General features: G+C 66.4%; 52 protein-coding genes and 1 tRNA gene. 32 read left to right on the forward strand and 21 right to left on the reverse strand.

Annotation, left to right across the window (positions count from 1 at the left end):
- The 6 genes from hemA to BLW48_RS29725 form a co-directional block, all read left to right on the forward strand.
- Window positions 1–987, forward strand: a 987-nt coding sequence (gene hemA / locus BLW48_RS29700) for a glutamyl-tRNA reductase (protein WP_093179175.1), incomplete at its 5' end; no start/stop codon positions are given.
- A 99-nt stretch (window positions 988–1086) separates the two neighbouring features.
- Complete coding sequence (prfA, locus tag BLW48_RS29705) at window positions 1087–2175, forward strand: peptide chain release factor 1 (RefSeq protein ID WP_093179176.1); 1089 nt, start codon at window positions 1087–1089, stop codon at window positions 2173–2175.
- Window positions 2175–3029, forward strand: coding sequence for a peptide chain release factor N(5)-glutamine methyltransferase (gene prmC / locus BLW48_RS29710; protein WP_093179178.1), 855 nt, complete (start codon window positions 2175–2177; stop codon window positions 3027–3029). Before prfA ends, prmC begins: the two co-directional genes overlap by 1 nt.
- Window positions 3030–3059: 30 nt before the next feature.
- Complete coding sequence (gene grxD / locus BLW48_RS29715; RefSeq protein WP_093057456.1) at window positions 3060–3386, forward strand: Grx4 family monothiol glutaredoxin; 327 nt, start codon at window positions 3060–3062, stop codon at window positions 3384–3386.
- A 16-nt stretch (window positions 3387–3402) separates the two neighbouring features.
- Entirely contained in the window at window positions 3403–3924 is a 522-nt protein-coding gene (locus BLW48_RS29720; protein WP_093179179.1) for a cupin domain-containing protein, read from the forward strand.
- Between the two features lie 55 nt (window positions 3925–3979).
- Window positions 3980–5290 (forward strand): polyamine export protein PaeA, encoded by a 1311-nt coding sequence (locus tag BLW48_RS29725; RefSeq protein ID WP_093057454.1) that lies wholly within the window; start codon window positions 3980–3982, stop codon window positions 5288–5290.
- A gap of 22 nt (window positions 5291–5312) precedes the next feature.
- Here the strand turns inward: BLW48_RS29725 and BLW48_RS29730 are convergent, their stop codons facing one another.
- Entirely contained in the window at window positions 5313–5993 is a 681-nt protein-coding gene (locus BLW48_RS29730; protein ID WP_093057453.1) for a lytic transglycosylase domain-containing protein, read from the reverse strand.
- Window positions 5990–7735 carry a proline--tRNA ligase gene (locus BLW48_RS29735; protein ID WP_093179181.1) on the reverse strand — a complete coding sequence of 582 codons (1746 nt, stop codon included), beginning with the start codon at window positions 7733–7735 and terminating at the stop codon, window positions 5990–5992. Before BLW48_RS29735 ends, BLW48_RS29730 begins: the two co-directional genes overlap by 4 nt.
- A gap of 147 nt (window positions 7736–7882) precedes the next feature.
- Between BLW48_RS29735 and BLW48_RS29740 the strand changes: the two genes are divergently transcribed.
- A complete protein-coding gene (locus tag BLW48_RS29740) occupies window positions 7883–8551 on the forward strand; it encodes an RNA pyrophosphohydrolase (protein ID WP_093057451.1) in 669 nt (222 codons plus the stop codon).
- Window positions 8499–9092, forward strand: coding sequence for a CNP1-like family protein (locus tag BLW48_RS29745; protein WP_177142457.1), 594 nt, complete (start codon window positions 8499–8501; stop codon window positions 9090–9092). Before BLW48_RS29740 ends, BLW48_RS29745 begins: the two co-directional genes overlap by 53 nt.
- A gap of 44 nt (window positions 9093–9136) precedes the next feature.
- On the opposite strand, the gene proB is transcribed toward BLW48_RS29745, so the two are convergent.
- The 4 genes from proB to rplU form a co-directional block, all read right to left on the reverse strand.
- A complete protein-coding gene (gene proB, locus BLW48_RS29750; protein ID WP_093057450.1) occupies window positions 9137–10276 on the reverse strand; it encodes a glutamate 5-kinase in 1140 nt (379 codons plus the stop codon).
- Between the two features lie 89 nt (window positions 10277–10365).
- On the reverse strand, window positions 10366–11442 hold the full coding sequence (gene cgtA / locus BLW48_RS29755) for an Obg family GTPase CgtA (RefSeq protein WP_093057449.1): 1077 nt from the start codon (window positions 11440–11442) through the stop codon (window positions 10366–10368).
- 71 nt (window positions 11443–11513) lie between these two features.
- The gene (gene rpmA, locus BLW48_RS29760; RefSeq protein ID WP_093057448.1) at window positions 11514–11774 is read right to left on the reverse strand and encodes a 50S ribosomal protein L27; all 261 of its coding nucleotides are present in this window, start codon (window positions 11772–11774) and stop codon (window positions 11514–11516) included.
- A 12-nt stretch (window positions 11775–11786) separates the two neighbouring features.
- Window positions 11787–12098 carry a 50S ribosomal protein L21 gene (rplU, locus tag BLW48_RS29765; RefSeq protein WP_007833243.1) on the reverse strand — a complete coding sequence of 104 codons (312 nt, stop codon included), beginning with the start codon at window positions 12096–12098 and terminating at the stop codon, window positions 11787–11789.
- A gap of 191 nt (window positions 12099–12289) precedes the next feature.
- Between rplU and BLW48_RS29770 the strand changes: the two genes are divergently transcribed.
- The 10 genes from BLW48_RS29770 (at window position 12290) to BLW48_RS29815 (ending at window position 21689) form a co-directional block, all read left to right on the forward strand.
- Window positions 12290–13282, forward strand: coding sequence for a polyprenyl synthetase family protein (locus BLW48_RS29770; RefSeq protein WP_093057447.1), 993 nt, complete (start codon window positions 12290–12292; stop codon window positions 13280–13282).
- A gap of 51 nt (window positions 13283–13333) precedes the next feature.
- Window positions 13334–13410 (forward strand) — tRNA-Pro (locus tag BLW48_RS29775).
- Window positions 13411–13523: 113 nt separating this feature from the next.
- Window positions 13524–15257 (forward strand): type IV-A pilus assembly ATPase PilB, encoded by a 1734-nt coding sequence (gene pilB, locus BLW48_RS29780; RefSeq protein WP_093179183.1) that lies wholly within the window; start codon window positions 13524–13526, stop codon window positions 15255–15257.
- A gap of 26 nt (window positions 15258–15283) precedes the next feature.
- Window positions 15284–16513, forward strand: a complete 1230-nt coding sequence (locus tag BLW48_RS29785) for a type II secretion system F family protein (RefSeq protein WP_093179184.1) — start codon at window positions 15284–15286, stop codon at window positions 16511–16513.
- Window positions 16513–17478: a prepilin peptidase gene (locus BLW48_RS29790; RefSeq protein ID WP_093179186.1), complete on the forward strand. Its 966-nt coding sequence runs from the start codon at window positions 16513–16515 to the stop codon at window positions 17476–17478. Before BLW48_RS29785 ends, BLW48_RS29790 begins: the two co-directional genes overlap by 1 nt.
- A gap of 8 nt (window positions 17479–17486) precedes the next feature.
- Window positions 17487–18095, forward strand: coding sequence for a dephospho-CoA kinase (gene coaE, locus BLW48_RS29795; protein WP_177142458.1), 609 nt, complete (start codon window positions 17487–17489; stop codon window positions 18093–18095).
- 69 nt (window positions 18096–18164) lie between these two features.
- Window positions 18165–19658: an MBOAT family O-acyltransferase gene (locus tag BLW48_RS29800; RefSeq protein WP_093179187.1), complete on the forward strand. Its 1494-nt coding sequence runs from the start codon at window positions 18165–18167 to the stop codon at window positions 19656–19658.
- A gap of 1 nt (window position 19659) precedes the next feature.
- Window positions 19660–20694: an alginate O-acetyltransferase AlgX-related protein gene (locus tag BLW48_RS29805; RefSeq protein ID WP_093179189.1), complete on the forward strand. Its 1035-nt coding sequence runs from the start codon at window positions 19660–19662 to the stop codon at window positions 20692–20694.
- Between the two features lie 30 nt (window positions 20695–20724).
- The gene (gene zapD / locus BLW48_RS29810) at window positions 20725–21480 is read left to right on the forward strand and encodes a cell division protein ZapD (RefSeq protein ID WP_093057441.1); all 756 of its coding nucleotides are present in this window, start codon (window positions 20725–20727) and stop codon (window positions 21478–21480) included.
- Window positions 21477–21689: a DNA gyrase inhibitor YacG gene (locus BLW48_RS29815; protein ID WP_007833230.1), complete on the forward strand. Its 213-nt coding sequence runs from the start codon at window positions 21477–21479 to the stop codon at window positions 21687–21689. The genes zapD and BLW48_RS29815 overlap by 4 nt, the downstream gene beginning before the upstream one ends.
- Window positions 21690–21713: 24 nt before the next feature.
- On the opposite strand, the gene BLW48_RS29820 is transcribed toward BLW48_RS29815, so the two are convergent.
- The 6 genes from BLW48_RS29820 to secA form a co-directional block, all read right to left on the reverse strand.
- Window positions 21714–23681: an acyltransferase family protein gene (locus BLW48_RS29820; RefSeq protein WP_093179190.1), complete on the reverse strand. Its 1968-nt coding sequence runs from the start codon at window positions 23679–23681 to the stop codon at window positions 21714–21716.
- 17 nt (window positions 23682–23698) lie between these two features.
- On the reverse strand, window positions 23699–25657 hold the full coding sequence (locus BLW48_RS29825) for an acyltransferase family protein (protein ID WP_093179192.1): 1959 nt from the start codon (window positions 25655–25657) through the stop codon (window positions 23699–23701).
- Window positions 25658–25664: 7 nt separating this feature from the next.
- Entirely contained in the window at window positions 25665–26120 is a 456-nt protein-coding gene (locus BLW48_RS29830; protein ID WP_093179193.1) for an NUDIX domain-containing protein, read from the reverse strand.
- Complete coding sequence (locus BLW48_RS29835; protein WP_093179195.1) at window positions 26117–26992, reverse strand: ATP-binding protein; 876 nt, start codon at window positions 26990–26992, stop codon at window positions 26117–26119. Before BLW48_RS29835 ends, BLW48_RS29830 begins: the two co-directional genes overlap by 4 nt.
- 82 nt (window positions 26993–27074) lie before the next feature.
- The gene (gene argJ / locus BLW48_RS29840; RefSeq protein ID WP_093179196.1) at window positions 27075–28304 is read right to left on the reverse strand and encodes a bifunctional glutamate N-acetyltransferase/amino-acid acetyltransferase ArgJ; all 1230 of its coding nucleotides are present in this window, start codon (window positions 28302–28304) and stop codon (window positions 27075–27077) included.
- A 31-nt stretch (window positions 28305–28335) separates the two neighbouring features.
- On the reverse strand, window positions 28336–31122 hold the full coding sequence (gene secA, locus BLW48_RS29845) for a preprotein translocase subunit SecA (protein WP_093179198.1): 2787 nt from the start codon (window positions 31120–31122) through the stop codon (window positions 28336–28338).
- A 168-nt stretch (window positions 31123–31290) separates the two neighbouring features.
- Here secA and BLW48_RS29850 point away from each other — a divergent pair, with 168 nt between their 5' ends.
- From BLW48_RS29850 to BLW48_RS29860, 3 genes are all read left to right on the forward strand, one after another.
- Entirely contained in the window at window positions 31291–31599 is a 309-nt protein-coding gene (locus BLW48_RS29850; RefSeq protein ID WP_093057434.1) for a hypothetical protein, read from the forward strand.
- A 55-nt stretch (window positions 31600–31654) separates the two neighbouring features.
- Window positions 31655–32641: an ornithine cyclodeaminase family protein gene (locus tag BLW48_RS29855; RefSeq protein WP_093179199.1), complete on the forward strand. Its 987-nt coding sequence runs from the start codon at window positions 31655–31657 to the stop codon at window positions 32639–32641.
- A gap of 516 nt (window positions 32642–33157) precedes the next feature.
- A complete protein-coding gene (locus tag BLW48_RS29860; protein WP_093179201.1) occupies window positions 33158–35359 on the forward strand; it encodes a YadA-like family protein in 2202 nt (733 codons plus the stop codon).
- A 56-nt stretch (window positions 35360–35415) separates the two neighbouring features.
- Here BLW48_RS29860 and BLW48_RS29865 read toward each other — a convergent pair whose 3' ends face one another.
- Window positions 35416–36570: a threonine synthase gene (locus BLW48_RS29865; protein ID WP_093179202.1), complete on the reverse strand. Its 1155-nt coding sequence runs from the start codon at window positions 36568–36570 to the stop codon at window positions 35416–35418.
- Between the two features lie 93 nt (window positions 36571–36663).
- On the opposite strand from BLW48_RS29865, the gene BLW48_RS29870 reads away from it, so the two are divergent.
- Window positions 36664–37290: a helix-turn-helix transcriptional regulator gene (locus BLW48_RS29870; protein WP_093057430.1), complete on the forward strand. Its 627-nt coding sequence runs from the start codon at window positions 36664–36666 to the stop codon at window positions 37288–37290.
- Between the two features lie 21 nt (window positions 37291–37311).
- Here BLW48_RS29870 and BLW48_RS29875 read toward each other — a convergent pair whose 3' ends face one another.
- Both BLW48_RS29875 and BLW48_RS29880 read right to left on the reverse strand, forming a co-directional pair.
- Complete coding sequence (locus tag BLW48_RS29875) at window positions 37312–38295, reverse strand: Bug family tripartite tricarboxylate transporter substrate binding protein (protein WP_093179204.1); 984 nt, start codon at window positions 38293–38295, stop codon at window positions 37312–37314.
- Window positions 38296–38314: 19 nt separating this feature from the next.
- The gene (locus BLW48_RS29880) at window positions 38315–39544 is read right to left on the reverse strand and encodes a threonine synthase (RefSeq protein WP_093179205.1); all 1230 of its coding nucleotides are present in this window, start codon (window positions 39542–39544) and stop codon (window positions 38315–38317) included.
- A gap of 91 nt (window positions 39545–39635) precedes the next feature.
- Between BLW48_RS29880 and BLW48_RS29885 the strand changes: the two genes are divergently transcribed.
- On the forward strand, window positions 39636–40556 hold the full coding sequence (locus tag BLW48_RS29885; protein ID WP_093057427.1) for a LysR substrate-binding domain-containing protein: 921 nt from the start codon (window positions 39636–39638) through the stop codon (window positions 40554–40556).
- Window positions 40557–40568: 12 nt separating this feature from the next.
- Here BLW48_RS29885 and BLW48_RS29890 read toward each other — a convergent pair whose 3' ends face one another.
- From BLW48_RS29890 to BLW48_RS29900, 3 genes are all read right to left on the reverse strand, one after another.
- Window positions 40569–41237 carry a hypothetical protein gene (locus BLW48_RS29890; protein ID WP_256331006.1) on the reverse strand — a complete coding sequence of 223 codons (669 nt, stop codon included), beginning with the start codon at window positions 41235–41237 and terminating at the stop codon, window positions 40569–40571.
- Between the two features lie 146 nt (window positions 41238–41383).
- A complete protein-coding gene (locus tag BLW48_RS29895) occupies window positions 41384–42391 on the reverse strand; it encodes a response regulator transcription factor (protein ID WP_093057426.1) in 1008 nt (335 codons plus the stop codon).
- A 23-nt stretch (window positions 42392–42414) separates the two neighbouring features.
- On the reverse strand, window positions 42415–46029 hold the full coding sequence (locus BLW48_RS29900) for a hybrid sensor histidine kinase/response regulator (protein ID WP_093179207.1): 3615 nt from the start codon (window positions 46027–46029) through the stop codon (window positions 42415–42417).
- 104 nt (window positions 46030–46133) lie between these two features.
- Here BLW48_RS29900 and BLW48_RS29905 point away from each other — a divergent pair, with 104 nt between their 5' ends.
- The 7 genes from BLW48_RS29905 (at window position 46134) to ureG (ending at window position 51342) form a co-directional block, all read left to right on the forward strand.
- A complete protein-coding gene (locus BLW48_RS29905; protein ID WP_093057424.1) occupies window positions 46134–46436 on the forward strand; it encodes an urease subunit gamma in 303 nt (100 codons plus the stop codon).
- 25 nt (window positions 46437–46461) lie between these two features.
- Window positions 46462–47061 carry a HupE/UreJ family protein gene (locus tag BLW48_RS29910; protein WP_093179208.1) on the forward strand — a complete coding sequence of 200 codons (600 nt, stop codon included), beginning with the start codon at window positions 46462–46464 and terminating at the stop codon, window positions 47059–47061.
- An 8-nt stretch (window positions 47062–47069) separates the two neighbouring features.
- Window positions 47070–47375 (forward strand): urease subunit beta, encoded by a 306-nt coding sequence (locus BLW48_RS29915; protein ID WP_093057422.1) that lies wholly within the window; start codon window positions 47070–47072, stop codon window positions 47373–47375.
- A gap of 3 nt (window positions 47376–47378) precedes the next feature.
- Window positions 47379–49097 carry an urease subunit alpha gene (ureC, locus tag BLW48_RS29920; RefSeq protein ID WP_093179209.1) on the forward strand — a complete coding sequence of 573 codons (1719 nt, stop codon included), beginning with the start codon at window positions 47379–47381 and terminating at the stop codon, window positions 49095–49097.
- Window positions 49098–49185: 88 nt separating this feature from the next.
- Window positions 49186–49788: an urease accessory protein UreE gene (gene ureE / locus BLW48_RS29925; protein ID WP_093179211.1), complete on the forward strand. Its 603-nt coding sequence runs from the start codon at window positions 49186–49188 to the stop codon at window positions 49786–49788.
- Between the two features lie 209 nt (window positions 49789–49997).
- Window positions 49998–50675: an urease accessory protein UreF gene (locus tag BLW48_RS29930; RefSeq protein WP_093057419.1), complete on the forward strand. Its 678-nt coding sequence runs from the start codon at window positions 49998–50000 to the stop codon at window positions 50673–50675.
- A gap of 16 nt (window positions 50676–50691) precedes the next feature.
- Window positions 50692–51342 carry an urease accessory protein UreG gene (gene ureG / locus BLW48_RS29935; RefSeq protein ID WP_093057418.1) on the forward strand — a complete coding sequence of 217 codons (651 nt, stop codon included), beginning with the start codon at window positions 50692–50694 and terminating at the stop codon, window positions 51340–51342.
- A 15-nt stretch (window positions 51343–51357) separates the two neighbouring features.
- Here the strand turns inward: ureG and BLW48_RS29940 are convergent, their stop codons facing one another.
- On the reverse strand, window positions 51358–51537 hold the full coding sequence (locus BLW48_RS29940; protein ID WP_093057417.1) for a DUF3606 domain-containing protein: 180 nt from the start codon (window positions 51535–51537) through the stop codon (window positions 51358–51360).
- Between the two features lie 230 nt (window positions 51538–51767).
- Between BLW48_RS29940 and BLW48_RS29945 the strand changes: the two genes are divergently transcribed.
- On the forward strand, window positions 51768–53249 hold the full coding sequence (locus BLW48_RS29945; RefSeq protein ID WP_093179213.1) for an ATPase domain-containing protein: 1482 nt from the start codon (window positions 51768–51770) through the stop codon (window positions 53247–53249).
- Entirely contained in the window at window positions 53246–54826 is a 1581-nt protein-coding gene (locus BLW48_RS29950; RefSeq protein WP_256331007.1) for a hybrid sensor histidine kinase/response regulator, read from the forward strand. The genes BLW48_RS29945 and BLW48_RS29950 overlap by 4 nt, the downstream gene beginning before the upstream one ends.
- Before the next feature lie 10 nt (window positions 54827–54836).
- Here BLW48_RS29950 and BLW48_RS29955 read toward each other — a convergent pair whose 3' ends face one another.
- Both BLW48_RS29955 and BLW48_RS29960 read right to left on the reverse strand, forming a co-directional pair.
- Window positions 54837–55367, reverse strand: a complete 531-nt coding sequence (locus tag BLW48_RS29955) for a hypothetical protein (protein WP_093077511.1) — start codon at window positions 55365–55367, stop codon at window positions 54837–54839.
- 80 nt (window positions 55368–55447) lie between these two features.
- Complete coding sequence (locus tag BLW48_RS29960) at window positions 55448–56059, reverse strand: ATP-binding protein (protein WP_177142459.1); 612 nt, start codon at window positions 56057–56059, stop codon at window positions 55448–55450.
- Between the last annotated feature and the right edge of the window lie 338 nt (window positions 56060–56397).

Raw genomic sequence — 56397 nt, forward strand, 5'->3', positions numbered from 1 at the left:
GACGACGAAGCCGCGCGCCATGCCTTCCGCGTGGCCAGCGGGCTCGATTCGATGGTGCTCGGCGAAGCGCAGATCCTCGGCCAGATGAAAGACGCGGTGCGCGCAGCCGAGACGGCCGGCGCGCTCGGCAGCACGCTGAACCAGCTGTTCCAGCGCTCCTTTGCCGTCGCGAAAGAGGTCCGCACCGCCACCGAGATCGGCGCGCACTCCATCAGCATGGCCGCCGCGGCGGTCCGGCTGGCCGGGCAGCTCTTCGAAGATTTGCATCAAACGCGCGTACTGTTCGTCGGCGCGGGCGAAATGATCGACCTTGCGGCCACGCACTTCGCGGCCAAGGAGCCCAAGTCGATCGCCATTGCCAACCGCACGCTCGAACGCGGCGAGAAGCTGGCCTCGCGCTTCGGCGGCGAGGCGATGCGGCTGGCCGACCTTCCCTCGCGGCTCGCCGAGTTCGACATCGTGGTGAGCTGCACCGCGAGCACGCTGCCGATCATCGGCCTGGGCGCCGTCGAGCGTGCGCTCAAGGCACGCAAGCACCGCCCGATGTTCATGGTCGACCTGGCCGTGCCGCGCGACATCGAGCCCGAAGTGAAGGCGCTCGAGGATATTTATCTCTACACCGTCGACGACCTCGCCCAGGTCGTGCAACAGGGCCAGGCCAACCGCCAGGCCGCGGTGGCACAGGCCGAAGTGATCATCGATGCCGGCGTGCAGAGCTTCATGCACTGGCTGGGCCAGCGCGGCACCGTGCCGCTGATCCAGCAGCTCAACGCGCAGGCCGACGAGTGGCGCGCCGCCGAAATGGCCCGTGCGCGCAAGCTGCTGGCCAAGGGCGAATCGGTCGATGCGGTGCTCGAAGCGATGTCGCGCGGACTCACGCAGAAGATGATGCACGGCGCCATGGCCGAGTTGCACGCTGGCGATGCCGCCTCGCGCGAGCAGACGGCTCAGACGATCTCGCGCCTGTTCCTGCGCAAAGAGCGTTAGCGACGCTCGTCATCGCCTGGCCCGACCGGCCGCGATCTTCTTCATGCGCCCTGCCCTCGCTCGGCAGCACCCTCCCATTTTTTCGAGCCTCTTTCCCCCGTGAAATCCTTTCTGCGCCACCAACTCGAACGCTACGCCCAGCGCCTGGGCGAGCTCGACTTCCTGCTCTCGCGCGAAGACATCATGAGCGACATGGCGCAGTACCGCACCATCTCGCGCGAGCATGCCGAGGTCACGCAGATCGCCGGTCGCTACGAGCGCTACCGCCAGCGCGAGGCCGACATCGCAAGCGCCAAGGAGATGCTCGACGACCCCGACATGGCCGAGATGGCGAAGGAAGAAATCGCGGGAGCCGAAGCCGAACTGGTGCAGCTCGAAGAAGAACTGCAGCGCCTGCTGCTGCCCAAGGACCCCGACGACGCGCGCAATGCCTTCCTCGAAATCCGCGCGGGCACGGGCGGCGACGAATCGGCGCTGTTCGCGGGCGATCTGCTGCGCATGTACACGCGCTACTGCGAGCGTGCCGGCTGGCGCTGCGAGGTCGTGAGCGAAAGCGAGAGCGAACTCGGCGGCTACAAGGAAGTGGTGATCCGCATCGTGGGCGACGACGTGTTCGGCCACCTGCGCTTCGAATCGGGCGGCCACCGCGTGCAGCGCGTGCCGGCGACCGAGACGCAGGGCCGCATCCACACCAGCGCCTGCACGGTTGCCGTGCTGGCCGAGCCCGACGAGACCGTGGCCGTGCAGATCAACCCGGCCGACCTGCGTATCGACACCTACCGCGCGAGCGGCGCCGGCGGGCAGCACATCAACAAGACCGACTCGGCCGTGCGCATCACGCACATCCCGACCGGCATCGTGGCCGAATGCCAGGACGATCGCAGCCAGCACCGCAACAAGGCCAAGGCGCTGCAGGTGCTGTCGGCGCGCATCCAGGAGAAGGAGCGCAGCGAGCGCGCCGCCAAGGACGCGGCGATGCGCAAGGGGCTGATCGGCAGCGGCGACCGCTCGGACCGCATCCGCACCTACAACTTTCCACAGGGGCGCCTGACCGACCACCGCATCAACCTCACGCTCTACAAGCTGCTCGCCATCATGGAAGGCGACCTCGGCGACGTGCTCGACGCATTGCGCGCCGCACGCGAGGCCGAGCAGCTGGCCGAGCTCGAATCGAGCCTGCCGGCGTGATGACCACCACCGAGAACCCGTTGCCGTCGACCGTGGCGCAAGCGCTGACCGCCGCCGTCGCCCTGGGCATCGACCGGCTCGACGCCCAGCTGCTGCTGCTGCACGCGCTGGGCCGCGCACCGCACGACCGGGCCTGGCTGCTGGCGCACGACACCGATGCGATGCCCGATGCAGCGTGGTCCGCGCTGGCTGCGCAGTTGTCGCGGCGCCGGACGGGCGAACCGGTGGCCTACCTGCTGGGCGAGAAGGAATTCCACGGCCTCAACCTGCAGGTCGATGCCCGCGTGCTGGTGCCGCGCCCCGACACGGAAACGCTGGTCGAATGGACCCTGCAGTGCCTCGAAGGCCATGCCGCCCCGCGCGCGCTCGACCTCGGCACAGGCAGCGGCGCGATCGCGCTGGCCCTGCAACACGCCCGCCCCGATGCACAGGTCGACGCGGTCGATGCAAGCGCCGATGCGCTCACGGTCGCCCAGGCCAACGCCCGGCGCCTCGGCCTGCCCGTACGCTTCACCCAGGCGAATTGGCTCGACGGCGCCGGCAGCGGCTACACGGTCATCGCCAGCAATCCGCCGTACATCGCCGCCGGCGACCCGCATCTGCCAGCGCTGCGCCATGAGCCTTCTTCCGCGCTGGTCGCGGGCGCCGACGGGCTCGACGACATCCGCCAGATCGTGCAGAACGCCCCCACCCACCTCGCGGAAGGCGGCTGGCTGTTGCTCGAACACGGCCATGACCAGGCCGCCGCCGTGCGCCAACTGCTCGCCGCGCGCGGTTTCGCCGAAGTGCAAAGCCGCGACGACCTTGCCGGCATCCAGCGCTGCTCCGGCGGAATCTGGCGCACAGTGAAATAATCCCCCCAGCCTATTTTTTCAGGAGTCCCCATGTCCGACGCCCAGCAACGCATCGACGACCTCGTCAAGACCAACGACCTCGTGCTCTTCATGAAGGGCAATGCAAGCTTTCCGATGTGCGGCTTCTCTGGCCGCGCGATCCAGATCCTGAAGGCGGTCGGCGTCGACACGAAGACGCTCAAGACCGTCAACGTGCTCGAAGACGACGGCATCCGCCAGGGCATCAAGGAATACAGCAACTGGCCCACGATCCCTCAGCTCTATGTGAAGGGCGAGTTCATCGGCGGTTCGGACATCATGATGGAGATGTACGAATCGGGCGAGCTGCAGCAAGTGGTGAACGGCGCTGCCGCCTGAACCAACGAAGCCGGTCATGAGCCACGATCACGACGCGGATCACGGCCATTCGCATGAAGGCGATGACGGCGAAAGCGCCCCGGCCTGGAAGCACGACGGCGTGCGGGTGATCGGGGCCAACCAGCTCGACGTCAACACCGCACAGACGCCCGGCATGAACCGGGCGGCCGCCATCAACTTCGCCCGCGTGGGTGCACAGAAGCTCTGGGCCGGCACCGTGACCATCCATGCCGATGCCAAGACCGGCGCCCATCACCACGGGCACCTCGAATCGGTGATCTACGTCGTGCGCGGCCGGGCCCGCATGCGTTGGGGCGAGAAACTGGAATTCACTGCCGAGGCCGGGCCGGGCGACTTCATCTACGTGCCGCCCTTCGTGCCGCACCAGGAAATCAACGCCAGCGCGACCGAGACGCTCGAATGCGTGCTGTGCCGCAGCGATGGCGAAGCAGTGGCCGTGAACCTCGACATCGAGCCCGTGGAAAAACCCGAATCGGTGCTCTGGGTCGACCCGACTCACCCGCACGGCGGGGTCTGAACGTTTTTCCGGTGCCGAGTCATGGCACCATGGTGGCCGTCTTCGACGTGCCACCATGACCCTGACCCAAAGCCTGCTCATCATCGCGTTACTGATCGCGCTGAGCGCCTTCTTCTCCCTTGCCGAAATCACCTTGGCCGCCTCGCGCCGCCTGCGTTTGCGCCAGATGGCCGACGAAGGCGACCCTCGGGCAGAGAAGGTGCTGCGCGTGCAGGAGCAGCCCGGCCATTACTTCACCGTGGTGCAGATCGGGCTCAACGCGGTGGCGATCCTTGGCGGCGTCGTGGGCGAAGGCTCTCTCAGCCCTTACTTCGCAGTCTTCTTCGAGAAGTGGCTGAGCGTCGAGGCTTCGGCCAGCGCGGCCTTCCTGTGCTCGTTCATCATCATCATCGCGGTGTTCCTGGTGTTCGCCGACCTGTTCCCCAAGCGGCTGGGCATGAGCAACCCAGAGCAGTTGGCGGTACGCATGGTCGGGCCGATGCAGCTGCTGATCACCACCTTCAAGCCGCTGGTGTGGTTCTTCACGCGCTGCACCGACCTGCTGTTCAAGCTGCTCGGCATGCCGATGGTGCGCGACGACAAGATCACCTCGGCCGACATCCTCGCGATGACCGAGGCCGGCGCCCGGGCCGGCGTGCTCGCTGTGCGCGAGCAGCAGGTGATCGCCAACGTGTTCGAGCTGGAAACACGCCTGGTGAGCAGCGTGATGACCGCGCGCGACAGCATCGCCTGGTTCCTGCACGACGACCCCGAGTCGGTGCTGCGCGCGCGCATCGTGGCCGAGCCCTTCTCGGCGTATCCGGTGTGCGACGGCGACATTGACCACGTGCTGGGCTATGTGGACGCCAAGGACATGTTCCAGCGTGTGCTCAGCGGCCAGCCGCTGGCCTTCGACCAGGGCCTGCCGCTGCACAAGGCCCTGGTCATTCCGGACCGGCTGTCGCTGACCGAGGTGCTCGAGCAGTTCCAGCAGGCGCATGAAGACTTCGCGATCATCGTCAACGAATACAGCCTGGTGGTGGGCGTGATCACCCTCAACGACGTGATGAGCACGGTGATGGGCGACCTGGTGTCGATGCCCGACGAAGAGCAGATCGTGCAGCGCGACGAAAACTCGTGGCTCATCGACGGCATCACGCCCATTCAGGACGTGCAGCGCGCGCTGCACATCGACGAGCTGCCGCATGCCGAGGAATACGAAACGCTCGCGGGCTTCCTGATGGTGATGCTGCGTCGCGTGCCCAAGCGCACCGACAACGTGACCTGGGGCGGCTACACCTTCGAGGTGATGGACGTGGACAGCTACCGCATCGACCAGGTGATGGTCACGAAGGGCTCGGGCACCGCCAAGGCGCCGGCGAACTGACTGGACTGGCTGGCTTGCAGACTCAGGCCGCCGACCGGTCCTTGTCCTTTTCCTTCTCGCGTTCCTTGTCGTTGAACACCCAGAGCCGCTGGTTGGCGAACACCGCGTTCGGGTAAGGCGACTTGCCGCGGCTGCCGTTGTAGCGACCCAGCGTCATGTACAGGTCGCCGTTCTCGCGGTCGAGGTAGTGGCGCAGGATCACGCAGCCGAAGCGCAGGTTGGTCTGCATGTGGAAGAGCTTGGCCGAATCGCTGTCGCCGATCACGCGCGTCCAGAACGGCATGACCTGCATGTAGCCGCGCGCGCCGGCGCTCGACACCGCGAACTTGCGGAAATTGCTCTCGACCTGCACCAGCCCGAGCACCAGGCTCACCTCGAGCCCCGAGCGCTTGGCTTCGTACCAGGCGGTCTGCAGGAATTCGATGCGCGAGGGCGCGTCGGCGATCTTCTTCTTGAGGCGTTCGCTCATCTCGCCGAGCCAGCGCAGGTAGGCCAGGCGGGCTTCGGTGTTCGCGAACTGGGGCACCGGCGGCGCCTTGTTGTGGATGGCCGAGCTCAGTGCGGTGCGCACCGAGTCGATCAGCGGCTCCTCGATCTGCGCACCGGCCAGGGCGGTCTGCGGCAGCGACAGCATTGCGAGGGCGCCCGCCGTCACGGCGCCGCCCAGGCACTGGCGTCGCGAGAGGCCGCCCTCGAGGCTCATTTCGCGAGCTTGCCGGTGATGAAGTCGGCGATGCCGGCCGCAGGCACCTTGGTGGCTGCGGTGTCGCGCCGGCCCTGGTATTCGAGCTGACCTTCCTTGAGACCGCGATCCGAGATGACCACGCGGTGCGGCACGCCGATCAGTTCCCAGTCGGCGAACATCGCGCCGGGGCGCTCGCCGCGGTCGTCGAGCAGCACGTCGACGCCCTTGGCAAGCAGCTCTTCGTAGAGCGCTTCGGCCGCGACCTTGACCTCGGGGCTGCGGTCCATGCCGATGGGGCAGACCACCACCGTGAACGGAGCCAGCGCGTCGGGCCAGATGATGCCGCGCTCGTCGTGGTTCTGTTCGATGGCGGCGGCCGGCAGGCGGGTGATGCCGATGCCGTAGCAGCCCATTTCGAGGAACTGCGGCTTGCCGCCTTCGTCGAGGTAGGTTGCGTTCATGTCCTTGCTGTACTTGGTGCCCAGCACGAACACGTGGCCGACTTCGATGCCGCGGTCGATGGCCAGCACGCCCTTGCCGTCGGGCGAGGCGTCGCCCGCGACCACGTTGCGGATGTCGGCGATCAGGTCGGGCTCGGGCAGGTCGCGGCCCCAGTTGACGCCGGTCATGTGGAAGTCGACTTCGTTGGCGCCGGTGATCCAGTCGGCCATGACGGCAGCTTCGCGGTCGGCCACCAGCTTGACGGGCTTCTTGAGGTTCAGCGGACCGAGGTAGCCGGGCTTGCAGCCGAAGTGGTCCTCGATCTCGGCGAGGGTCGCAAAGCGGAAGCCCTGGTTCAGGCCGGGCAGCTTGCTGACCTTGATCTCGTTCATGTCATGGTCGCCGCGCAGCAGCAGCAGCCAGACCTGCGAGCCCTTCGGATTGCCGGCCTCATCGACGATGTCGGTGGCCAGCACCAGCGACTTGATGGTGGTCGAGAGCGGCACGCCGAGCAGCTCGGCCACGTCGGCGCAGGTGCTCTTGCCGGGGGTCGGAGTCTTCTGGAGCGCATTGGCGGCCGCGGGACGCGGGCCGGCCGGGGCCAGCGCCTCGGCCTTTTCCATGTTGGCGGCGTATTCGCTGTCGGGGCAGTAGACGATGGCATCTTCGCCGGTCGCGGCGATCACCTGGAACTCTTCGCTCAGGTCGCCGCCGATGGCGCCGCTGTCGGCCGCCACGGCGCGATAGCGCAAGCCGAAGCGGTCGAAGATGTTGCGGTATGCCTGCGCCATGGTCTGGTAGCTGGCCTTGGCCGCGTCGAGGTCGCGGTCGAAGCTGTAGGCGTCCTTCATGATGAATTCGCGCCCGCGCATCAGCCCGAAGCGCGGACGGCGCTCGTCGCGAAACTTGGTCTGGATCTGGTAGAAATTCTTCGGCAGCTGCTTGTAGCTGCGGATCTCCTGGCGCGCGATGTCGGTCACGACCTCTTCGCTGGTCGGCTGGATCACGTAGTCGCGGTCATGCCGGTCCTTGATGCGCAGCAGCTCGGGGCCCATCTTCTCGAAGCGGCCGGTCTCCTGCCAGAACTCGGCCGGCTGCACCACGGGCATCGTCATCTCGACGGCGCCAGCGCGGTTCATCTCCTCGCGCACGATGGCCTCGACCTTGCGGATCACGCGCAGCCCCATGGGCATGTAGGTGTAGATGCCCGTGCCGAGCTTCTTGATCATGCCGGCCCGCATCATGAGCCGGTGGCTCGCGACCTCTGCGTCAGCAGGCGCTTCCTTGAGAGTGGAGACAAAAAATCGGGAAGCTTTCATCGGGATCGGTGTGATGGATTCGCTGGATTCGAAAATGGGAAGTGGGGGACTGCTCCCCCGGAGAGACCCTGAGAGCCTGGCATCGGCAGCTTGCCGAGGGCAACCCGGCATGCATAATCGACTCAGTTCAAAAATTGGGGTTTGATTATGCTCGACCGGGACGGCTTCAGGCCCAACGTCGGCATCATCCTGCTCAACCAGAGAAACCAGGTTTTCTGGGGCAAACGCATACGCACGCATTCCTGGCAGTTTCCGCAAGGCGGCATCGACCGCGGCGAAAGTCCCGAGCAAGCCATGTTCCGGGAACTGCACGAGGAAGTGGGGCTCCACCCGGAGCACGTGCGCATCGTGGCCCGTACCCGCGACTGGTTGCGCTACGAGGTGCCGGATCGGTTCATCCGCCGTGACGCACGGGGCCACTACAAGGGCCAGAAACAAATCTGGTATTTGCTGCAACTCGTCGGCCACGACTGGGATCTCAACCTTCGTGCCACCGACCATCCCGAATTCGATGCTTGGCGCTGGCACGACTACTGGGTGCCGCTCGACGTGGTCGTCGAGTTCAAGCGCGGCGTCTACGAGATGGCGCTCACCGAGCTTGCTCGCTACCTGCCAAGGCAGGATTTCCGCAACCGCTTCCTGCGCAGCAACGTGCGCGCCCGAGAATTCGAGCGCCATTCGCCAGACGCCGGGGCGCCTCCCGGACTGGACCTGCCGCCCGGCGGCAGTTTCGATCCGCATCCCGACATTCCTTCTGCGAGCGATGAACCTCCTGTCCACAACAACAAAGCGCCGTTCCTTCCGACGCAACGCTGAGCGCGCCCTTCTTCTGATCTGCTTCGGCGTCCTCGCGGGCTGCGCCTCGGGCCAGCACGACACCGACAACCCCGACTGGGCGCAGGCCGGCAGCCCGCCGCCGCCGAAGCGGTCCGAAACGGACAAGGAATGGGAAGAAACGGTAACGCCGCCGCCGCCGGCCTTCAGCGAAAGCCGTCTGCTGCCGATCGAGATGCCGCCTTACATGAGCCTGAAGTTCGGCGTCGACCCGAACACGATCGCAATCACTGGCGACGGGATCGTGCGTTACGTGGTGGTGGCACACAACCGCAACGGCGGTGCCGTCAACGCCTTCTACGAGGGCGTGCGCTGCTCTACGGCGGAAATGAAGAGCTATGCGCGCTACAACAACGGCGCCTGGCAGGACGTCGCAAAGCCGGAGTGGAAACGCCTGAACGACCTGAACTCCAGCTACACCCGGGCGCTGTCGACCCAGGCCCTGTGTCGCGGCAATGCGCCGCGCGCCTCGATCGGGGAAATGGTGCAGAACATGCGCAACCCGGTGCGGGAAGTGCAGTAATCCAAACAACAACGGGGCCTTGCGCCCCGTTGTTGTCTGGATCATCAGCTGGGCATCAGCACCATGTTGTCGCGGTGGACCATCTCGGGTTCCGCAACATAGCCCAGCAGGCGCTCGAATTCGCTTGAGGGCTTGCGGCACAGCAGGCGCGCCTCCACGCTCGAATAGTTGGCAAGGCCCCGGGCCAGCTCGACGCCGTCGACGTCGCGCACCGCGATCACGTCGCCGCGCGAGAACTCGCCTGAAACGCTGGTCATGCCGATCGGCAGCAGGCTCTTGCCCTCGGCTCGCACCTTCGCAGCCGCGCCTGCATCGACGACAACGGCACCGCGCAATTGCAGGTGGTCGGCCATCCAGCGCTTGCGGGCCTGGTGCTTGGCAGTCTGCGCCACCAGCAGCGTGCCGATGGACTCGCCCCGCGCCAGGCGCAGCAGGGCATCGGCCTCACGACCCCAGGCGATGACGGTGGAGGCGCCAGAGCCCGCGGCGCGCTTGGCCGCGAGGATCTTGGTGATCATGCCGCCCTTGCCGATGCTCGACCCCGCCCCACCCGCCATCGCTTCGAGCGCCGGATCGCCCGCGGCGGCTTCGTGCACGAACTTGGCTTCCGGGTCCTTGCGCGGATCGGCCGTGTACAGGCCCTTCTGGTCCGTGAGGATGACCAGCGCATCGGCCTCGACGAGGTTGGCCACGAGCGCGCCGAGCGTGTCGTTGTCGCCGAACTTGATCTCGTCGTTGACGACCGTGTCGTTCTCGTTGATGACCGGCACCACACCCAGCTTGAGCAGCGTGACCAGTGTCGAGCGGGCATTGAGGTAGCGCTCGCGATCGGCCAGGTCGGCGTGGGTCAGCAGCACCTGCGCACTGCCGATTTCGTTTTCGCGCAGCTTGGTTTCGTACATCTGGGCCAGGCCCATCTGCCCGACGGCCGCGGCCGCCTGAAGCTCGTTGATTTCGTGCGGCCGGGTGCGCCAGCCGAGGCGCTTCATGCCTTCAGCGATGGCCCCGCTCGACACCATCACGACCTCACGCCCTTCGCGCACCAGCGCAGCCAGTTGCCGACACCACTCGCCGATGGCGGCCTCGTCGAGACCGCGCCCCTCGTTGGTCACGAGGCTGGAACCCACCTTGACGACGATACGGCGGGCATCCCGCAAGGCAGTGGATCCGGAGTTCGAGGTCATTTTCGGGTTGTAACGGTCTTGAATGCTGCGTGGGTTGCTGTCTGTCTATCTATCTGTTGGCAGGGCCGCGGGGGATGCGGCAACGCCGCTCAGGCGCCCTCGGAAGGCAACGGCGTGAAGCGCGGATCGACGACGACCGGCGCGTGCTCGGCCACCTGCTGCGCCTTGACCTGCTGATAAACAGCCTGCACCAGGTGTTCGCAGCCTTCGCGGGTGAGTGCCGAGATTTCGAATACGGGGCCCTTGAAACGCAGGCGCTTCACGACGTCCTTGACGCGCGCCGCGCGTTCTTCGGTCGGTACCATGTCGAGCTTGTTGAGCACGAGCCAGCGCGGCTTTTCGTAGAGCGCGGCGTCGTACTTCTTGAGCTCGCCGACGATGGCCTTGGCCTGAGCGACGGGGTCGATGTTGTCGTCGAACGGTGCCATGTCGATCACATGCAGCAGCAGACGCGTGCGTTGCAGGTGACGCAGGAAGAGATGGCCGAGGCCCGCACCTTCGGATGCGCCTTCGATCAGACCGGGAAGGTCGGCCACCACGAAGCTCTGCTCCGGGCCGACGCGCACCACGCCGAGGTTCGGGTGCAACGTAGTGAAGGGGTAGTCGGCGATGCGCGGGCGGGCATTGGAAATGGCGCTGATCAGCGTCGACTTGCCGGCATTCGGCATGCCGAGCAGGCCAACGTCGGCCAGCACCTTCAGCTCCAGCTTGACGCTGCGCTTTTCACCGGGCCAGCCGGGCGTCTTCTGACGCGGCGCGCGGTTGATGGCGCTCTTGAAGCGCATGTTGCCGAAGCCGCCGTCGCCCCCCTTGGCAATGGTGATGACTTCGCCCTCTTTCAACAGCTCGAACAGCACCTCGCCGGTTTCGGCGTCGGAGATGATCGTGCCGACCGGCATCTTGAGCGTGATGTCGTCGCCCGCGGCGCCGAACATGTCGGAGCCCATGCCATGCTCGCCGCGCTTTGCCTCGTGGCGGCGGGAGTAGCGGAAATCGACCAGCGTATTGAGGTTCGAGTCGGCAACCGCGAACACGTGGCCGCCACGGCCGCCGTCGCCGCCGTTGGGGCCGCCGAATTCCTTGTACTTCTCATGACGGAACGACACGCAGCCGTTGCCGCCATCGCCGGCGGCGATGTCGATGAAGGCTTCGTCGACGAACTTCATGGGATGTCCAGTTTACAAATGAAGAAGCCCCGGCAATGCGGGGCCTCGGGCAGGTCGAAGTGACTCGAGGCTTACGCCGCGGGGGTCACGTTGACCGTGTGCTTGTTGAGTGCACCCTTGGTACCGAACGACACGTGGCCGTCGACCAGGGCAAACAGCGTGTGGTCCTTGCCCACGCCGACATTCACGCCGGGGTGGAACTGGGTGCCGCGCTGGCGCACGATGATCGAGCCTGCGCTGATCAGTTCGCCGCCGAAAGCCTTCACGCCGAGCATCTTGGGCTTGGAATCGCGCCCGTTTCGCGTTGAGCCGCCGCCTTTTTTCTGTGCCATGGAATCTGCTCCTTAGCCGGCGATCGCGCCGATTTGCAGTTCGGTGAACTGCTGGCGATGGCCTTGACGTTTCTGATAGTGCTTGCGACGGCGCATCTTGAAGATGTGGACCTTGTCGTGCTTGCCGTGCGACAGTACCGTGACTGTCACCGTTGCGCCGGACACCAGGGGCGTGCCAACCTTGATTTCAGCGCCGTTTCCGACGGCCAGAACCTGGTCGATCACGATTTCCTGGCCTACGTCCGCAGCAATCTGTTCTACTTTAATTTTCTCGCCGGAAGCAACGCGATACTGCTTGCCACCGGTTTTTATGACCGCGTACATGTAAACCTCTTAGAAATGAGTCCCCGCAGCGAATTCCGCAGAGCCCAAGATTATAGCGCGGTTTGTGGTTGCTAACCACTTTCGGCCCAGCGCAATCCCGGCAAACCGCCGCGGCTCCCTATAATTTGCGCCTTCCGGCCCTTCCTCCGCCTGGGTCGCCATCATCCTCAGCAGCGCTCCGCGCCTCCGCTTTGCCAGTTCCCGCCGCCGACACCTCCCCCACCGCCACCGTGCTGGACCTGATTGCCGGCGACATGGTCGAAGTCGACCGTGTGATAGCCCGCCGCCTCGACACGGGCGTGCCGCTGGTCAGCCAGGTTTCCAGGTACATCATTTCCGCTGGCGGCAAACGCCTGCGGCCGGCACTCCTGTTGCTGATGTCGGGCGCGCTGGGTTACACCGGCGAGCAGCGCTTCAATCTGGCCGCCGTTGTGGAATTCATTCATACGGCCACCCTGCTGCATGACGACGTGGTCGACGAATCGACCCTGCGGCGCGGCCGGGCGACCGCCAACGAATCGTTCGGCAACCCGGCCAGCGTGCTGGTCGGCGACTTTCTCTACTCGCGCGCATTCCAGATGATGTTGGATGCCAACAACATGCGCGTCATGCAGATCCTGGCCGAAGCCACCAACGTGATCGCCGAAGGCGAGGTACTCCAGCTGATGAACATGCACGACGCATCGCTGGACGAGGCGGCATATCTGCGCGTGATCCGCTCGAAGACCGCGAAGCTCTTCGAGGCCAGCACCCGCCTCGCGGCCGTGCTGGCAGGCGCCACACCCGAAGTGGAAGAAGCCTGCGCAACCTACGGACAGGCACTCGGCACCGCCTTCCAGGTGATCGACGACGTGCTGGACTACGCGGGCGACGCCAATGAGACAGGAAAGAATGTCGGCGACGACCTGCGCGAAGGCAAGACCACGCTCCCGCTCATCTTCGCAATGCAGCGAGGCACCTCGGCTCAGAGCGACCTGGTGCGCGCCGCCATCGAGGCGGGCGACACCGCCCAGTTGGGCAAGGTCGTCGAGATCGTTCGCGAAACTGGAGCCCTGGATGCCTCCCGCGCGGCCGCCGCCGCCGAAGCACAACGCGCAATTCATGCGCTGAACGGCTTCCCGTCCAATTCGCACGCTTCAGGTTTGCTACAATTGGCGGCTCAGTTGCTTGAGCGACGTGCCTGAACACCTCTCCTGAGTTGGCATCTAGGACGATTTCTTTTTTCTTGCAACCATCGGGGTGTAGCTTAGCCTGGTAGAGCGCTACGTTCGGGACGTAGAGGCCGGAGGTTCGAATCCTCTCACCCCGACCAGCCTTTGGCTGGCATAAATAAATGGCCATGCCTGTTGCTGTGTAGCGATTTACAGCACTGGGCTGTTCAGCGATGATCGTGAAGCACTTTTTCACATCTTTTTCATTCGCTGAATGGCCGCTGCCGAACTTCCAGTTAAAGAATCCTCGCAGATTGCCCTCCCCGGGCTCGCGCGCGCCCTGGTGTCGGCCGGCAAGCTTCCTGCCAGGGCCGCCGAAGACATCTATCAGAAGTCCCTGAGTGGTCGCACCAGCTTCATCGCGGAGCTGACCGGCTCCGGCGCCGTCTCGGCCGCCGATCTCGCCCACACCCTTTCCACCGCCTTCGGCGCGCCGCTGCTCGATCTCGACGCCATCGATCCCCAGCGCCTGCCGAAGGATCTGCTCGACGCAAAGCTGTGTCACGCGTACCGCATCGTTGTCCTCAGCAAACGCAACAACCGTCTGATTGTTGCAACAGCCGACCCCTCGGACCAGCAGGCGGCGGAGAAGATCAAGTTCGCCTCCCAGATGGGTGTCGACTGGGTCATCGCGGAATACGACAAGCTGTCCCGAATGATCGAAGCGGCTGCAGTGACGGCAGCGGAGACCATCAACAGCATCGTAGGCAGCGAGTTCGAGTTCGACGATGTCTCGGCCGACACCTCAGGCGACAGCAACGAGCAGGCGATCGCCGAAGTCGAGGACGCACCGGTCGTGCGCTTCCTTCACAAGATGCTGCTCGACGCCGTCGGCATGCGGGCCTCGGACATTCACTTCGAGCCCTACGAGCACCACTACCGCGTGCGCTTTCGGGTCGACGGCGAACTGCGCGAGATCGCCAGCCCGCCCACAGTCATCAAGGACAAGCTGGCATCGCGCATCAAGGTCATTTCCCGGCTCGACATCTCCGAGAAGCGCGTGCCGCAGGACGGCCGCATGAAGCTCAAGATCGGGCCCGACCGCGTGATCGACTTTCGCGTGAGCACGCTGCCCACGCTGTTCGGCGAGAAGATCGTCGTTCGTATTCTCGACCCGAGCAGCGCGCGTCTGGGCATCGATGCCCTGGGCTACGACGCGGATGAAAAGGCGCGGCTCCTGCATGCCATCGGCCGCCCCTACGGGATGGTGCTCGTCACCGGCCCCACGGGCTCGGGCAAGACGGTGTCGCTCTACACCTGCCTGAACCTGCTGAACCAGCCGGGCGTCAATATCGCGACGGCGGAAGACCCGTCGGAAATCAACCTGCCCGGCGTCAACCAGGTCAACGTCAACGAACGGGCCGGCCTGACCTTCGCGGCCGCGTTGCGCGCCTTCCTGCGCCAGGATCCCGACATCATCATGGTCGGCGAAATCCGCGACCTCGAAACCGCCGACATCTCGATCAAGGCCGCGCAAACGGGCCACCTGGTGCTCTCCACGCTGCACACCAATGACGCGCCGACCACGCTCACGCGGATGCGCAACATGGGCATCGCGCCGTTCAACATCGCATCCAGCGTGATCCTGATCACGGCACAGCGCCTCGCGCGGCGGCTGTGTACCGTCTGCCGCGTGCCGGCCGACGTCCCGCGCGAAGCGCTACTCGACGCAGGGTTCAGGGAGGAAGATCTGGACGGCACCTGGAAGCCCTACCGCCCCGTCGGCTGCTCCGCTTGCAGCGGCGGCTACAAGGGCCGCGTGGGCATCTACCAGGTGATGCCGATCACCGAGGCCATCCAGGAAATCATCCTGCGGGACGGCAGCGCGCTCGACATCGCACAGCAGTCCGAGGCAGAGGGCGTACGCTCGCTGCGCCAGTCGGGTCTGCGCAAAGTGATGCAAGGTCTCACTTCTCTGGAAGAAGTCGTGGCCTGCACCAACGAATAACGAACACACTGAAAACCGGAGATCGAATGGCAACAGTGGCATCCACCCGCTCACGTGATGGGCTCAAGGAGTTTGTCTTCGAATGGGAAGGCAAAGATCGCAACGGCAAGATGGTGCGCGGCGAACTTCGCGCCGCCGGTGAAAACCAGGTGCAGGCCGCACTGCGTCGCCAGGGCGTGCTCGCGTCCAAGATCAAGAAGCGCCGCATGCGCTCCGGCAAGGCGATCAAGCCCAAGGACATCGCCATCTTCACGCGCCAGCTGGCGACCATGATGAAGGCCGGCGTGCCCTTGATGCAGTCCTTCGACATCGTCGGGCGCGGCAATGCGAACGCGAGCGTGGCCAAGCTGCTCAACGACATCCGCAGCGATGTGGAAACCGGTACCTCGCTGTCGGCCGCCTTCCGCAAGTTCCCGAAGTACTTCGACAACCTCTACTGCAACCTGGTGGAGGCCGGCGAAGCAGCCGGTATTCTCGAAGAACTGCTGGACCGGTTGGCCACCTACATGGAAAAGACCGAGGCGATCAAGTCCAAGATCAAGTCGGCCCTGATGTACCCCACTTCCGTGGTTGTCGTGGCATTCGTGGTGGTGGCCATCATCATGATCTTCGTGATTCCGGCATTCAAGCAGGTGTTTACTTCGTTCGGGGCCGATCTGCCTGCACCAACGCTGTTCGTGATGGCGATGAGCGAGTTCTTCGTCTCGTACTGGTGGCTGATCTTCGGCGGCATCGGCGGCGGGCTTTACTTCTTCATGCAGGCCTGGAAGCGCAATGAGCGCTTTCAAAGAGTCATGGACCGGGCACTGCTGAAGGTGCCGATTTTCGGCACGCTGATCGAAAAATCCTGCGTGGCGCGCTGGACCCGTACGCTGGCAACCATGTTCGCCGCTGGCGTGCCGCTGGTCGAAGCCCTCGACTCGGTGGGCGGGGCCTCTGGCAATACCGTCTACGGCGACGCCACGACGAAGATCCAGCAGGAGGTCTCCACGGGCACCAGCCTCACCACGGCCATGACCAACGCCAACCTGTTCCCGTCCATGGTGATCCAGATGACCGCCATCGGCGAGGAATCCGGCTCCATCGACCACATGCTGGGCAAGGCCGCCGACTTCTACGAATCCGAAGTGGACGACATGGTCGCGGGCCTCTCCAGCCTGATGGAACCCATCATCATCGTGTTTCTGGGCACCATCATCGGCGGCATCGTGGTGTCGATGTACCTGCCCATCTTCAAGCTCGGCCAGGTCGTTTGATGCTTGTTTCGCGGGAGTTCGACACCGCTTTCGCCGGTGTGCTGGGGCTATTGATCGGCAGTTTCATGAATGTCGTCATCTACCGCACGCCGGTGATGATGTACCGCGACTGGCTCGCCGACGCGGTCGCCAATCTCATGCCGTCGAAGGACGCGCCCTCGCTGTGGTCGCTGGCCTTCGGTCCGAAGGTCGCGCCCCCTGCGGAGCTGGAAGCGGCAGCCGACAAGGCGGCCGCCGTCATCGAGGCACAGCCTCCTTTCGACCTGACCCGTCCAGCGTCGCGCTGCGGAACGTGCGGGCACAAGATTCGCTGGTACGAGAACATCCCCGTGCTGAGCTATGTCGTGCTGCGCGGGCGCTGTTCGTCGTGCAAGACCCCGATCAGCCCGCGCTACCCGCTGGTCGAGCTGGTCACGGGCGCCCTGTTCGCCCTCTGCGCCTGGCGTTTTGGCATCACGCCGGCCGGAGCGCTGTGGGCCGCATTCGGCGCCCTGCTGATCTGCCAGTTCCTGATCGATTTCGACACCCAGTTCCTGCCTGACTCGCTCAACTACCCCCTGCTCTGGCTTGGCCTGATCGGCGCGGCCATGGGCTGGACCGGCGTGCCACTGAGCTCGGCGGTCTGGGGCGCCGTGTTCGGCTACCTGAGCCTCTGGCTTGTGTACCATGGCTTTCGCCTGGTTACGGGCAAGGAAGGCATGGGCTATGGAGACTTCAAACTGCTCGCCGCGCTGGGCGCCTGGCTCGGCGCCGACTACCTCATCGCGATCATCCTCGTCTCCTCGCTGGTGGGCGCGGTGATCGGCGTGACGCTGCGCATCGCCGGCAAGCTGGCGCACAGGGACATCCCCATCGCCTTCGGCCCCTTCCTGGCCGGAGCGGGCCTCGTCTGCCTGGTGGCGGGCCCGGAAGTCGTGAGGCAATGGATTCCGTTCGCCTTCCCCCTTGGCGCACTGATCCATTGACACACCGCATGGTGCGGCGCATCGGTCTGACGGGCGGCATCGGCAGCGGCAAGAGCACCGTCGCCGGGCTGCTGGTGGCCCAGGGGGCGGTACTGGTGGACACCGACGCCATCGCGCGCGCCATCGCACTCCCAGGCGGCATCGCCATGCCGGCCCTCGAGGCCGCCTTCGGCCCCAGGGTCATCGCCCCGGACGGAGGCCTGGACAGGGCCGCCATGCGACAGATCGTGTTCGCGGATGCGGGAGCCAAGGCTCGCCTCGAATCCATCCTCCACCCCTTGATCGGCGCCGAAACCCAGAGCCAGGCCGCAGCAGCGGGCGAGGATGCGGTCGTCGTGTTCGATGTTCCCCTGCTCGTCGAATCCGGCCGCTGGCGCGCCATCGTCGACAGGGTGCTGGTGGTCGACGCCACCGAGGAAACGCAGCTCAAGCGCGTCGTCGCACGCTCTGGTTGGGCGCCGGAAGCGGTCAAGGCGGTGATCGCCCAGCAGGCCACGCGCCAGGCGCGCCGGGCGGCCGCCGACGCCGTCATTTTCAACGAGTCGCTGACGCTCGAGGAACTCGCTCAGCAGGTACGGGGTCTCTGGGAACGGTGGGTTCGGCCGGGCACGCGATAATTTGGGGTTGACGCCGCGACGGCTACACGACGATCACGTCAAACGGCGCACGCCTCAGCGCCCCTCACGATGCTTTTCAATTCGTACCCTTTCATCTTTGTTTTCTTCCCGCTGGTCCTGATCGGCTTCTTCCTGATCGGTGCGCGCAGCCCCCGGTCGGCGGCGGGTTTCCTGGCACTGGCCTCGCTCTTCTTCTACGGGTGGTGGAGCGTCAAGGCACTGCCCTTGCTGCTGGGGTCGATCTGCATCAACTACTGGTTCGGATTGCGGCTCACGCCCTCGCCCGGCCGGGAAGACAAGCACCGCAAGGCCCTGCTGATCATCGCGCTGGTGGTCAACCTCGGGGTGCTGGCCGTCTTCAAGTACGCCAACTTCTTCCTGGAAAACATCGATGCCGGCCTGGCCGCCGCGGGCTTCGCGCAGATCGATCTGGTGCACATCGTGCTGCCGATCGGCATCTCGTTCTACACCTTCACGCAGATCGCCTTCCTGGTCGACTGCTGGCAGGGCAAGGTGCGGGAGCGCAGCTTCGTGCACTACGCGCTGTTCGTCACCTACTTCCCGCACCTGATCGCGGGCCCGGTGCTGCATCACGCGCAGATGATGCCGCAGTTCAACAACCCGGCCACCTACCGGTTCAACGCCAACAACATGGCGCTCGGACTGGGCATCTTCGTCTTCGGCCTGGCCAAGAAGATGCTGATCGCCGACCCGCTGGGGCAGTACGCCGACATGATGTTCAAGGGCGTGCACGAAGGCGTGCTGCCCTCGCTGTACACGGCCTGGTTCGGGGTGCTGGCTTACACGCTGCAGATCTACTTCGACTTCTCCGGCTACTCGGACATGGCGGTCGGCCTGTCTCTGTGCGTGGGCGTGCAGCTGCCGCTCAATTTCAGGTCGCCTTACAAGTCGACCAACATGATCGAGTTCTGGCGCCGCTGGCATATTTCGCTGTCGACTTTCCTGCGCGACTACCTCTACGTGCCGCTCGGAGGCAACCGCAAGGGGCCGGCCCGGCGCTACATCAACCTTTTCCTGACGATGCTGCTGGGCGGCCTGTGGCACGGCGCCGCCTGGACCTTCGTCATCTGGGGCGCACTGCACGGCGCCTACCTGATGGTCAACCACTTCTGGAACGCCAAGGTGCGCCGCGGCAACACGAAGACCACGTGGTACGGCCGCGCGGTCGGCTGGTTCATCACATTCCTGTGCGTGATGATTGCCTGGGTGGTGTTCCGGGCCGACAGCATGACGGCCGCCGTCGAGATCTACAAGGGCATGCTGGGCATGCACGGCGCTCCCGTGTCGGCCTTCAGCGAGTTCCGCGTGCCGTTCCGCAAGCCCGAGTTCTTCCAGACCATCCTCATCGGCCTGGTGATCTGCCTGGCGCTGCCGCCCACCATCACGCTCGATCGCTGGATCCCGAACGTCGCGGGGCTGGCCGGCCGCCCCCGCCTCCAGCGCCTGGCCACCTGGGTCACGGGCCTGGGCTGCATCTATCTTTTTGGCCTGTGCGTGTCGAAGTTCGGCAACTACAGCCCGTTCCTCTATTTCCAGTTCTGACATGGAAGACACGAAATCGGCCAGGACCTGGCTACGCATCTTTGCAGCGGGCTATCTGGTGTGCTGCGCGCTGCTGGTCGCCAGCCTCTTCACCCCCATTCCCTACGGCGACCTGACCCGCATCGGACGCATCTCGGAACGCGAGTTCGGCTGGCACGTGCCGCCACCACCTATCCCCGATGCGGACATCAAGACGTGGCCAATCCAGGAGTCCGACATCCTGGTGATCGGCGACAGCTTCTCCGTGCGCTACGCCTGGCAATCGGCGCTCGTGGGCGCCGGCTACAAGGTCACCACGACGCACTGGGACAACCTCGGCGGCACCCTGTGCGACGACTTCTCTGGTTGGCTCGATAAATCCGGCTTCAAGGGCAAAGTGGTCATCGTCGAGAGCATCGAGCGCCTGCTGCAGGACCGTATCGAGAAGTCCGAGAGCTGCAAGACGATGAAGCACGCCTTCAAGCCCACGCCGCCGCCCTTCGAGAACCCGGCCAAGCCCGCCCCCGGCTTCCAGCTCAACTGGGATGCCCAGTTGCTCAGCGGCTGGTTCACATACCAAAACACGAAGGCCATCATGGCCTCCGACAGCTGGACCAACACGCCCGATCGCTGGGGCCCGCTGATCGACGCTCGCGCAGTGCCCGACGGCTGCAAGCAGTTCAGCCACCGCGCCTGCGACAAGCTGCTCATGACCGCCGAAGACCGCGTCAACGCGGCGCTGACGGCCGAGTCCGCGCAGTTCATGAAGCGCTTCGAAAGCACCGCTGCGCCTTACAAGGTGGTGTGGATGGTGGTCCCCAACAAGAGCACCGTGTATTTGCAACAAAACCATGCCGATGCGTTCCGGGCCGAATTCAACCCGCAAAATATCGGACCGGACCTGTTCGCGCTGGCAGAAGAGAACCGCTTCAAGATGATGGATCTTTTCCCCGCCAACGAGACCCACGTCTCGACCCGGGGTTACATTCTTTTCGGGCAGCGTATGCTGGAGGCTGTGCGCCAGGTGATGCCCACCCCGGTTGCCAAATCACAATGAGCTCGAACCCGACGTGAAAAAACGATACGCGTGATCCTCTACGAGTACCCCTTCAACGAGCGCATCCGCACGTACCTGCGGCTGGAGCACCTGTTTCGCCGCCTCGGTGAGTTGGTGCCCGCCGAATCGCCTCTGTCCCACCACTACGCCCTTGTCACGATCTTCGAGATCATGGACGTCGCCGCGCGCGCCGACCTCAAGGCCGACGTGCTGCGCGACCTGGACAAGCACAAGAACGTCTTCAACAGCTACCGGGGCAATCCGGCCATTGCCGAGGCCGTGCTCGACCAGGTCGTCGGCCAGCTCGAAGGCAACTTCGCCACCCTCAACAGCGTGGCCGGCAAGGCCGGGCAGGCGCTGACGGAGAACGAGTGGCTCATGAGCATCCGCAGCCGCGCCGGCATTCCGGGCGGCACCTGCGAGTTCGACCTGCCCGCCTACTACGCCTGGCAGCACCGCCCCGCCGCCAGCCGCCGCGCCGATCTCGAACGCTGGTCGAACACCCTCTCGCCGCTGGCCTCGTCGATCTACCTGCTGCTCAAGCTGCTGCGCGATGCCGACGTGCCCTACAAGGTGATCGCCACCAACGGCCAGTTCCAGCAGAACCTGCCGCAAGGCCGCAGCTTCCAGCTGCTGCGCCTGCGCATCGACCCCAAGCTCGGCTTGATCCCTGAAATCAGCGGCAACCGCCTCATGGTCTCGGTGCGCCTGATGCGCCATGACGCGGACGACCGCCTCCACCAAAGCTCGGACGACGCGCCTTTCGAGCTGACCCTCTGCGCATGACGACGCGGTTGAACAGCAAGGGCGAACGGATCGTCCGCTGCCCCACGTGCGGCGGCGACAGCATCTACGCGCCGAGCAACGCCTACAGGCCCTTCTGCAGCGCGCGCTGCAAGGGTGTCGACCTGGGTGCCTGGGCCAGCGAAGAATTCCGCATGCCGGCCGAAGCGCCGCCTGACGACGAGCCTTTCGGCGACCCCAAGATTCAGTAAGCAGCCGGGCAGCCGCGGGGCTGGCTACTTGCCGCCCGCGTCTTCGTCGAGCAAGGCAGGGTCGATGTAGGTCGCGAAGCTGCGCGCGTACCGGGGCCGCAAGTGCCCGATGTCCTTGTAGGCCGGCGAACCGTCGTCCGGCATGCTGCGAATGCACAGGCCATCGGCACACAGGCTGGCAAACGGCTCGATGACCTTCGCGCCATTGGCCTCGGCCACCTGCTTCAGCCGCGCATTGAACTGCGCCTGGTCTTGCGGCATCGGCGCCTTGAGCTGCCCGGTGGCCGCCGTCATGCCACCCAGCCGGCTACCTTGGATCTGCTTGAGCGGATCGAAATCCATGCCGACCGGATTGCCGAGCACCAGATAGACCGTCTTGTGCGCCGACAGGCGCTTCAGCGTCTCGCCCAGCGACTTCAGCGACAGGTCGACGCCGTCCCCGCCGAGGAACGGGTGCACGGCCTTCTTGTCGTCGACGAAGTAGTTCACCGTGGGCCCGGCCCCCGTGAAGTAGCAGCTCCAGCACGCCCCAAGCACGACCGAATCGATCTCCGGCTTGAGCGCCAGGTCGAGCACTGCCGCGCGCCGCTCTTCGCACGCCGTGTCGGCGCCGCTGAACAGGCCCGGCACTGGCGGGCACGAGCCCTTGGTCGCGAAGTACACCGTGCGGGCCTTGCCAGGCTGCGTGCGCACCATTTCGAGCGCGCGCGGCGCGTATTGCTCGACGTGGCTGTCGCCGATCAGCAGCACGTTGTGCTTGCCGCTGCCGGTGCGGTAGACGAACTGCCCGCCCAGCGCAGCCTCTTCGAAGCCGTTGTAGTAGTTGTCTTCACGCGTCGCATCCGCCACGGCCTGCAGGGCCTGGCTGTCGTTGCGCGGCGGCGGCGTGCCCAGGAAAACCAGCACCCCGGCCAGCGCCAGCGCAGCGCCGCTGCCCGCCAACCCGCGCAGCATCGTCTGCGAGAGATGAAGCTTGACGAAGCGCTCGAGGAAACGATACGTGGCCCAGGCCAGCACGACCGATGCCACCACCAGCGCGATGCGCACCTGCAGCGAAGGCTCTCCGCCCACCACGATGCGCGCATACGAAAGCAGCGGCCAGTGCCAGAGGTAGAGCGGGTAGCTGATCAAGCCGATCCACACCATGACGCGGTTCGACAGCAGATACCGGTTGAGCACGCCGTTCGGCCCGGCCGCGATGCAGCTCACCGCCCCCAGCACCGGCAGCAGCGCCCACCAGCCCGGAAACGCCTTCGTGCTGCGCGTCATGAAGAGGCCGAGCACGAGCAGGCCCACGCCGACGACGGACTGCACATGCTTCGTCCACGCACGCGGCTGGGTCGAACCGCTGGCAGCCTGCAGCCGCATCGCCGCCAGCAACCCGCCGGCCATCAGTTCCCAGGCGCGAGACAGCGGCGAATAGAACGCCGCTGCGCGATGCGGCTGCACCGTCAGCACATTGACCAGGAACGAGATCGCGGCCACCACCAGCGTCACGCGCAAGATGGGCCAGCGCTTGCGCCAGGCCAGCCCGAGCATCAGCGGCCAGAAGATGTAGAACTGCTCCTCGATCCCCAGCGACCACAGGTGCAGCAGCGGCTTGGTCTCTGCCGTGGCGTCGAAGTACCCGGCTTCGCCCAGGAAGACGAGGTTGGCAAAGAAGGCGGCCCCACCCGTGGTCTGCTTGCCGAGCTGCGAGAACTCGCCCGGCAGCAGCACGTACCAGCCGAAGGCCAGCGTCGCGAGCAGCACGAGCACCAGCGCCGGAAAGATGCGCCGGATGCGCCGCGCATAAAAGTCGCGGTAGCTGAAATCGCCCGCCGCCAGGCTCTGCAGAAGAATGGTCGTGATCAGGAAGCCCGAGATCACGAAGAAGATGTCGACCCCGATGAAGCCGCCCGGCAGCAGGCTCGGAAAGGCGTGATACGCCAGCACCGAGCCCACCGCAATGGCGCGCAGGCCGTCGATGTCCGGGCGGTACTTGGGATGCATCGTTCGCTCAGCCTCGCTCAGCGCGACAGCTGTTGCACGGCGCGCACCGTGCGGTCGAAGTAGCTCGCCTCTTCCCGGGTGTAGCGCGGGCGCAGGTGGTCGGCGTCCTTGTAGGCGGGCGAACCGTCGGGCATCGTGCGGATGCACTGGTCGTCCTTGCACAGCGCCGCCATCGCATCGATGGCCTCGGCTCCGCTTGCCTGCGCGATCGCGCGCAACCGGTCATTGAGCTGCTTCTGGTCGGCCGGCAGCGGCGTCGTCGGCGTCGAGACCGAAGCCTCCATGTGCGTCAGGCGGCTGCCCTCGATCAGGCGCTTCGGCGTGAACTCCGGGCCACCGGGGTTGTCGAGCAGCAGAAAGACCTTCTTGTGCCGCGCCAGTTCGCGCAGCGTGACCTCCAGCGAAGCCAGCGAGCGCTCGATGCCGTCGCCCCCCTGAAACGGGTGGACCACGTTGTCTGCACCGCGGTAGTAGTACTCCAGGGCACCGTGGCCGACGAAGTAGCAATTCCAGCAACCGCCGATGACGACTGAATCGACCTCGGGGCTCAGCGCATAGGCCAGCAACGCAGTGCGCCGCTCGGCGCATCCGATGTTCTTGTCCGCGAAGACCCCCGGCACCGCCGGACACGCGCCCTGGGTCACGAACCAGGCCGACTTGTCTTCCATTGACAGCGTGCGGGCCAGTTCCATCACGCGCGGCGCGTACTGCTGCACGTGGCTGTCGCCCAGGAACAGCACCCGCTTGGGCCCACCGCCAACCTTGTAGACCAGCTGGTCGCCGATCATGTCGAGCTTGAAGCCCTGGTAGTAGTCGGCATCCAGTCCGGCGTTGGCGACGATCTGCAGTTGGGCGCTGTTGTTGCGCGGCTCGGGCACGCCGAAGAAGATCGCCGTGCCTGCAGCGGCCAGCAGCACCATCCCCGCGCCCAGTGCCTTGAGCGTGCCCGCGCCGGGGCGATTTCTCGCATAGCGCTCGACAAAGCGGTACGTGGCCCACGCGAGCAGCACGCTGGCCACCATCGCGCCGGCGCGGTAGACCGGCGACGGATGCAGCGGGTCGGCCTCCACGATGCGCACGTACGCAAGCAGCGGCCAGTGCCACAGGTACAGCGGATAGCTGATGAGCCCGAGCCACACCATCACCCGGTTCGACAGCAGGTACTTGTTCAGCACGCCGTTCGGCCCTGCGGCGATGCAGCTCACCGCGCCCAGCGTGGGCAGCAGCGCCCACCAGCCAGGGAACGCCTTGTTGCTGCGGATCATCACCAGCCCGAGCACGATCAACCCGACGCCCAGCACCGACTGCAAGTGGCTGCGCCACGCGCTCGGCGTCGGCGGCTTCAGCCGCATGCAGGCCAGGATGCCGCCCACCATCAGCTCCCAGAAACGGGAGGCCGGCGAGTAGAACGACGCCGCCGGCAACGGATGCACCGTCGTCACATTCACCAGGAACGAGACCACCGCGACCACCAGCACCACGCGCACGATCGGCCAGCGCTTGCGCCATGCGAGCCCCAGCAGCAGCGGCCAGAAAATGTAGAACTGCTCCTCGATGCCGAGGGACCACAGGTGCAGCAGCGGCTTGGTTTCGGCAGCCGTGTCGAAATAGCCCGACTCGCCCCAGAACACCAGGTTGGCGACGAACGCCGCGCCGCCCACGGTCTGCTTGCCGAGCTCGGCGAACTCGTCGGACAGCAGCAGATACCAGCCGGCGCACAGCGTCGCCAGCAGCACCACGATCAGCGCCGGAAAGATCCGCCGGATGCGCCGTGCGTAGAAGTCGCGGTAGCTGAAGTCACCCGCCGCGAGGCTCTGGAGAATGATGGTCGTGATCAGGAAGCCCGAGATCACGAAGAAGATGTCGACCCCGACGAAGCCGCCCATCAGTGCCGTTGGGAAGGCGTGATACACCAGCACGGACCCGACCGCGATCGCGCGCAGCCCATCGATGTCCGGACGGTACTTGGGATGCATCAATCAGTCAGTTGGCCGGCGCAACAGGCGCGACGACCGGCGGCGGCACGAACGGCAGGCCGCGCTCTTCCGACAGCCATTGCAGCACCGGAAACGCGCCCGGGAGCACCGGCGTCACGTCCAGCGGCAGCTGTTGCCAGGCCATCTGCTGGCCTTCGCGCATCTCGAACTCGCCGCTCCAGGCCGTCACCTTGCACCAGTGCAGGCGCACCAGCGCATGCGGGTAGTCATGCTCCGTGATCTTCCAGACCTCGGCGCCGTCGATGGTGATGCCGAGTTCTTCCTGCAGCTCGCGCCGCAGTGCCTCTTCAACCGTCTCGCCCGCCTCGATCTTGCCGCCGGGAAACTCCCAGAAGCCCGCGTAGGCCTTGCCTTCGGGCCGGCTCGAGAGCAGCAGCGCGTCGTCGGACAGGCGAATCAGCACGCCGACCGCGACTTCCGTGTGCTTGCGAGGCTCGCTCACGCGGCGCTCCGGCCCGCGTAGTCGCGCGCGAACTGGTAGGCCACGCGGCCGCTGCGCGAACCGCGCTCCAGCGCCCACACGAGCGCCTCGGGCCGCGCCGCCGCGATGGCTGCGTCGTCCACGCCGAACGACGAGAGCCACTGGCTCACGATCGTCAGGTATTCGTTCTGGCTGAAGGGATAGAAGCTCACCCAGAGGCCGAAGCGCTCCGACAGCGAGATCTTTTCCTCGATCACCTCGCCGGGATGGACTTCGCCATCGTCGGTGTGGGTGTACGTGAGGTTTTCCTTCATGTACTCGGGCAGCAGGTGGCGCCGGTTGCTGGTCGCGTAGATCAGCACGTTGGGCGTCGAGGCCGCGATCGACCCGTCGAGGATCGACTTCAGCGCCTTGTAGCCCGGCTCGCCTTCGTCGAAGCTCAGGTCGTCGCTGAACACGATGAATTTCTCGGGACGCTGCGACACAACTTCGACGATGTCGGGCAGGTCGACGAGTTCGGCCTTGTCCACTTCGATCAGGCGCAGGCCCTGCGGCGCATAGGCCTGCAGGCAGGCACGGATCAACGACGACTTGCCCGTGCCACGCGCGCCCGTCAGCAGCACGTTGTTGGCCGGCTTGCCTTCGACGAACTGCTGCGTGTTGCGCGCGATCTTTTCCTTCTGGACGTCGATTTCCTTCAGCGAATCGAGCGCCATCGCGGCCACGTGCTTCACTGGCTCGAGCACACCGTGACCCGAGTTGCGGCGGCGGTAGCGCCAGGCGATGGATGCGTTCCAGTCGGCGGGCGCGGCCAGCGGCTGCGGAAGGATCGATTCGATGCGGGAAATGAGCTGCTCGGCGCGCTCGATCAGCTTCTGGAACTGCTCGTTCATCGACGCCCGCCCGGCCGCCCGAAGGGCGTTGAGCTCCCCCTCGGGGGGCAGCGACGACACGAAGTGCGGAGCGTGGGGGTCATCACGATCTGTAGTCGGCGTTGATGGTCACATATTCGTGGCTGAAGTCGCAGGTCCACACCGTCTCGCTGGCCGTGCCGCGGCCGAGGCCAATGCGCACCGTGATCTCGCTCTGCTTCATCACGCGCTGGCCGTCTTCCTCGCGGTACGACGGGTTGCGCCCGCCCTTGACGGCGACGTGCACGTCGTCGAGGAACAGGTCGATGCCGGTCTGGTCGAGGTCGGCGATGCCCGCATAGCCGACGGCCGCCAGGATGCGGCCCAGGTTTGGGTCGCTGGCGTAGAAGGCCGTCTTGACCAGCGGCGAATGCGCCACGGCATACGCCACCTGCTTGCACTCGGCGGCATCGCGGCCGCCTTCGACCTGGATGGTGATGAACTTGGTCGCGCCTTCGCCGTCGCGCACGATGGCCTGCGCCAGTTGGCGGGCCACGTTCTGCATCGCGGCCACAAGCGCCTTACCGTCGGCCGAATCGAGCGAAGTGATGGTCGCGTGCGACGCCTTCTGCGTGGCGATGACCACGAACGAGTCGTTGGTCGAGGTGTCGCCGTCGATGGTCACGCGGTTGAACGAGGCGTCGGCCAGCAGCTTGGCCAGCGGCTGGATCAGCGACGGATCGATCTTCGCGTCGGTGGCCATGAAGCCCAGCATGGTCGCCATGTTCGGGCGGATCATGCCGGCGCCCTTGCTTATGCCGGTGATGGTGACGGTGACGCCGCCGATCTGAACCTGCTGGCTGAAGGCCTTGGGAATCGTGTCGGTGGTCATGATGCCTTCGGCCGCGCGCGCCCAGTGGTTCGCGTCGGCATCGGCCAGCGCAGCCGGCAGGCCCGCTTCGATGCGGTCCACGGGCAGCGGCTCCATGATCACGCCGGTGGAGAACGGCAGGATCTGTTCAGGCGCGATCTCCAGCTTGCGCGCGAGCGCGATGCAGGTGGAGCGCGTGCGCATCAGCCCGTCTTCGCCCGTGCCGGCGTTGGCATTGCCGGTGTTGATGACCATCGCCCGGATACCGTAGTTCGCGGCCAGATGGTCGCGGCAGACCTGCACCGGTGCGGCGCAGAAACGGTTCTGGGTGAACACCCCGCCGACCGCCGAGCCTTCGTCTATCAGCACGACGGTCAGGTCCTTGCGATTGGCCTTGCGCACGCCCGCTTCGGCCACGCCGATGCTAACGCCGGGCACCGCGAACAAGGCGGCAGGATCAGGGGCAGACAGGTTCACGGGCATGGGGTTTCTCTCGGTGAATGTGTTGCGGACTTCAGCTGAGCTTGCCGTGGCACTGCTTGTACTTCTTGCCACTGCCGCAAGGGCACGGATCGTTGCGGCCGACGCGGGCGAAGGCCAGGGCTTCGGCGCTCAGCGTGCCCAGACCGGCGGCCGCCAGGCGGCGCTGGCTTTCCTCGTCGACACGCACCTCGACTTCACCGGTTTCGGTCGGCGCGCTGTAGGTGATGTTGGCGACGTTCTCGCCACGGCTTTCGAGCGCTTCGGCGGCCTCTTCGAGCTGCTCGCCCGACTGCACGCGCACCGTCATCAGCTGGCGCGTGACTTCGTTCTTGACCGAGTCGAGCAACTGGCCGAAGAGTTCGAAGGCTTCGCGCTTGTATTCCTGCTTGGGCTGCTTCTGCGCATAGCCGCGCAGGTGGATGCCCTGGCGCAGGTAGTCGAGCGAGGCCAGGTGTTCGCGCCAGTGGGTGTCGATGCTCTGCAGCAGCACCATGCGCTCGAACTGGGTGAAGTTTTCCTGGCCGATCAGCGCGACCTTGGCGTCAAAGGTCTCGTTGGCGTTCTTCAGCACCTTTTCGACGATGTCTTCGTCGGCGATGGCGTCCGAGGCCTCGACTTCCTTCTTGAGCGGCATGTCGATGCCCCACTCGTTGAAGAGGCTCTTCTCGAGGCCGTCGAGGTCCCATTGCTCTTCGACCGATTCGCTCGGCACGTACTGGCGCACGAGGTCGGTGAAGCAGCCTTCGCGCAGCGCCGCGATCTGCGCCGTGAGGTCGCCCGCATCGAGGATGTCATTGCGCTGCTGATAAATCACCTTGCGCTGGTCGTTCGACACGTCGTCGTATTCGAGCAGCTGCTTGCGGATGTCGAAGTTGCGCGCCTCGACCTTGCGCTGCGCGCTCTCGATGCTGCGCGTGACGATGCCGGCTTCGATGGCTTCGCCGTCGGGCATCTTCAGGCGGTCCATGATCGCCTTCACGCGGTCGCCCGCGAAAATACGCATCAGCGGATCGTCCAGGCTCAGGTAGAAGCGCGACGAACCCGGGTCGCCCTGGCGGCCCGAACGGCCGCGCAGCTGGTTGTCAATGCGGCGCGACTCATGGCGTTCGGTCGCGATGATGCGCAGGCCGCCGAGCGACTTCACGAACTCGTGGTCCTTGGCCCATTCGGCGCGCACGTGCTCGATGTCGGCCTTCTTGGTGGCTTCGTCGCGACCTTCGTCGTTCTCGATCGCCTCGATCATCTTCTCGATGTTGCCGCCCAGCACGATGTCGGTGCCGCGGCCGGCCATGTTGGTCGCGATGGTGATCATCTTCGTGCGGCCGGCCTGCGCCACGATGTCGGCTTCGCGTGCGTGCTGCTTGGCATTCAGCACTTGGTGCGGCAGGCCCGCCTGCGTCAGCAGGCCGTCGATGATTTCGGAGTTCTCGATGGACGAGGTGCCCACCAGCACCGGCTGGCCGCGCTCGTAGCACTCGCGGATGTCCTGGATGGCCGCCTCGTACTTCTCGCGCGTCGTCTTGTAGACGCGGTCGAGCTGGTCTTCGCGCTTGCTGATGCGGTTGGGCGGAATGATCGTGGTCTCGAGACCGTAGATTTCCTGGAACTCGTAGGCCTCGGTGTCGGCCGTGCCGGTCATGCCGGCGAGCTTGCCGTACAGGCGGAAGTAGTTCTGGAAGGTGATGGACGCCAGCGTCTGGTTCTCGGCCTGGATCTCCACGCCTTCCTTGGCTTCCACGGCCTGGTGCAGGCCGTCGCTCCAGCGGCGGCCCGTCATCAGGCGGCCGGTGAATTCGTCGACGATCACCACTTCGCCCTGCTGCACCACGTAGTGCTGGTCGCGGTGGTACAGGTGGCGGGCACGCAGCGCTGCATTCAGGTGATGCATCAGCGTGATGTTGGCCGGGTCGTAGAGCGAGGCGCCCTCGGGCAGCAGCTTGAACTCGCCCAGGATGCGTTCGGCGTTCTCGTGGCCGTCTTCTGTCAGGAACACCTGGTGCGTCTTCTCGTCGACCGTGAAGTCGCCGGGCACCGTGACGCCCTCGCCCGTGCGCGGATCGGCTTCGCCTTCCTGCTTCTTGAGCAGCGGCACCACCTTGTTGATGGCAAGGTAGAGGTCGGTGTGGTCTTCGGCCTGGCCGCTGATGATCAGCGGGGTGCGGGCCTCGTCGATCAGGATCGAGTCCACTTCGTCGACGATGGCGTAGTTCAGGCCGCGCTGGACCCGGTCGCCGGGCTCGTAGACCATGTTGTCGCGCAGGTAGTCGAAGCCGTACTCGTTGTTCGTGCCGTACGTGATGTCGCTGCGGTAGGCGGCCTGCTTTTCCTCGCGCGGCATCTGCGGCAGATTGATGCCCACCGAGAGACCGAGGAAGTTGTAGAGGCGGCCCATCCAGGTCGCGTCGCGATTGGCCAGGTAGTCGTTCACCGTGACCACGTGCACGCCCTGGCCGGACAGCGCATTCAGGTACACCGGCAGCGTGGCGGTCAGCGTCTTGCCTTCGCCGGTGCGCATTTCGGAGATCTTGCCGTTGTGCAGCGCCATGCCGCCGAGCAGCTGGACGTCGAAGTGGCGCATCTTCATGACGCGCTTGGAGCCTTCGCGCACCGTGGCGAAGGCTTCCGGCAGCAGGTCGTCGAGCGATTCTCCCTTGATGACGCGTTCTTTGAATTCCTGCGTCTTGGCACGCAGCGCATCGTCGCTGAGCTTCTCGAACTCGGGTTCGAGCGCATTGATGCGTTCCACCGTCTTGCGATACTGCTTGAGGAGCCGGTCGTTGCGACTGCCGAAAATCTGGGTCAGGAAGTTGGTTGCCATGGGTGGAGATGGGCGGGCACCTGATACGGCAGGCACTTCGACCGGATTCCCTAAGATATGGTGAAAGCAGTTGGGCGCGCTTTCAATGAAAGCAAGCAGCCTTTTTCCGGCGCGAACGCCGGCAAACCGGGCATTTTAGCTGTCTTGTTTCTAACCCCTGGATTACGCATGTATCGCCGACTTCCCCCCGCCGTTTCACTGCAGCAAGCTGCAGAAGGCGCGCCCACCCTGGGCAGCCTGATGGCGCGCGCGCGCGACACCGCGGAGCGGCTCAAGGCCGTGGAAGGGCTGATTCCGCCGGCCATGCGCGGTGCCGTGCAGGCCGGGCCGGCCGAAGGCGACGTGTGGTGCCTGCTGGTCAAGGGCAGCGCCGCGGCCGCCAAGCTGCGCCAGCTGTCGCCGATGCTGGTGACGCGGCTCAAGAACCGGGGATGGGACGTGGCGACGATCCGGATCAAGGTGCATACCGGCCGCTGAGCAGCCAGTCTGCATTGCCTTTGATTTTTCGTCTGGAAGTAGATAATATTTCCAGATGACAACATCCCCCGCGCCTTCGGACGCCCAACTCCTGCTGCTCGACAAGCACCAGGTCGACACCCTCCTCTCCCCCGACGACGTTCTTCAGGCCGTGCGAGAAGCCTTCGTGCTGCACAGCGAACGCGAGGGCCGCGTCTTCCCGGTCGTACGAGAGCCGCTGCGCACGGGCGGGGTGTTCGGCATCAAGTCTGGTGACGTGCAGGCCCAGGGCCTGCTCGGCTTCAAGGCCGCGGGCTTCTGGCCGGCCAACCGGCAACGCGGCGGCGAGCCCCATCAAGCGACGATCCTGCTGATCGACCCAGCGACGGGCCGGCCGCTGTGCGTCATCGACGGCAACACGGTGACGACAGTGCGCACGGGCGCGGCAGGCGGGCTCGGCCTCCAGCAGCTTGCACGGCCCGACAGCACGCGGCTGTGCGTCTTCGGCACCGGCGTGCAGGCGCGCATCCAGCTCGACTTCGCGCTGCGCCTGGTGCCATCGCTGCGCGAGGTTCTTTATATAAGTACGAACGGCCAGCGCAATGCGGCGTTCGAGGCCCACTTCACCGGCCGCTGCGACATCGCGCCGGCCAACGACCGCAACACCGCTGTTGCCCAAAGCGACATCGTGATCACCGCCACCCCGGGCGGCGGCGCCCTCTTCGACCTCGAAGCAGTGCGGCCCGGCACACACCTGAATTGCGTAGGCGCCGACACCCGCGGCAAGCGCGAACTTCCCGAAGGCCTGTTGCCGCGCGTGCGGCTGTTCGTCGACGATCGCACGCAGGCGCAGCAGATCGGCGAAACGCAGTGGTCGCCCGACACGCCATGCGTCGAACTCGGCGATCTGCTGAGCGGCAAGACGGCTGTCGAACGAGCCGCCGACGACATCACCGTCTTCGACATGACAGGCCTCGCGCTGCAGGACCTGACCGTTGCGCGCCTGCTGCATGCGCGTGCGGCTGAAGCGGGCATGGGCACACGCATCGCCTGGCCCTGGTAGCGAGAAACCGGCACGAATTCCTTGAACGTGCCGAGGTGGCTTGTTCGGAGCCACCGCAGTTCCCGAAGCACCACGGCATCGGGGCTCCTGCGCTGAAAGCGTGAACTTTTCGATTCAAAGAAGAAAACGTTTTCAGCGCCGCCGAATGACTTTTTTTGCCAATTCTTGTCATTAATCGGCAACGAACAAGAGCGCGCACAACGGCCTTACGCGAATGCCGTTTGGAAAGCGCGAAATTCTTCCCAGTCCGAGATAAAAGCTCGCCCCTCAGCGGGCCGTTGAATCCATTGACGGCGGTCATTAATTGACAGCAAACGTCATTGTCCAACTCGAGCGTCAGTCGATACATTCCGCGGCCTGAGAGGTCCTGGCGGAGTACGGCAACACGCCTTGCGCCTGGAAGCACGAGGCGCGGGCTCTCCGGAATTCATGCCGCAAATCGAATCGCAATTTCGCGCGCACGCAAATCCGTCTTTGATCTCATGTTTTTAGATTTCCTTTTCCTCATCAATTGTTATGAATAATCTATATCGCGGTATCTGGAGCGAGTCGCCCGGCGCATGGCTAGCAGCCACCGAAATCACCAAGACTCATGGCAAAGGCAGCTTCAGACTGTCGGCAGTAGTTGCAGCAATTCTGGCTGCCGGCCTGCAGATGACGGCATCGGATGCCAGCGCATCCACCTACGCACCGGCCAACTGCAACTCCACAACCACGGCGACCATCGGGCAGGTGGCTGTTAGCGGAACAAGCGCTCAACCGGTCGATGGAACCGGGCCATGGTCCAACATCCTTGGCTGCAATACGAGTGGCAACGGTCTGGATGCCGTATCGGTGTTCGGAACCTACTCCCAAGGGGTTGGAAACGGAGCGGCCGTTTTCGGGTTCTCAAGCACAGCCGGCCAGTGGGCCAGCGCGCTTGGCCTCTCGGCAAATGCTTCCGGCACCGGAAGCACCGCGCTTGGCTTTGGCGCACAAGCTCAAAGCCTGAACTCGGTTGCAATCGGCGGAGCCGGTGGCGACGGAAGCACGGCTCTATCGGCGGCCAATTCAACGACCGCTTCAGGCGCCGGGGCCATTGCCATCGGCAGCAACTCGATCAGAGGGGCTCAAGCGACCGCCACGGACAGCATCGCGATTGGCGGGGCGGCTACCGCTGCCGGCCAAGGCAGCTTGGCTCTTGGCAATGGGGCTGACGCGAAATACGACGGCAGCGTAGCCATCGGAGCGGCCAGCAAGACGGCGGATTCGCTCGCCGCATTGCAAGGCGTAGCCGGCTACACACCTTCCCCGGGTGCTGCGATCTCCGGTGCGACGCCGGCTGGTGAAGTGTCTGTCGGGGCCAGCGGCAGCGAACGCAGGCTCACCAACGTCGCCGCAGGCGGTGCTCCGACGGACGCTGTCAATGTCAGCCAGCTGTCGACGGCGACTGCTTCGTTGTCCACCAGCCTGAACACGACGAACAGCAACGTGGCCAGCCTGTCCACCAGTTTGACCGCAACGAACGACTCCGTTGCGAGCCTGTCGACATCGACTTCCACAGGGCTGGGCATCGTTGCCGGCAACATCGACAGCCTGTCTACATCCACCTCGGCTAGGTTGAGCACTGCGACCAGCAGCATCGGCAGTCTCTCGACCGGTGTGGGCAATCTCTCGACGAGCCTGAACACAACCAATGGCAACCTCGGCAGCCTGAGCACGACGGTCAACACGATCAACGACAAGGGCACCAAGTACTTCCACACCAATTCGACGGCTGGCGATTCGGTGGCCAGCGGCCAGAAAGCGGTGGCGATCGGCCCGCTGTCTGTGGCCAGCGGCACCAACTCCTTCGCAGCGGGCAGCGGTGCGCAAGCCACGGGTCTGAACGCAATCGCCATCGGCACCGGGGCGCTGGCCACGGGCTCGCAGGCCATCGGCGCCAATGCCCGAGCGGGTGGTGGTGGCGTGGCGCTGGGTGACAACGCGGACGCCGGCGGCACGCCGCTGAGCCAGGCGCCGAACATCTCCAAGGGCACGGTCATCGGCTTCGGCGCCATCGCGCAGCAAAGCGGCGGCGTCGCGCTGGGCGCGGGCTCGGTGGCCTCCACCGCGGCGGGCGTGGCCGGCTATGTGCCGGCTGGCGCAGCAGCGCAGCACCGGGTGGCCATCCAGGCGACCACCAGCACGCAGGCCGCAGCGTCGGTGGGCGACGTGGCCAACGGCCAGTACCGCCAGATCACGGCCGTGGCCGCGGGTACGGCCGACAGCGATGCGGCCAACGTCGCACAGCTCAAGGCATCTGCAGCCACCGTGAAGGCCAGCAGCGTGCAGTACGCGACCAACCCGGACGGCTCGGTCAACTACAACCAGATCACGCTGGGCAACGGCCAGGCGCCGGGCGGCACGCGCATCGGCAACGTGGCGCCGGGCATCCTGCCGGGCGACGCGGTCAACGTGCAGCAGCTGAATCAGGTGCAGAGCCAGGTCGGCGACGTGGCCCGCATTGCCTACTCGGGCACGGCCATGGCCTTCGCGATGTCCGGCGCTTACTTGCCAACGCTGTCTCCCGGCGAGAAAACAGTGGGCGTGGGCCTTGGCAACTACAAGGGCTACAGCGCGGTGGCGCTGACCTTCAAGGCACTGTCCGACGACGGCAAGATGTCCTGGGGTGCAGGCCTGTCGACCACGGGCAAGGAGTGGGGCGTCAACGCCGGCGTCGGCTGGAAGTGGAAGTAACAAGCCACTGAATCAGCCTGCGGTGCCGGTGCCTGGCGTCGATGAACAGCAGTTCGCTAAGCGACGGCGGCAGCGCCGCCAAACAGCTCGGTCATGAACTGCGTCGACTTCAGACCGGTGCCGGTCAACAAGGCCACAGTCGCCTCGCTGGCCTTGATGTCGCCGCGCTGCGCCAGCACCTCCATGGCCGCCGCAGCCGAGGCGGAGGTCGGCTCCGCATAGAGCCCGCTTGCTGCCAGCCGGCGCACCGCAGCCGCGATCTGCTCCTCGGTCAACGCAACGGTCTTGCCCTTCGTCTCGCGCAACGCCTGCAGGATTTCCTGGAGCCGCACGGGCCGCTTGATCGCAGTGCCTTCGGCAATGGTCGGCTGCACGACACGGTCCACCAGCGTGTCGACTCCGGCGGTGAAGCTCGCATCGATCGGCGAGCAGTTCAGCGGCTGCGCGACAAAAATGCGCGGCAGCTTGCTGATCTGCCCCGCCGCCAGCAGCTCCTTGAAGCCGATCCAGCACCCGAGCACGTTGCTGCCCGCTCCAGTCGGAATGACGACGTTGTCGGGCGCGACAAAGCCCAGGTCTTCCCACAGCTCATACGCCAGCGTCTTCGTGCCCTGCAGGAAGAACGGATGCCAGTTGTGGCTCGCATAGAAGATCGACTCCGACTGGCGCACCGCCTCGTACTCCGACTCTTCGCGCGGCCCCGGCACCAACTGCACCTCTGCGCCGAAGGCCCGGATCTGCGCCACCTTCGGCGCGGGCGTGTAGCTCGGCGCGAGCACCTTCACGCGCATGCCAGCCGCCGCGCCTGCCGCGGCAATGGCTGCGCCGCCGTTACCCGAGCTGTCTTCCAGCACCGCGTCGACGCCGATCTGGCGCAGGAAGGACATCATCACTGCCGCGCCGCGGTCCTTGAAGCTGCAGGTCGGGTTGAACCACTCGAGCTTGAAGTACGGCTCGAGGCTGCCCCAGCGCTTCTGCACCAGCGGCGTGCAGCCTTCGCCCATGCTCGCGGGCTTGTCGATTGCCACGGGCAGCGCCGCGCGATAGCGCCAGAGCGAGCGGGTGCGCGAATCGATGTCGTCGCGCGAGATGCCGGGCAGCGGCGTGACCATCATCGGATGGCCGTCGTCCGAGCGCCATCGACGTTCGGACAGTTCGTAGTGCCTGCCGGTGCGTGGGTCGACATAGCGTGCGCGTTCTCTCGCGGTCATTCGAGGCTCCTGGTCAAAATTGGATAATACATCCAACACTGTACTTTTTGTACAAATTAGATTGTTCGTCCAGAGCTGGATACATTCCCCGGCATGAAGAAAAAGTCGAACAAGCAGGTCCTGGAGATGCTGCGCAACATGGCCGAAGGCCTGGGCCAGACCTTTGCGCCCTTCTGCGAAGTCGTGGTGCACGACCTGAGCAATCCGAAGAACGCGATCTACGCCATCGAGAACAGCCTCAGTGGCCGGGAGGTCGGCCAGTCGGTCACGGAGCTGGGTCTCGCGCGCATCCAAGACCCGGAGTTTCCGGCGGTGATAGCGAACTACGCCAACACCTTTCCCGACGGGCGCAAGGTCAAGAGCACATCCATCGGCGTCAAGGACGACAGCGGCGAGTACGTGGCCGCGCTGTGCCTGAACGTCGACCTGACGCTGTTCCAGAGCTTCCAGGCCGCGATCTCACAGTTCACGAAGATCGACGACAAGGAAGTGCACGAGCACATCGAGGCCGGCGGCAACCACTCGGACCGCATCCACGCGCGCATCGACGATTTCGCGGCCGCGCGCGCGACCACCTCGCGCTCGCTGAAGCCGGCCGACCGCAAGCAGCTGGTGCAGGAACTGAAGAAGGCAGGCCTGCTGGAAGTTCGCCGCGGCGCCGAGATTGCCGCCGCGCACATGGGCGTGTCGCGCGCCACGGTCTACAGCGACGCGAAGTAAGGCCCAACCTGTTCAGCCCGCTTACTGCGGCTGCAGGCCGATCTCGTGCGCGGCCTTCTGCCAGCGCTCGGCCTCCGAGCGCAGGAAGGCGCGCAACTCCGCCGGCGTCGAGCCCTTCATCTGCACGCCCAGCACCGACAGGCGCTCCCTCACCGACGGATGGTCGAGCGCGGCGATGGCCTCGCGGCGCAGCTTCTCGATCACGTCGAGCGGCGTGGTGGCCGGCGCGACCATGGCCCACCACTGGTCGATCTCCAGTCCCTTGAGCCCGTTCTCCGCGAGTGCGGGCACGTTCTGCAAGCCGGGGATGTTCGTCACGCGCTGCGTGCTCGTCACCAGCAGCGGACGGATGCGGTTGGCGCCCAGCAGGCTGGAGCCGCTGGCCAGCGTCGCGAAGTGCCCCGCCACCGTGCCCGCCGCCACGTCGGTGAGCGCAGGCGCCGAGCCGCGGTACGGGACCATGTTGAACCTGATCTTCGTGCGGCTCGCCAGCAGTTCGGCGGCAAGGTGGCTCACCGTGCCCGCGCCGCTGTGCGCGATGGCTGGCGGAGCACTCTTTGCAGCCGCGGTCTTCAGGAAGGTCTTGAAGTCCTTGCTGTCGTCGTCCATTCCCGCGAAGAACACCAGCGGCGAGGTGCCGATCATGGTCACGGGCGTGAAGTCGCGCAGCAGGTCATAAGGCAGCTTCGCCGTCACGGCCGGCGCAATCGCGTGCGGCAGTTCGACGATGGCGATGGTGTAGCCGTCAGGCGCGGCCTTGGCCGCCGCGTCGGTGCCGATCATGCCGGCGGCGCCGGGCCGGTTGTCCACGATCACCGGGCTGCCGATGGTCTGGCTCATGCGCTGCGCCATGGCGCGAGCAATCGCGTCGGTGCTGCCGCCGGCCGCCCACGGCACGACGAGCTTCACGGGCTTGTCGGGGTAGGCCGCCCACGCCGGTCGAAACGAAGCGAGCAGGGCCGTAGAGCCGGCGGCCAGAAAGGCCCGGCGTTGCATCGTCGGCATGGTGAATTCCTGAAGGAAGTTAGATCGGGCGGTCGGGCCAGCTCGGGTCGCCGGCCGCATTGGCGGTCAGCATCAGCACCACGTGCGCATCGGCCGCAATGGCATTGCTCTCGCGCAGCTGGCGCAATGCGGCCAGGCCGCCGGCAGCGCAGAGCTCGGCGCTGACGCCGAGCGAGCTGAGCAGCCGCCGGGCGGCGCGCGCTTCGTCGTCGCCCACGACCACCGCGCCGCCGCCCGTGGCGGTCGCGGCCTGCCACTGCAGGTAGGTGACGGTGGCCCCCGCGGTGGAAAACTGCGCGGTGTGGCCCGGGTAGCTGCCGTTGATGGCGCCGCCCGCGAGCACTCGCGCCAGGCGCGGGAACGGTTCCACCAGCCAGAGCCTGGGCAGGCGCCCGATGCGCCCCGCGGCCATGAGGTCGCGAAAGCCCGCGTAGATGCCCCAGGCCAGATCACCGCGCGCGGTGGGAATTACGATGTGGTCCGGCAGGCCGCCATCGGCCACGCATTCGAGTGCGATCGGCTTGTAGCCCTCGATGGCCAGCGGCGCGCTGCCCAGCGCGGGCAGGCGGTAGTTGGTCAGTGCGAAGTAGCCTGGGTGCTGCGAACGCTCGCGCACGAAGGCCCAGCGGCCCGCGTTGTCGGCGAACACATAGCGCCGCGCGCCAAGTGCATCGAGCTGTCGCGTGTAGGTGGCCGGCATGCCTTCGTAGGTTGCGACCTCGCAGCCCAGGCCCGCGGCCCATGCGTAGTGCGCCGCCGACACGGCCGCGTTGCCCGAGGAGGCAAGCACCAGCGTGTGGGCGTCGAAGTCGAGAGCCTGCGCCACGCCCACCGCTGTCATGCGGTCCTTGTGCGAGCCGGTGGGGTTGCGCGATTCGTCCTTGAGGGCCAGGCGCGCCACGTCGAACTGCTGCGCCAGCTCCGGCATGTCCTCCAGCGGCGTCTGCCCCTCCCCCAGCGCGAAGCCGGAGGTGTAGGGCATGGGCATCGCCTCGGCGCTGTCGGGCAGGTAGCTGGCACGCAGCGCCACGTGGAAGCCCGTGCGCTTGCATGCGGGGCAGCCGTCGTGCGACAGGGTGACCGGGTAGAGCGCATCGCACCGCAGGCATTGCAGGCCGCGCAGGTTCGGGTTGCGCACGGGCTTGGGTGCCTGGTCACGCACCAACCCCAAGGGATTACCCGGAGGATGAGCCAGGGGATCCGGGAGAGGAGCGGCGAACTTGAAGTCCAGAACGGGCAATGTCGTCACGGGTCATGCGTCAGAAGTTGTGACCAAATCTTATGCAATCGGAAATAAAATTATGCAGCCTCAGATACTCAACCGATAACAAGACTTATCGATGCGATTCGGCGAGATCGAAACCTTCCGGGCTCTCATGCGCGGCAGCTCCACCCGCAAGGCCGCTGCATTGCTGCATGTGACGCAGCCCGCCATCAGCCAATCGCTCAAGCGCCTCGAGACGCAAGCGGGGATGCTGCTGTTCCAGCGCACCGGCGGGCGGCTGGTGCCCACGCCCGAGGCACGCGCGCTGTGGGTCGAGGTGGAGCGGGTGTTCATCGGCATGGACGCCATCGAGCACCGCGTGCGCAGCCTGCGCGACTTCGGCGTCAGCCAGCTGGAGCTGAGCAGCTTTCCCGCCTACGGCCTGGGCTTCATGCCGCGCGCATTGGCACGGCTGAAGGCGCACCGCGGCGCGAGCCCCTGGCCGCAGGTGTCGCTGCAGGTGCTGAGCTCCAAGGACGTGCGCGACCGCGTGGCCATGGGCATCTCCGACTTCGGGCTGATGGCCGACGAGCTCTCGCTCGAAGGCATCGACCACTCCACCTTCTCGCGCTTTCCCGGCGTGGTGGTGATGCCGGCAGGCCACGCGCTGGCCCGCTTCAAGACCATCAAGCCTGAGCAACTGGCCGAAGCGCCCTTTCTCTCGCTCAACCCCGAAGACCCTTCGCACCAGCGGCTCGAAGCGGCATTGGCCCCGCACGGCGTGGCACTGCGGGTGCTGGTGCAGACCCCCTATGCGGCCAGCGTGTGCGAGATGGCGTTGCGCGGCCTGGGCGTGGGGCTGGTCAACCCGATCACCGCGCTCGACTACGCGGAGCGCGGGCTGGTGGTGCGCAAGTTCTCGGTCGACGTGTACTTCACCTGCCTGCTGGCGCTGCCGGCAGGAAAGGTGCTCTCGGCCACGGCGAGGGACTTCATTTCGCTGATGCGCCAGCAGCTGGCCGAGGACGAGAAGCGGATACAGCGCTACCTGCGCTGATCCCCCCACGGTTCACTTCCAGGTGAACTCGTGGTTCAGCCCGATCACGAAGCCGCGCACGCCCTGCGGCCCGGTGCGAGATGTGCTCACGTCCACGCTGATCAGCGGCGTGATGCTGAAGCGCCCGCCGATGCGCGAGGTCCACAGGCCCGCCGCCCGGTTGCGCTCCGCGATGAGCGACACGGTGTCGTTCAGCGCCCATTCGACGCCAATGCCGCCGCGCGGCGTGCGCGCACCGGTTCCGTTGGCCCAGTCGGCACCTGCGTTGGCGTGGATCTGCAGGCTCTCGAGTGGCCGCCACGTCAGGGGCACCACGAACTGCCCGCCCGCGCGGCCGCCGCGCTTCAGGTCGAACACCGCGCCCATCGACACGGCGGCGCTGAACGGCGCGTCGGCCGCCTGTCCGTAGAAATTCCACTTGAGCTGCGGTCCGCCGGTGACCGAATGAACGCCGCTCACCGAGGTGCGGTCGAAATTCAGGCCCAGCTCGACCGGCCCGACGCGGCAGGCGGGCCCGAAATGAAACCCCGTGACAGGCTCCACACCCGTGCGGCCCCACCAGGTCTCGTACTGGCATTGGCCCGGGTCGAGCGTGCTCGCGTCGTCCACGTCGAAATGCCCTGCGGCGTGTGCGCCCGGGCTCGCGGCCAGGTTCGCGAACAGGCAGGAAGCAGCAAGCATCCAGCCGCTGCATGGCGGTCGGGTTGTCGTTCTGTCGTGCCTGTTGTTCTTCATCGTGCGCGTCCCGGAGCCCTCGAACCATTCTAGGGACGCCGAAAGTAGTCGCCATGACGCAGGCGGCGCCGGCCTCAATCAACCGGCCTTCTTCAGATCTCGAACTGGGGCTGCAGCTCGCGGATGCGCTTGATGGCCACGCCGGCCGCGGCCGTGCGCGTCTCCACGCCGAGCTTCACGTACACCCGCTCCAGGTGCTTCTTGGCGGTGGCCGGGCTGCTGCCCAGGATCTCGCCGATGTCCTTGTTGGTCTTGCCCTTGACCACCCAGTAGAGCACCTCGGCCTCGCGCGCCGTGAGCTTCAGGCTCAGGCTCATGGCTTCGATGACGGCGGTGTCGGACACCTCGCGCATGATGATCATCCACTCGTCGCCGTCGTCGTCGCTGCTGGTCTGCTGGTGCAGCCGCAGCGTGAGGCTGCTCGCGCCCTGCACGATGGACAGCGCCGGCGGCTCGATGCCGCGCTGGCGCGCATCGGGCGTGTGGCTGCGCAGCCATTCGAGCACGGCGGGCGGCGTCTCGGGCGCGCGCGTGTCGCAGTAGCGCTGCAGCAGGTCGCGCGCCAGCGCGGTCTGCCAGATCAGCCGGCCTTCGGGCAGGCGCACAGTGATGCTCGCGTAGCCGAAGGCATCGAGCGCATTGCGCGCCTGACCGGCTTGCCGCGCGTCCTGCCGTGCGCGGCGCGCGCCCTGCAGGTGCACGTTCATGCGCGCCAGCACTTCCTTCGGCTTGATAGGCTTGGTGACGTAGTCGACCCCGCCGGCCTCGAGCGCGGCCACCAGGTGCTCGGTCTCGGTGAGCCCCGTCATGAACACGATGGGAATGTGCGCCGTCGCCGCATCGGCCTTGAGCCGGCGCGCCACCTCGAAGCCGTCGATGCCCGGCATCATCGCGTCGAGCAGCACGATGTCGGGCCGGGCCTGCGCGGCGCGCTGCAGCGCCTGCTCGCCATTGGTGGCAATGAGCACGGTGTAGCCAGACTCGTCGAGCGCGTCGTGCAGCACCGCGAGGTTGTCGGGCACGTCGTCGACGATCAGCACGAGGTCGCTGTTGGCGCCCTGCTGCTCGCGCAGGGTCTTGGCGAGCGGTGATGTTTCCATGGCGGGAGGTGGCGTCGTCGAAGTCATGCGGCGCTTTCGACGGCTTCGGCCAGCGCACGGCTCATGGCCTCGAACTGGAACTGGCGCGCCAGCACACGCTGGGCTTCGGTCCACGACGCGCACTCGGGCTGCGCGGCGTCGATGTCGTCGAGCTGGTTCATGATGCCGCGAAAGTAGCCCAGGCTCACGGCCTCGTCGAGCGCACGCAGGCGGGCCAGCGAAGGCGCCTGCATCACGCGCGGCGCCACGGCGGCAACCGGCTTCGCGGCGGCATCGGTCCATTGAAGCCCGAGCCGGCGTTCAAGCCAGTCGAGCAGCTCGGTGTGGCGCACGGGCTTGACGAAGAAATCTTCCGGCGCAATGCCCACGTCGTTGTCCAGCCCCTTGTCGAAGGCGTTGGCCGAGACGATGGCCACCGAGGCCTCGGTCAGCCCCAGCTTGCGCGCGCGGCGAATGGTCTCCCAGCCGTCGATGCCGGGCATCGCGAGGTCGACGAACATCGCGTCGGGCCTATAGCCGGCCGCGATGAGGTCGAGCGCATCGTGCCCGCTGGCCGCGCTGCGCAGCTCGAAGCCCAGCGGCGCGAGCACATGGCCCAGCAGGTCGCGGTCGGCCTCCTCGTTGTCGACCACCAGCAGGCGGCGACGCGGACCTTCGTAGCCGCGCCGCGCGCGCTGCACCGGCATCGGGCGGCCGGTGCCGGCCACCGTGTCATGCACGCGCGGCAGGAACAGGCGCACACAGAAGAGCGAGCCCTCGCCCGGCGTGCTCTGCACCTTCATCTCGCCGCCCATCAGGTCGGTGAGCATCTTGGCGATGGTGAGCCCCAACCCCGCGCCCGGTGCGGCCGACATGCCTGCCGCATTGCCGCGCGCAAAGGGTTCGAAGATGCGCTCGATGTCCTCGGCCGGCATGCCGGGGCCGGTGTCCTCGATCTCGATGGATGCGAACTCCCGCGCATAGGCCAGCCGCAGTGTGACCTGCCCCGCCGCCGTGAACTTGATCGCATTGCCCAGCAGGTTGATGAGGATCTGCAGCACGCGCTTTTCATCCGCACGCACCACCTCGGGCAGCGGCCCCGCCGCCTCGAAGCGAAACTGCAGCCCCTTCTCCGCGGCCTGCAGCTCGAACATGTCGGCCAGCTCGCGCAGCGTGTCGGCAAAGCGCATGGGCCGCGCATGCAGCGTGAGCTTGCCGGCCTCGATGTGCGCGATGGCCAGCGTGCCTTCGATGAGCGACAGCAGATGTTCCCCGCCGCGCTTGATGACCGCCACCGCCTGCTGGCGGTGCGGCGGCACCGAGTGGTCTTCGCCCATCAGCTGTGCATAGCCCAGGATGCTGTTGAGCGGCGTGCGCAGCTCGTGGCTGATGGCGCTGATGTAGCGGCTCTTGGCCTGGTTGGCCTGGTCGGCAGCCTGCTTGGCCAGCTCGGCCGCGAGCTTGGCCTGCTCCGCGATCTCGCGGGCTTCGTCGGCCGCCTGCTTGGCGGCCTGCAGGGCGCGGTCGGTCTCGCGGTGCAGCTCTATTTCGCGCACCAGCAGATGAGTCTGGCGGTTCGATTCTTCCTGCGCCACCTTGCGGCTCTGGTGCGCCAGCACCAGCCACCACGCGACGATGCCCGCGATGACCAGCAGCGCCATGTACGCCTTGAGGAAGCCCGAGCGCAGCGACAGCTTCTGCACGCCGGCCAGCGCCGCGGCCACGTCGGCCTCCGACGCCAGCTCCAGTGCGCCTTCGCCGAAGGCACGCAGCTCCTGCTGGTAGAGCACGCCGAACACCACGGCCAGCAGCGGCACGATGACGAGCATCAGCAGCAGGAAGTGCCCGAGCCCCGTGTCGAGGTAGCGCCAGCTGCGGCGCGGCAGCAGCCAGCGCAGCACCGTCGACCATTGCGAAGACAGGCTCGCATGCGGCTTGCACAAATCGCCGCAGCGCGCGTCGAGCGTGCAGCACAGCGAGCAGATCGCACCCTGGTACGCCGGGCAGTGCGCCATGTCCGGCCCCTCGTACTCGCGCTCGCAGATCACGCAGTGCTGCACCTTCAGGCGCTGGTAGCTGCCCGTTTCGACCTTCGCCCAGCGCACCGCACGCGGGCCCTCGGCAGGAGCGAAGGCCACCGCGCCATGCGCCTCGTCGGTGCCGCGCGCCAGGTAGTACTTGCCGCCCGTCGCCCAGGCCAGCAGCGGCGATGCCACCAGCGCCGTGCCGAGCGCGATCAGCGCCGAGAAGGCCTGCGCCAGCGGCCCGAACACGCCCAGGTGCGCGGTGATCGACAGCACCGAAGCCAGCGCCATCGCGCCCACGCCCACCGGGTTGATGTCCCACAGGTGCGCGCGCTTGAACTCGATGCCCGGCGGCGACAGCCCCAGCGGCTTGTTGATGACGAGGTCGGCCACCACGGCCATCATCCAGGCGATGGCGATGTTGGCGAACAGGCCGAGCACGTCGCCCAGCGCCTCGAACACGTTCATCTCCATCAGCATGAAGGCGATGAGCGCGTTGAACACCACCCACACCACACGCCCCGGGTGGCTGTGTGCCACGCGCGAGAAGAAATTGCTCCAGGCCAGCGAGCCCGCATAGGCGTTCGTCACGTTGATCTTGAGCTGCGAGATCACCACGAACAGCGCCGTGGCCGCCACCGCCCAGCCGTAGTTAGGAAACACGTACTCGTAGGCCGCGAGGTACATCTGGTTCGGATCGACCGCACGGTCGGCCGGCACCATGTGCGTGATCGCCAGGTAGGCCAGCAACGCCCCGCCCAGCATCTTGAGCACCCCCAGCACCACCCAGCCCGGGCCGCCGGCCAGCACCCCGGCCCACCAGCGGCGCGCCGTGGTCGCGGTTCGCGCGGGCATGAAGCGCAGGTAGTCGGCCTGCTCGCCCATCTGCGTAATGAGCGCAATGCCGACCGTCAGGGCAGCGCCAAACAGGTGCAGATCGAAGCCTTTGGTGCCGGAGCGAACCCCGTTGTAGTGCACGATGCCCGCAAACGCACCAGGATCGCGCACCAGCACGTAGGCAAAAGGCACCACCAGCATCAGCAGCCACAGCGGCTGCGTCCACAACTGCAGCCGGCTGATGGCCGACACCCCGTGCGTGACCAGCGGAATCACCACCAGCGCACACACCAGGTAGCCCCAGACCGGCGGGATGCCCAGCGCCAGCTCCAGCGCGTAGGCCATCACAGCCGCCTCGAGCGCGAAGAAGATGAAAGTGAAGCTCGCGTAGATCAGCGAGGTGAGCGTGGAGCCGATGTAGCCGAAGCCCGCGCCGCGCGTGAGCAGGTCCATGTCGACGCCGTAGCGCGCCGCGTACACGCTGATCGGCACGCCCGCCAGGAAGATGATGAGCCCCGTCGCCAGGATCGCCCAGAAGGCGTTGGCAAAGCCGTACTGCACCAGCAGCGTGGCGCCCACCGCCTCCAGGATCAGGAACGACGCCGCCCCGAAGGCCGTGTTGGCCACCCGCCATTCGGACCACTTGCGAAAGCGCTGCGGCGTGTAGCGCAGCGCGTAGTCTTCCAGCGTCTCGCTGGCCACCCAGCTGTTGTAGTCGCGCCGCACCTTGACGATGCGCTGCGGCGCGTCGTCGGGGGTGGTGGGTACGGCGTCGGGGTTCACACCGTTTCGGTGCATCTTTCATGCCACCCGTACGGCTTTTGGCGAACAGGGCACGACTGTTGCAAAGAAGCCGGCTTGCCCATAATGGCCGCCACTCTCTGCCACCCGATGCCGATCCCATGGAACTGACTCCGCGCGAAAAAGACAAGCTGCTGATCTTCACCGCGGCGCTGCTCGCCGAACGCCGCAAGGCCCGCGGCCTGAAGCTCAACTACCCCGAAGCCATCGCACTGATTTCGGCCGCCGTGATGGAAGGCGCCCGCGACGGCAAGAGCGTCGCCGAGCTCATGAGCGACGGGCGCGCCGTGCTCACCCGTGCCGACGTGATGGACGGCATCGCCGAGATGATTCCGGACATCCAGATCGAAGCCACCTTCCCTGACGGCACCAAGCTGGTCACCGTGCACCAGCCCATCGTCTGAAATTCAAAGAACAAAAGGACTTTCCATGCGCCACAACGCCTCCAGAACCCTCGCCCTGCTCGCCCTCCTGCTGCCGCTCGCAGCCAGCGCCCACACCGGCGTCGACGGCGGGCTGCACCACGGTTTCACCACCGGCTTCCTGCATCCGCTGACCGGCGCCGACCACCTGGCCGCGATGGTTGCGGTCGGCTTCTGGAGCGCACTGGCCGCGCGCCGTGCCTGGCCCGATCTGCTCTGGGCGCCCCTCGCCTTCGCCGGCATGCTGCTGGTAGGCGCGCTGATGGGCCTGGCCGGCGTGCAGCTGCCGGCGGTCGAGCCGATGATCGCGGCCTCGCTGCTGGTGCTGGGCCTGCTGGTCGTCACCCGCGTGCGTCTGCCGGCGGTGGTGGCCATGGCGGTGGTCGGCGTGTTCGCGGTGTTCCACGGCGTGGCCCACGGCTACGAACTGGCCAGCGAACAAGGCGCGGCCCTCACGCTGGCCGGCATGGTCTGCGCCACGGTGCTGCTGCACGCCGCCGGCATCGCAATGGGCTGGGCGCTGCGCCACGCCAACGCATGGCTGCCGCGCGTGGCCGGCGCCGCGGTGCTCGGCCTGGGCGCGACGCTGCTGGCCCAAGCCATCTGAGGCCGGCCATGATTCCCGGCGAACTCTTCACCGACGACGGCGAGCACGCGCTCAACCCCGGCCGCCGCACCCTCACGCTGGTGGTGCAAAACACCGCCGACCGGCCGATCCAGGTCGGCTCGCACTATCACTTCGCCGAGACCAATGGCGCACTCGGCTTCGACCGCGAGGCCGCGCGTGGCATGCGGCTGAACATTGCCTCGGGCGCAGCAGTGCGCTTCGAGCCAGGCCAGCAGCGCACGGTCGAGCTGGTCGATTTTTCCGGCGATCGCATCGTCTACGGCTTTCGCGGCCTCGTTCAAGGGAAGCTCTGAAACATGGCCACCATCGGGCGACGCGCCTATGCAGAAATCTTCGGCCCCACCGTGGGTGACCGCGTCCGTCTTGCGGACACCGAACTGCTGATCGAGGTTGAAGCCGACTACACCCTGCGTGCCGGCGGCTACGGCGAAGAGGTCAAGTTCGGCGGCGGCAAGACCATCCGCGACGGCATGGCGCAATCGCAGCGCACCCGCGCGCAAGGCGCCGTCGACACCGTGCTGACGAACGCACTCATCCTCGACCACTGGGGCATCGTCAAGGCCGACATCGGCCTGAAGGACGGCCGCATCGCCGCCATCGGCAAGGCCGGCAATCCCGACGTGCAGCCAGGCGTGGACATCGTCATCGGCCCGGGCACCGAGATCATCAGCTGCGAGGGCAACATCGTCACCGCCGGCGGCATCGACAGCCACATCCACTTCATCTGCCCGCAGCAGATCGAAGAGGCTCTGTCTTCCGGCGTAACCACCATGCTCGGCGGCGGCACCGGCCCCGCCACCGGCACCTTCGCCACCACCGCAACGCCCGGCCCCTGGCACATCGAGCGCATGCTGCAGGCGGCCGATGCGTTTCCGATGAACCTGGGCTTTCTCGGCAAGGGCAACGCCAGCCTGCCGCACGCGCTGCACGAGCAGATCGAAGCCGGCGTCATCGGCCTGAAGCTGCACGAAGACTGGGGTACCACGCCCGCAGCCATCAGCAACTGCCTGGACGTGGCCGACGCCACCGACACGCAGGTGGCCATCCACAGCGACACGCTCAACGAATCGGGCTTCGTCGAGAACACGATTGCGGCCGTGGACGGCCGCGCCATCTGCGCCTTTCATACCGAAGGCGCGGGCGGCGGCCATGCGCCCGACATCCTGCGCGTGGTGGGCGAAGCCAACTTTCTGCCCTCCTCCACCAACCCCACGATGCCCTACACCGTGAACACGCTCGACGAACACGTCGACATGCTCATGGTGTGCCACCACCTGGACGCCGGCATCGCAGAAGACCTGGCCTTCGCCGAGTCGCGCATCCGCAAGGAAACCATTGCCGCCGAAGACGTGCTGCACGACCTAGGCGCCATCAGCATGTTCAGCTCCGACAGCCAGGCCATGGGCCGCGTCGGCGAAGTCATCATCCGCACCTGGCAGACCGCGCACAAGATGAAGCTGCAGCGCGGCAAGCTGCCCGAAGACAACGAGCGCAACGACAACTTCCGCGCCAAGCGCTTCGTCGCCAAGTACACGATCAACCCTGCCATTGCGCACGGCATCGCGCACGAAGTGGGTTCGCTCGAAGTCGGCAAGTGGGCCGACATCGTGATCTGGAAGCCGGCCTTCTTCGGCGTGAAGCCCTTCACCATCCTGAAGGGCGGCACCATCGCAATGGCCGCAATGGGTGACCCGAACGCATCCATTCCCACGCCGCAGCCGGTGCACTTCCGCCCGATGTTCGGCGCGTACGGCGGCTCGCTGGCGAAGAGCTCACTGACCTTCGTCTCGCAGGCCGGGCTGGCATCGGGCATCAAGGAGCGCTACGGCCTGAGCAAGCACCTGAGCGCGGTGAAGAACATCCGCCACGTGCGCAAGAAGGACCTGATCCACAACGGCTATGCGCCAAAGATGGAGATCGACGCGCAGACCTACGCGGTGCGCGCCGACGGGCATCTGCTGACCTGCGAGCCGGCGAAGCTGCTGCCAATGGCGCAGCGGTATTTCCTGTTTTGAAGCCGGGGTATGCGCCTGCTTGACAGGCTGCGTATCCTCGAAGGTATTCATTCAGCCAACGAGCGCCCCGGGGCGCTCCCTTCGCACCATGCTCACCGCCAACAAACTCATGCCCCAGGGCCGCGGCCTTGCGCCCGTGCTGCTCAAGCGCGCTGCCACCATCGAGCTCGACTGGGACATCCGCCAGAAAAGCCGTTTCGACGCCACCGACTCGCAGGGCCGCCAGATCGGCGTGTTCCTGCCGCGCGGCACGGCCGTGCGGGGTGGCGATGTGCTGGTGGCCGAAGACGGCTCCCTGGTCCGCGTGATCGCGGCGCCGCAGCCGGTGCTGCGCATCACGCACTGCACGGCCCATGGCACGCCCTTCGACCTGACGCGCGCGGCCTATCACCTGGGCAACCGGCACGTGCCGATCGAGCTGAAGCCCGACCACCTCAAGATCGAGCCTGACCATGTGCTGGCCGACATGCTGCGTTCGATGCACCTGATCGTCGTGGCGGTCGATGAGGCTTTCGAGCCAGAGGGCGGTGCATACGGATCGCACGAGCATTCGCATGGCGGTGGTCACAGTCATGACCACGGACATTCCCACAGCAATGGCCCGAAGCCGCTCGTGCTCGCGCCGGAGTTGCTCGACGACCATGACCACTCGCACGGTCACGACCACAGTCATCACGGTCACTCGCACTGAGATGAAATTGCGTCGATGCGTTGTCCGTCATTCAGCGCAGCGGTTGATCCCGCGGCACAACGACTGCGCTCATGTGCGAATGGCGCCGGGTGCTCCCCGCAGCGAAATAAAGGAGGAGCCGAAGGCGGGGGACATTCGCGGAGGGGAGCACCCGGTGTCATTCGCACGCACCCCGGACACGCAAATACAGCGCGCGCTGAAAAGCTGACATGCCAGACCCAGCCGCTCAAAGCCTTCTCCAGCTAATCTGGCTGGCCTCCCCAGCCCTGCCCGTAGGCGGCTTCTCGTACTCCGAAGGCGTCGAGGCCGCAGTCGAATGGGCCGGTATCGACTCCGAACCGCGCGCCGCCGAATGGCTCGCCGACCAGTTGCACCTGAGCTTCGCGCGCGGCGACCTCGCCGTCTTCGCACAGGCTGTAGAAGCCTGGCGCAACAAAGACACCCCACGTGTCCGCGAGCTCAACCAATGGGTGCTGACCACCCGCGAATCCGCCGAATTCTTCCTGCAGACCGAGCAGATGGGCCGCTCCTTCGTCGAATGGCTCAAGCTGCACCACGCCGACACGGCTCAAGTGTTCGCCGACCTGCCCGCCAGCTACCCCATCGCCTTCGCCTTCGCGGCCAGCCGCACCGACGCCAGCGTGCACGACTGCTGCCTGGCCTTCGCCTTCGGCTGGGCCGAGAACATGGTCGCCGCCGCCGTCAAGGCCGTGCCGCTGGGCCAGAGCGCGGGCCAGCGCATCCTCGGACGGCTGGCGCAGGAAATTCCCGAGGCCGTGACACGCGCCATGGCCCTTGGCGACGACGAACGCCAGGCCTTCGCGCCCCTGCTGGCGGTGTTGTCGGCCCGCCATGAAACACAATATTCCCGCCTCTTCCGAAGCTGAACCGGACACCTCCTCCATGACCTCCGCCCTGCACCACATCCCCCATCGCACCAAGAAACTGCCCCCGCTGCGCGTGGGCATCGGCGGCCCGGTCGGCTCGGGCAAGACCACGCTGCTCGAAATGCTCTGCAAGGCGATGCGCGACAAGTACGACCTGATCGCCATCACCAACGACATCTACACCAAGGAAGACCAGCGCCTGCTGACCGTGGCCGGCGCGCTGCCGGCCGAACGCATCATGGGCGTGGAGACGGGCGGCTGCCCGCACACCGCGATCCGCGAAGACGCCTCGATCAACCTCGAAGCCATCGACCGCATGCTCGAAGACTTTCCGGATGCCGACATCGTGTTCGTCGAGTCTGGCGGCGACAACCTCGCGGCCACCTTCAGCCCCGAGCTGTCGGACCTCACGATCTACGTGATCGACGTGGCCGCCGGCGAGAAGATTCCGAGAAAGGGCGGCCCCGGCATCACCAAGAGCGACCTCTTCGTGATCAACAAGACCGACCTTGCACCCTACGTTGGCGCCAACCTTGACGTGATGGAGCAGGACACGCAGCGCATGCGCCGCCAGCGCCCCTACGTAATGACCAACCTCAAGACGCTCACGGGCGTGGCCGAGGTGGTCGCGTTCATCGAAGAGCGCGGCATGCTCGCCGCGGGCTGAGGCCTCCGGAAAGAATCAAGGCAGGCCGAAGTAGACCCGCAGGTCGTCCTTGCCGGTGCCCGCCGAGGCCACTGCGATGCGCAGGCGCTCTTCGCTCACGCCGAACCACTGGGTCCAGTAGTCGACCTCCTTGAGGTCCGTGACGTCGATCCGTTCATCGTCCTGGGGAATGCGGATCTCTGTGTCTTCGCGCATCGTCTTCTCCTGAAGAGCCAAATTAAGAAGGAAGGGGCGGCGGGAGCCGGTAAGGCAGTTTCTCCATCCGCCCTACCCGGCCAGCCGGACGATTCCGCTGCCCCGTGCAGGACATTTCCCATAGTCGCTCCCCGTGGCGCGCCATGCGGCGCCGTCCTGCACGCGGCCCCACGGCTTCGATGTTTGAATTTGGCATTGACCTCATTCACTCATGGAATGGAGAAGCCACCATGGAGCCTGATCACCAGCGACTGCTGAGCGTGGGCGTACCGGGCCTGAACGACGTGCTCGGCGGCGGCCTCGAGCCCAACCGGCTCTACTTGCTCGAAGGCACGCCGGGCGCCGGCAAAACGACCATCGCGATGCAGTTCCTGCTCGAAGGCGCGGCGCGCGGCGAGTCGGTGCTGTACGTGACACTGTCCGAAACCGAGCACGAGCTGCGTGGCGTGGCCGTCTCGCACGGCTGGGACATCTCCGGCGTCCACGTGCGCGAGATGCTGCCCACGCAGGACAGCCTGCAGCCCGAGGAGCAATACACCATGTTCCACCCCTCCGAGGTGGAGCTGAGCGAAACCACGCTGCGCATCCTGAGCGACGTGGCGGCCATCAAGCCCTCGCGCATCGTGTTCGATTCGCTCTCCGAGTTGCGGCTGCTCTCGGGCACCTCGCTGCGCTACCGCCGGCAGATCCTGGCGCTCAAGCAGTTCTTCGCGGGGCGCCAGTGCACGGTGCTGCTGCTGGACGACATGACCGCCACCGAGCACGACCTGCAGGTGCAGAGCATCGCGCACGCGGTGGTGAGGCTGGAGCAGTCGAACTCCGACTACGGCTCCGCGCGCCGCCGGCTGCTGGTCGTGAAATACCGGGGCCAGTCGTTCCGGGGCGGCTACCACGACTACAAGATTCACCGCGGCGGCCTGCAGGTGTTCCCGCGCCTGGTGGCGGCCGAGCACGTCAACGACACCGCGCTGACCAAGCTGCCCAGCGGCATCGAGGCGCTCGACGCGCTGCTGGGCGGCGGCCTCGAGAAGGGCACCAGCACCCTGTTCGTCGGCGCGCCGGGCACGGGCAAGTCGTCCGTGGCGGTGCGATTCGCCATTGCGGCGGCCGAGCGCGGCGAGACGGCCGCGCTCTTCGTCTTCGACGAAAGCGTCAACACCCTGCGCACGCGCAGCGCCGGCCTGGGCATGGCGCTGGATCCCCACCTGCAATCGGGCCGCATCCGCATCAAGCAGGTCGACCCGGCGGAACTCTCCCCCGGCGAGCTGGTGCACGAGATCCGCCAGGCCGTGACGCAGCACGGCGCGAAGGTGATCGTCATCGACAGCCTGAACGGCTATCTCAACGCGATGCCCGACGAGCGCTTTCTCATCGTGCAGCTGCACGAGCTGCTCACCTACCTCGGGCAGTCCGGCGTGGCCACGCTGCTGGTCGGCGCGCAGCACGGGCTCATCGGCATGCAGATGCAGACACCTGTGGACGCCAGCTACCTTGCCGACGCCGTGGTGCTGCTGCGCTACTACGAAGCCGAGGGCGAAGTGCGCCAGGCCATCTCGGTGCTCAAGAAGCGCGGCGGCGCGCACGAGCGCTCCATCCGTGCGTTCTCGATGGACCGGCGGGGCCTGAACGTTGGAGAGCCGCTGCGCCATTTCAGAGGCATCCTGACTGGCGTGCCCGTGCCGATCGACGGCATTGCCACGCCCCCGCAGTGACCGACGGCCCCACGATCCAGCTGCCGCAGCTGCGAGACCCGCAGCTGCGCGTGCTGATGAGAACGGCCACCGCGAAGGACGCCGTGATGGCCGCCGCCGTGCTCCTGCAGGCGGGCATCGAGACGCAGGTGTGCGCCGACCTCCCCGAACTGCTGCGCGAAACCGAACGCGGCGCCGGCGCGCTGCTGGTGTCCGAAGAAATGCTCACGGGCAGCGGCGCCACCGAACTCGCCGCGGCCGTGGCGACCCAGTCCCCCTGGTCCGACCTGCCGGTGCTGATACTCGCGCGGCAAGGCGCCGATTCGCGCGCCATCACCACCGCCATGGAAGGCATGGCCAACGTCACCGTGCTGGAGCGCCCGATCCGCGTGGCCTCGCTGGTGAGCGCACTGCGCAGCGCGCTACGCGCACGGCGGCGGCAGTACGAGCTGCGCCGCATCCTGGAAGACCTCAACGAGGCCGACCGGCGCAAGACCGAATTCCTGGCCACCCTGGCGCACGAGCTGCGCAACCCGATGGCGCCGCTGAGCACCGCGCTGGCCATCCTCAAGCGCAAGCCGCTCACGTCGGAAGCCGCCCGGCCCTACTACGACCTCATGGGCCGCCAGCTCGACCACATGGTGCGGCTGGTGAGCGACCTGATGGAGGTCTCGCGCATCACGCGCGGCAAGATCGAACTGCAACTGGACGAACTCGCGCTCGACCAGGTGATCCGCGGCGCGGTGGAGCTCAGCCGCCCGCTGATGGACGCCGGCCGCCACACGCTCGGGGTGCACGTCGCCGATGCCTCGCTGGCCTTGAAGGGCGATGGCGTGCGCCTCACGCAGGTGTTCGCGAACCTGCTGAACAACGCCGCCAAGTACACGCCCGAGGGCGGACGCATCGACGTGTTCGTCGAGCACGACGGCCACGGCCATGCAGTGGTGCGCGTGAAAGATAGCGGCGTGGGCATTCCATCCGCCATGCTGGGCGCGATCTTCGACATGTTCGTGCAAGTGAGCGGCACCGCGCGCGCCGCTCAGGGCGGCCTGGGCATCGGCCTCACCCTGGTGAAGAGCATGGTGGAGCTGCACGGCGGCACGGTCAGCGCCAGGAGCGACGGCGCGAACCAGGGCAGCGAGTTCACCGTGTCCCTGCCGCTGCTCGACCACGGGTTGCGGGCCGGCGCGAAGGCCGGAGCCTCGGAGGCCACGATGGCGGTGCAGCACCGCATTCTGGTGGTGGACGACAACCGCGACGCGGCCGAGTCACTCGGGGCGCTGCTGGGCCTGCTCGGCGCGCAGGCGACCGTGGCTTTCAGCGGCCTGGATGCGCTGGCGAAGGCCGAGCACTTCCAGCCTTCGGTCGCCATCCTGGACATCGGCATGCCCGGCATGGACGGCTGCGAACTGGCGCGCCGCCTGCGGACGCATCCGCGGCTGCATGGCATCGGGCTGATCGCGCTCACGGGCTGGGGCCAGCCCGATGACCGGCTGCGCATTGCGCAGGCCGGCTTCGACCATCACCTGCTGAAGCCGGTCGATGTAGAGGAACTGGCGGTGGCGCTGAAAAAGCTCGATCAGCGCGGCGCCGCCTGAGGCACCCCGTTCAGAGCTCGCTGCCGTCGCGCAGCTGCCGCGCCTTGTAGACCAGCCGCACGCTCGCACGGCGCGGGTCGCTGACCTGCTGCACGTAGACGTCGGTGTCGTTGCTCACCCAGGCGGCGTATGCGCTGCCCGGGTCGCGCGATGCGAGTTCGTTGCCGAACGCCCCGCGGCCCCATTGCACCAGCGCCGCGAAGGCCGCGGCGCCGTTGTCGGGCGTGGCCTGCGCCGCCGCGACGTATTCGACGCGCCGCAGCTCCGAGGCGGCGAAGAAGAAGGTCGGCTCGAACAGCAGTCCTGCGATCTCGACGGGCGCCGCGCGCCAGTTGCCGACGAGGCCGCCGCCGAGGCGCTGCGGCCGCTGCACGCGCTCGGCTGCGGGCAATGCGGCCTGCAGCTCTTCGGCCGTCATGCCCAGCCGCACGCCCGGCGGCAGGGCCTGCGCATGCAGCGCACCGGCGGCGAGAAGGGTCGCGCTCGCAGCGAGCGCACGGAGAAAAGTCGTCAGGGAAGCAAGAGATCGCACGTCTGGCATCGGGGAAAAGCGGCGGCACCGTGGGACCGCGAGTATGACGCGGAGTTCCACGAGGCCCGTCCCTGCCGGCCTTGCGTCGATCAGTGAGCGCGCTCGTCGGCCAGCAATGGCAGGCGCAGTGTCAGTCCCAGCACGCCGCCGGCATCCGGGGCTGAATAGATGCGTCCACCATGATGGCCGGCAATGCGTTCGCAGGCCTTGGCACTGGCCCCCGCAATCGCGGCCTGCGCGGTGTCGAAAAACCGCGCGAGCGGAGGGCGCACGTCGACGGCATCGAGGTCGCGCCAGTGAATCACGGCCTGCGTGCCTTCCGCATGCGCGCGAACCTGCAGCGTGGCGCCCGCGCGCATCACGCTGGCCGCGTAGTCCGTCACCTTGGCGAGCAGCTCGCGCAGCTCGGCCTCGATCGCCAGCACGGGCACGGCTTCAGCCGGCAGCTGGATGTCGAGACGGATGCCCTGGCAGTCCGGGGCAGCATCGAGCAGCGGTCGCAGGTCCTGCACGCGGCTCGCGCTCATTCTTTGCCGCGCCTCGCTGCGGGCCTGTGCCGCGAGCTCGCGCGCCTTTGCGCCGTTCCGCATGTTGGCGATGAACAGCGAGGCCATCAAGCAGACCACGCCACCAAGGCCGAGAAGGATCACTCCGGCGATGATGGCGCCGAGGTTGCCGGAATGCAGTTGTCCCCCGCTCATCAGCGTGCTCCCGGGGCTTGTTGCATCCCGGGTTCGCCCGGCATGCCACGCGCGCAGCCGTCCCGTACGCCATCGCAGGCGTCCCATCCTGGAGGGGGCGGCCTGCGGGCGCCATAGAACATCGGCGGCGGCCCTTCACCGCGAAAGCCTGGCGGGGGCGGACGGTAGGGCATGGGCGGCGGGGGCAGCATGATGCAGCCGGTCAGGCCGGTGGCAGCCAGCACGCCCGCGAGGAGTGCAATTCGGTTCATTGGAAGAAGCTCACTGCTGGGTAGAAACGAAAAAGCCGCGCGGGAGAAAAAGAGCACTGAGGCCCCTTTCTCCCGCGCGGCGCGCGT

This window comes from Variovorax sp. YR266, from assembly GCF_900107295.1.
Classification (GTDB): Bacteria; Pseudomonadota; Gammaproteobacteria; order Burkholderiales; family Burkholderiaceae_C; genus Variovorax.

Excerpts from the sequence above, each read along its gene's own strand:
- BLW48_RS29930 (WP_093057419.1), top strand. The coding sequence starts at position 49,998 with ATGCCAGACCCAGCCGCTCAAAGCCTTCTCCAGCTAATCTGGCTGGCC.
- BLW48_RS29900 (WP_093179207.1), bottom strand. The coding sequence starts at position 46,029 with ATGCACCGAAACGGTGTGAACCCCGACGCCGTACCCACCACCCCCGAC.
- BLW48_RS29820 (WP_093179190.1), bottom strand. The coding sequence starts at position 23,681 with ATGCATCCCAAGTACCGCCCGGACATCGACGGCCTGCGCGCCATTGCG.
- BLW48_RS29790 (WP_093179186.1), top strand. The coding sequence starts at position 16,513 with ATGCTTGTTTCGCGGGAGTTCGACACCGCTTTCGCCGGTGTGCTGGGG.
- prmC (WP_093179178.1), top strand. The coding sequence starts at position 2,175 with ATGACCACCACCGAGAACCCGTTGCCGTCGACCGTGGCGCAAGCGCTG.
- grxD (WP_093057456.1), top strand. The coding sequence starts at position 3,060 with ATGTCCGACGCCCAGCAACGCATCGACGACCTCGTCAAGACCAACGAC.
- pilB (WP_093179183.1), top strand. The coding sequence starts at position 13,524 with ATGGCCGCTGCCGAACTTCCAGTTAAAGAATCCTCGCAGATTGCCCTC.
- BLW48_RS29740 (WP_093057451.1), top strand. The coding sequence starts at position 7,883 with ATGCTCGACCGGGACGGCTTCAGGCCCAACGTCGGCATCATCCTGCTC.
- BLW48_RS29890 (WP_256331006.1), bottom strand. The coding sequence starts at position 41,237 with ATGCTTGCTGCTTCCTGCCTGTTCGCGAACCTGGCCGCGAGCCCGGGC.
- BLW48_RS29945 (WP_093179213.1), top strand. The coding sequence starts at position 51,768 with ATGGAGCCTGATCACCAGCGACTGCTGAGCGTGGGCGTACCGGGCCTG.
- ureC (WP_093179209.1), top strand. The coding sequence starts at position 47,379 with ATGGCCACCATCGGGCGACGCGCCTATGCAGAAATCTTCGGCCCCACC.
- BLW48_RS29850 (WP_093057434.1), top strand. The coding sequence starts at position 31,291 with ATGTATCGCCGACTTCCCCCCGCCGTTTCACTGCAGCAAGCTGCAGAA.
- rplU (WP_007833243.1), bottom strand. The coding sequence starts at position 12,098 with ATGTACGCGGTCATAAAAACCGGTGGCAAGCAGTATCGCGTTGCTTCC.
- BLW48_RS29865 (WP_093179202.1), bottom strand. The coding sequence starts at position 36,570 with ATGACCGCGAGAGAACGCGCACGCTATGTCGACCCACGCACCGGCAGG.
- argJ (WP_093179196.1), bottom strand. The coding sequence starts at position 28,304 with ATGCCCGTGAACCTGTCTGCCCCTGATCCTGCCGCCTTGTTCGCGGTG.
- BLW48_RS29855 (WP_093179199.1), top strand. The coding sequence starts at position 31,655 with ATGACAACATCCCCCGCGCCTTCGGACGCCCAACTCCTGCTGCTCGAC.
- BLW48_RS29835 (WP_093179195.1), bottom strand. The coding sequence starts at position 26,992 with ATGAACGAGCAGTTCCAGAAGCTGATCGAGCGCGCCGAGCAGCTCATT.
- BLW48_RS29825 (WP_093179192.1), bottom strand. The coding sequence starts at position 25,657 with ATGCATCCCAAGTACCGTCCGGACATCGATGGGCTGCGCGCGATCGCG.
- coaE (WP_177142458.1), top strand. The coding sequence starts at position 17,487 with ATGGTGCGGCGCATCGGTCTGACGGGCGGCATCGGCAGCGGCAAGAGC.
- BLW48_RS29915 (WP_093057422.1), top strand. The coding sequence starts at position 47,070 with ATGATTCCCGGCGAACTCTTCACCGACGACGGCGAGCACGCGCTCAAC.
- rpmA (WP_093057448.1), bottom strand. The coding sequence starts at position 11,774 with ATGGCACAGAAAAAAGGCGGCGGCTCAACGCGAAACGGGCGCGATTCC.
- BLW48_RS29730 (WP_093057453.1), bottom strand. The coding sequence starts at position 5,993 with ATGAGCCTCGAGGGCGGCCTCTCGCGACGCCAGTGCCTGGGCGGCGCC.
- BLW48_RS29940 (WP_093057417.1), bottom strand. The coding sequence starts at position 51,537 with ATGCGCGAAGACACAGAGATCCGCATTCCCCAGGACGATGAACGGATC.
- BLW48_RS29720 (WP_093179179.1), top strand. The coding sequence starts at position 3,403 with ATGAGCCACGATCACGACGCGGATCACGGCCATTCGCATGAAGGCGAT.
- BLW48_RS29745 (WP_177142457.1), top strand. The coding sequence starts at position 8,499 with ATGAACCTCCTGTCCACAACAACAAAGCGCCGTTCCTTCCGACGCAAC.
- BLW48_RS29910 (WP_093179208.1), top strand. The coding sequence starts at position 46,462 with ATGCGCCACAACGCCTCCAGAACCCTCGCCCTGCTCGCCCTCCTGCTG.
- BLW48_RS29960 (WP_177142459.1), bottom strand. The coding sequence starts at position 56,059 with ATGAGCGGGGGACAACTGCATTCCGGCAACCTCGGCGCCATCATCGCC.
- BLW48_RS29955 (WP_093077511.1), bottom strand. The coding sequence starts at position 55,367 with ATGCCAGACGTGCGATCTCTTGCTTCCCTGACGACTTTTCTCCGTGCG.
- BLW48_RS29725 (WP_093057454.1), top strand. The coding sequence starts at position 3,980 with ATGACCCTGACCCAAAGCCTGCTCATCATCGCGTTACTGATCGCGCTG.
- BLW48_RS29905 (WP_093057424.1), top strand. The coding sequence starts at position 46,134 with ATGGAACTGACTCCGCGCGAAAAAGACAAGCTGCTGATCTTCACCGCG.
- BLW48_RS29800 (WP_093179187.1), top strand. The coding sequence starts at position 18,165 with ATGCTTTTCAATTCGTACCCTTTCATCTTTGTTTTCTTCCCGCTGGTC.
- cgtA (WP_093057449.1), bottom strand. The coding sequence starts at position 11,442 with ATGAAGTTCGTCGACGAAGCCTTCATCGACATCGCCGCCGGCGATGGC.
- BLW48_RS29785 (WP_093179184.1), top strand. The coding sequence starts at position 15,284 with ATGGCAACAGTGGCATCCACCCGCTCACGTGATGGGCTCAAGGAGTTT.
- ureG (WP_093057418.1), top strand. The coding sequence starts at position 50,692 with ATGACCTCCGCCCTGCACCACATCCCCCATCGCACCAAGAAACTGCCC.
- BLW48_RS29885 (WP_093057427.1), top strand. The coding sequence starts at position 39,636 with ATGCGATTCGGCGAGATCGAAACCTTCCGGGCTCTCATGCGCGGCAGC.
- secA (WP_093179198.1), bottom strand. The coding sequence starts at position 31,122 with ATGGCAACCAACTTCCTGACCCAGATTTTCGGCAGTCGCAACGACCGG.
- BLW48_RS29860 (WP_093179201.1), top strand. The coding sequence starts at position 33,158 with ATGAATAATCTATATCGCGGTATCTGGAGCGAGTCGCCCGGCGCATGG.
- BLW48_RS29870 (WP_093057430.1), top strand. The coding sequence starts at position 36,664 with ATGAAGAAAAAGTCGAACAAGCAGGTCCTGGAGATGCTGCGCAACATG.
- BLW48_RS29895 (WP_093057426.1), bottom strand. The coding sequence starts at position 42,391 with ATGGAAACATCACCGCTCGCCAAGACCCTGCGCGAGCAGCAGGGCGCC.
- proB (WP_093057450.1), bottom strand. The coding sequence starts at position 10,276 with ATGACCTCGAACTCCGGATCCACTGCCTTGCGGGATGCCCGCCGTATC.
- BLW48_RS29875 (WP_093179204.1), bottom strand. The coding sequence starts at position 38,295 with ATGCCGACGATGCAACGCCGGGCCTTTCTGGCCGCCGGCTCTACGGCC.
- ureE (WP_093179211.1), top strand. The coding sequence starts at position 49,186 with ATGCTCACCGCCAACAAACTCATGCCCCAGGGCCGCGGCCTTGCGCCC.
- BLW48_RS29735 (WP_093179181.1), bottom strand. The coding sequence starts at position 7,735 with ATGAAAGCTTCCCGATTTTTTGTCTCCACTCTCAAGGAAGCGCCTGCT.
- BLW48_RS29815 (WP_007833230.1), top strand. The coding sequence starts at position 21,477 with ATGACGACGCGGTTGAACAGCAAGGGCGAACGGATCGTCCGCTGCCCC.
- BLW48_RS29805 (WP_093179189.1), top strand. The coding sequence starts at position 19,660 with ATGGAAGACACGAAATCGGCCAGGACCTGGCTACGCATCTTTGCAGCG.